The sequence below is a fragment of the Rhizobium sp. SSA_523 genome (assembly GCF_030435705.1).
Lineage (GTDB): Bacteria > Pseudomonadota > Alphaproteobacteria > Rhizobiales > Rhizobiaceae > Neorhizobium.
This window is the reverse complement of record NZ_CP129382.1, coordinates 678,372-734,497: the sequence shown is the minus strand read 5'-3', so window position 1 is coordinate 734,497 and position 56,126 is coordinate 678,372. Positions and strand designations below refer to the sequence as shown.

General features: G+C 62.6%; 54 protein-coding genes, 2 tRNA genes and 1 pseudogene (2 of these 57 cut by a window edge). 20 read left to right on the top strand and 37 right to left on the bottom strand.

The window, feature by feature from the left end; genetic code table 11:
- On the bottom strand, positions 1-121 hold the start of the coding sequence (rpsD, locus tag QTJ18_RS11815; RefSeq protein WP_165219920.1) for a 30S ribosomal protein S4. Its footprint begins 497 nt before the window's first position; only the first 121 of its 618 coding nucleotides appear in the window; it begins with the start codon at positions 119-121; the stop codon falls past the left edge of the window.
- Positions 122-567: 446 nt separating this feature from the next.
- On the opposite strand from rpsD, the gene QTJ18_RS11810 reads away from it, so the two are divergent.
- A complete protein-coding gene (locus QTJ18_RS11810) occupies positions 568-1,590 on the top strand; it encodes a TerC family protein (RefSeq protein WP_252754819.1) in 1,023 nt (340 codons plus the stop codon).
- 126 nt (positions 1,591-1,716) lie between these two features.
- Positions 1,717-2,961, top strand: a complete 1,245-nt coding sequence (gene pepT, locus QTJ18_RS11805) for a peptidase T (protein ID WP_252754818.1) — start codon at positions 1,717-1,719, stop codon at positions 2,959-2,961.
- Between the two features lie 112 nt (positions 2,962-3,073).
- Here pepT and QTJ18_RS11800 read toward each other — a convergent pair whose 3' ends face one another.
- From QTJ18_RS11800 to QTJ18_RS11770, 7 genes are all read right to left on the bottom strand, one after another.
- Positions 3,074-4,600, bottom strand: coding sequence for a helicase HerA domain-containing protein (locus QTJ18_RS11800; protein WP_252754817.1), 1,527 nt, complete (start codon positions 4,598-4,600; stop codon positions 3,074-3,076).
- Between the two features lie 113 nt (positions 4,601-4,713).
- Positions 4,714-5,349 carry a LysE family translocator gene (locus QTJ18_RS11795; RefSeq protein WP_252754816.1) on the bottom strand — a complete coding sequence of 212 codons (636 nt, stop codon included), beginning with the start codon at positions 5,347-5,349 and terminating at the stop codon, positions 4,714-4,716.
- A 66-nt stretch (positions 5,350-5,415) separates the two neighbouring features.
- Positions 5,416-5,868 carry a GNAT family N-acetyltransferase gene (locus tag QTJ18_RS11790; protein WP_252754815.1) on the bottom strand — a complete coding sequence of 151 codons (453 nt, stop codon included), beginning with the start codon at positions 5,866-5,868 and terminating at the stop codon, positions 5,416-5,418.
- A 94-nt stretch (positions 5,869-5,962) separates the two neighbouring features.
- A complete protein-coding gene (locus tag QTJ18_RS11785; RefSeq protein ID WP_252754814.1) occupies positions 5,963-6,202 on the bottom strand; it encodes a DUF1127 domain-containing protein in 240 nt (79 codons plus the stop codon).
- Positions 6,203-6,592: 390 nt separating this feature from the next.
- The gene (murI, locus tag QTJ18_RS11780) at positions 6,593-7,402 is read right to left on the bottom strand and encodes a glutamate racemase (protein WP_252754813.1); all 810 of its coding nucleotides are present in this window, start codon (positions 7,400-7,402) and stop codon (positions 6,593-6,595) included.
- Positions 7,377-8,300 carry an RNA methyltransferase gene (locus QTJ18_RS11775; RefSeq protein ID WP_252754812.1) on the bottom strand — a complete coding sequence of 308 codons (924 nt, stop codon included), beginning with the start codon at positions 8,298-8,300 and terminating at the stop codon, positions 7,377-7,379. Before QTJ18_RS11775 ends, murI begins: the two co-directional genes overlap by 26 nt.
- Positions 8,301-8,466: 166 nt before the next feature.
- Complete coding sequence (locus QTJ18_RS11770; RefSeq protein ID WP_252754811.1) at positions 8,467-9,009, bottom strand: hypothetical protein; 543 nt, start codon at positions 9,007-9,009, stop codon at positions 8,467-8,469.
- 174 nt (positions 9,010-9,183) lie between these two features.
- Here QTJ18_RS11770 and QTJ18_RS11765 point away from each other — a divergent pair, with 174 nt between their 5' ends.
- From QTJ18_RS11765 to trmFO, 3 genes are all read left to right on the top strand, one after another.
- Positions 9,184-10,398, top strand: a complete 1,215-nt coding sequence (locus tag QTJ18_RS11765) for an NADP-dependent isocitrate dehydrogenase (RefSeq protein WP_252754810.1) — start codon at positions 9,184-9,186, stop codon at positions 10,396-10,398.
- A gap of 155 nt (positions 10,399-10,553) precedes the next feature.
- Complete coding sequence (locus tag QTJ18_RS11760) at positions 10,554-11,186, top strand: glutathione S-transferase family protein (RefSeq protein WP_252754809.1); 633 nt, start codon at positions 10,554-10,556, stop codon at positions 11,184-11,186.
- 250 nt (positions 11,187-11,436) lie between these two features.
- Positions 11,437-12,912, top strand: coding sequence for a methylenetetrahydrofolate--tRNA-(uracil(54)-C(5))-methyltransferase (FADH(2)-oxidizing) TrmFO (gene trmFO, locus QTJ18_RS11755; protein ID WP_252754808.1), 1,476 nt, complete (start codon positions 11,437-11,439; stop codon positions 12,910-12,912).
- On the opposite strand, the gene QTJ18_RS11750 is transcribed toward trmFO, so the two are convergent.
- The 5 genes from QTJ18_RS11750 to yajC form a co-directional block, all read right to left on the bottom strand.
- Positions 12,868-13,341: an immunoglobulin domain-containing protein gene (locus QTJ18_RS11750; protein ID WP_252754807.1), complete on the bottom strand. Its 474-nt coding sequence runs from the start codon at positions 13,339-13,341 to the stop codon at positions 12,868-12,870. The genes trmFO and QTJ18_RS11750 overlap by 45 nt on opposite strands.
- A gap of 203 nt (positions 13,342-13,544) precedes the next feature.
- Entirely contained in the window at positions 13,545-14,429 is an 885-nt protein-coding gene (locus tag QTJ18_RS11745) for a phytoene/squalene synthase family protein (RefSeq protein ID WP_252754806.1), read from the bottom strand.
- A complete protein-coding gene (locus tag QTJ18_RS11740; protein ID WP_252754805.1) occupies positions 14,426-14,812 on the bottom strand; it encodes an Mth938-like domain-containing protein in 387 nt (128 codons plus the stop codon). The genes QTJ18_RS11745 and QTJ18_RS11740 overlap by 4 nt, the downstream gene beginning before the upstream one ends.
- Before the next feature lie 4 nt (positions 14,813-14,816).
- Positions 14,817-17,378: a protein translocase subunit SecDF gene (gene secDF, locus QTJ18_RS11735; protein WP_252754804.1), complete on the bottom strand. Its 2,562-nt coding sequence runs from the start codon at positions 17,376-17,378 to the stop codon at positions 14,817-14,819.
- 57 nt (positions 17,379-17,435) lie between these two features.
- Positions 17,436-17,783 carry a preprotein translocase subunit YajC gene (gene yajC / locus QTJ18_RS11730; RefSeq protein WP_252754803.1) on the bottom strand — a complete coding sequence of 116 codons (348 nt, stop codon included), beginning with the start codon at positions 17,781-17,783 and terminating at the stop codon, positions 17,436-17,438.
- 200 nt (positions 17,784-17,983) lie between these two features.
- On the opposite strand from yajC, the gene QTJ18_RS11725 reads away from it, so the two are divergent.
- Positions 17,984-18,856 carry an ATP-binding protein gene (locus QTJ18_RS11725; protein WP_252754802.1) on the top strand — a complete coding sequence of 291 codons (873 nt, stop codon included), beginning with the start codon at positions 17,984-17,986 and terminating at the stop codon, positions 18,854-18,856.
- A 120-nt stretch (positions 18,857-18,976) separates the two neighbouring features.
- Here the strand turns inward: QTJ18_RS11725 and QTJ18_RS11720 are convergent, their stop codons facing one another.
- The 14 genes and pseudogenes from QTJ18_RS11720 to QTJ18_RS11655 form a co-directional block, all read right to left on the bottom strand.
- A complete protein-coding gene (locus QTJ18_RS11720) occupies positions 18,977-20,557 on the bottom strand; it encodes a peptidoglycan DD-metalloendopeptidase family protein (RefSeq protein WP_252754801.1) in 1,581 nt (526 codons plus the stop codon).
- Positions 20,558-20,693: 136 nt separating this feature from the next.
- A complete protein-coding gene (locus QTJ18_RS11715) occupies positions 20,694-21,335 on the bottom strand; it encodes a protein-L-isoaspartate(D-aspartate) O-methyltransferase (RefSeq protein ID WP_252754898.1) in 642 nt (213 codons plus the stop codon).
- 8 nt (positions 21,336-21,343) lie between these two features.
- Positions 21,344-22,111 (bottom strand): 5'/3'-nucleotidase SurE, encoded by a 768-nt coding sequence (surE, locus tag QTJ18_RS11710; RefSeq protein WP_252754800.1) that lies wholly within the window; start codon positions 22,109-22,111, stop codon positions 21,344-21,346.
- A gap of 6 nt (positions 22,112-22,117) precedes the next feature.
- Positions 22,118-23,401, bottom strand: a complete 1,284-nt coding sequence (gene serS, locus QTJ18_RS11705; RefSeq protein WP_252754799.1) for a serine--tRNA ligase — start codon at positions 23,399-23,401, stop codon at positions 22,118-22,120.
- Positions 23,402-23,496: 95 nt separating this feature from the next.
- Positions 23,497-24,327 (bottom strand): twin-arginine translocase subunit TatC, encoded by an 831-nt coding sequence (tatC, locus tag QTJ18_RS11700; protein WP_252754798.1) that lies wholly within the window; start codon positions 24,325-24,327, stop codon positions 23,497-23,499.
- A 419-nt stretch (positions 24,328-24,746) separates the two neighbouring features.
- Positions 24,747-25,346, bottom strand: a pseudogene (gene tatB, locus QTJ18_RS11695) (Sec-independent protein translocase protein TatB); the annotation flags it as partial.
- A gap of 54 nt (positions 25,347-25,400) precedes the next feature.
- A complete protein-coding gene (locus tag QTJ18_RS11690) occupies positions 25,401-25,601 on the bottom strand; it encodes a twin-arginine translocase TatA/TatE family subunit (RefSeq protein WP_252754797.1) in 201 nt (66 codons plus the stop codon).
- Between the two features lie 42 nt (positions 25,602-25,643).
- Complete coding sequence (locus QTJ18_RS11685; RefSeq protein ID WP_252754796.1) at positions 25,644-26,747, bottom strand: ABC transporter ATP-binding protein; 1,104 nt, start codon at positions 26,745-26,747, stop codon at positions 25,644-25,646.
- A 122-nt stretch (positions 26,748-26,869) separates the two neighbouring features.
- Positions 26,870-27,592 (bottom strand): SMC-Scp complex subunit ScpB, encoded by a 723-nt coding sequence (scpB, locus tag QTJ18_RS11680; protein ID WP_252754795.1) that lies wholly within the window; start codon positions 27,590-27,592, stop codon positions 26,870-26,872.
- A complete protein-coding gene (locus QTJ18_RS11675; RefSeq protein ID WP_252754794.1) occupies positions 27,589-28,422 on the bottom strand; it encodes a segregation and condensation protein A in 834 nt (277 codons plus the stop codon). The genes scpB and QTJ18_RS11675 overlap by 4 nt, the downstream gene beginning before the upstream one ends.
- A 113-nt stretch (positions 28,423-28,535) precedes the next feature.
- A complete protein-coding gene (gene nagZ, locus QTJ18_RS11670) occupies positions 28,536-29,558 on the bottom strand; it encodes a beta-N-acetylhexosaminidase (protein WP_252754793.1) in 1,023 nt (340 codons plus the stop codon).
- Between the two features lie 385 nt (positions 29,559-29,943).
- Positions 29,944-33,321 carry an SPOR domain-containing protein gene (locus QTJ18_RS11665; RefSeq protein WP_252754792.1) on the bottom strand — a complete coding sequence of 1,126 codons (3,378 nt, stop codon included), beginning with the start codon at positions 33,319-33,321 and terminating at the stop codon, positions 29,944-29,946.
- Positions 33,322-33,389: 68 nt separating this feature from the next.
- Positions 33,390-35,147 (bottom strand): arginine--tRNA ligase, encoded by a 1,758-nt coding sequence (argS, locus tag QTJ18_RS11660; RefSeq protein WP_252754791.1) that lies wholly within the window; start codon positions 35,145-35,147, stop codon positions 33,390-33,392.
- A 68-nt stretch (positions 35,148-35,215) separates the two neighbouring features.
- Positions 35,216-36,433 carry a deoxyguanosinetriphosphate triphosphohydrolase gene (locus tag QTJ18_RS11655; protein ID WP_252754790.1) on the bottom strand — a complete coding sequence of 406 codons (1,218 nt, stop codon included), beginning with the start codon at positions 36,431-36,433 and terminating at the stop codon, positions 35,216-35,218.
- 148 nt (positions 36,434-36,581) lie between these two features.
- On the opposite strand from QTJ18_RS11655, the gene erpA reads away from it, so the two are divergent.
- Entirely contained in the window at positions 36,582-36,914 is a 333-nt protein-coding gene (gene erpA / locus QTJ18_RS11650) for an iron-sulfur cluster insertion protein ErpA (protein ID WP_252754789.1), read from the top strand.
- 74 nt (positions 36,915-36,988) lie between these two features.
- The gene (gene xth / locus QTJ18_RS11645; protein WP_252754788.1) at positions 36,989-37,774 is read left to right on the top strand and encodes an exodeoxyribonuclease III; all 786 of its coding nucleotides are present in this window, start codon (positions 36,989-36,991) and stop codon (positions 37,772-37,774) included.
- 78 nt (positions 37,775-37,852) lie between these two features.
- Here the strand turns inward: xth and exoR are convergent, their stop codons facing one another.
- The 5 genes from exoR to QTJ18_RS11620 all read right to left on the bottom strand — a co-directional run bounded on the left by exoR (position 37,853) and on the right by QTJ18_RS11620 (position 46,119).
- Complete coding sequence (gene exoR, locus QTJ18_RS11640) at positions 37,853-38,620, bottom strand: exopolysaccharide production regulator ExoR (RefSeq protein ID WP_252754897.1); 768 nt, start codon at positions 38,618-38,620, stop codon at positions 37,853-37,855.
- A gap of 615 nt (positions 38,621-39,235) precedes the next feature.
- Positions 39,236-40,468 (bottom strand): OmpP1/FadL family transporter, encoded by a 1,233-nt coding sequence (locus QTJ18_RS11635; RefSeq protein ID WP_252754787.1) that lies wholly within the window; start codon positions 40,466-40,468, stop codon positions 39,236-39,238.
- Between the two features lie 490 nt (positions 40,469-40,958).
- Positions 40,959-43,874: a valine--tRNA ligase gene (locus QTJ18_RS11630; RefSeq protein ID WP_252754786.1), complete on the bottom strand. Its 2,916-nt coding sequence runs from the start codon at positions 43,872-43,874 to the stop codon at positions 40,959-40,961.
- A 123-nt stretch (positions 43,875-43,997) separates the two neighbouring features.
- Positions 43,998-45,212, bottom strand: coding sequence for a PopZ family protein (locus QTJ18_RS11625; protein ID WP_289852189.1), 1,215 nt, complete (start codon positions 45,210-45,212; stop codon positions 43,998-44,000).
- Between the two features lie 256 nt (positions 45,213-45,468).
- The gene (locus QTJ18_RS11620) at positions 45,469-46,119 is read right to left on the bottom strand and encodes a protein-L-isoaspartate O-methyltransferase family protein (RefSeq protein ID WP_252754896.1); all 651 of its coding nucleotides are present in this window, start codon (positions 46,117-46,119) and stop codon (positions 45,469-45,471) included.
- A gap of 273 nt (positions 46,120-46,392) precedes the next feature.
- Between QTJ18_RS11620 and QTJ18_RS11615 the strand changes: the two genes are divergently transcribed.
- The 4 genes from QTJ18_RS11615 to QTJ18_RS11600 all read left to right on the top strand — a co-directional run bounded on the left by QTJ18_RS11615 (position 46,393) and on the right by QTJ18_RS11600 (position 48,414).
- Positions 46,393-46,587 (top strand): hypothetical protein, encoded by a 195-nt coding sequence (locus QTJ18_RS11615; protein ID WP_252754785.1) that lies wholly within the window; start codon positions 46,393-46,395, stop codon positions 46,585-46,587.
- Between the two features lie 201 nt (positions 46,588-46,788).
- Positions 46,789-46,862 (top strand) — tRNA-Cys (locus QTJ18_RS11610).
- Positions 46,863-47,190: 328 nt separating this feature from the next.
- Positions 47,191-47,826, top strand: coding sequence for a type B chloramphenicol O-acetyltransferase (catB, locus tag QTJ18_RS11605; protein ID WP_252754784.1), 636 nt, complete (start codon positions 47,191-47,193; stop codon positions 47,824-47,826).
- A 57-nt stretch (positions 47,827-47,883) separates the two neighbouring features.
- Positions 47,884-48,414 (top strand): dihydrofolate reductase family protein, encoded by a 531-nt coding sequence (locus tag QTJ18_RS11600; protein ID WP_252754783.1) that lies wholly within the window; start codon positions 47,884-47,886, stop codon positions 48,412-48,414.
- 126 nt (positions 48,415-48,540) lie between these two features.
- Here the strand turns inward: QTJ18_RS11600 and QTJ18_RS11595 are convergent, their stop codons facing one another.
- Positions 48,541-49,083, bottom strand: coding sequence for a DUF1003 domain-containing protein (locus QTJ18_RS11595; protein ID WP_252754895.1), 543 nt, complete (start codon positions 49,081-49,083; stop codon positions 48,541-48,543).
- Between the two features lie 222 nt (positions 49,084-49,305).
- Here QTJ18_RS11595 and QTJ18_RS11590 point away from each other — a divergent pair, with 222 nt between their 5' ends.
- A complete protein-coding gene (locus tag QTJ18_RS11590) occupies positions 49,306-49,524 on the top strand; it encodes a hypothetical protein (protein WP_252754782.1) in 219 nt (72 codons plus the stop codon).
- Positions 49,525-49,694: 170 nt separating this feature from the next.
- Complete coding sequence (locus QTJ18_RS11585) at positions 49,695-50,684, top strand: DUF808 domain-containing protein (RefSeq protein WP_252754781.1); 990 nt, start codon at positions 49,695-49,697, stop codon at positions 50,682-50,684.
- Between the two features lie 92 nt (positions 50,685-50,776).
- On the opposite strand, the gene QTJ18_RS11580 is transcribed toward QTJ18_RS11585, so the two are convergent.
- Positions 50,777-51,232 (bottom strand): BA14K family protein, encoded by a 456-nt coding sequence (locus tag QTJ18_RS11580; protein ID WP_252754780.1) that lies wholly within the window; start codon positions 51,230-51,232, stop codon positions 50,777-50,779.
- A gap of 220 nt (positions 51,233-51,452) precedes the next feature.
- Here QTJ18_RS11580 and QTJ18_RS11575 point away from each other — a divergent pair, with 220 nt between their 5' ends.
- Positions 51,453-51,626 (top strand): hypothetical protein, encoded by a 174-nt coding sequence (locus QTJ18_RS11575; protein WP_252754779.1) that lies wholly within the window; start codon positions 51,453-51,455, stop codon positions 51,624-51,626.
- 26 nt (positions 51,627-51,652) lie between these two features.
- Here the strand turns inward: QTJ18_RS11575 and QTJ18_RS11570 are convergent, their stop codons facing one another.
- The gene (locus tag QTJ18_RS11570; protein WP_252754778.1) at positions 51,653-51,841 is read right to left on the bottom strand and encodes a hypothetical protein; all 189 of its coding nucleotides are present in this window, start codon (positions 51,839-51,841) and stop codon (positions 51,653-51,655) included.
- A 708-nt stretch (positions 51,842-52,549) separates the two neighbouring features.
- On the opposite strand from QTJ18_RS11570, the gene QTJ18_RS11565 reads away from it, so the two are divergent.
- A complete protein-coding gene (locus QTJ18_RS11565) occupies positions 52,550-53,194 on the top strand; it encodes an exopolysaccharide biosynthesis protein (RefSeq protein ID WP_252754777.1) in 645 nt (214 codons plus the stop codon).
- Positions 53,195-53,273: 79 nt separating this feature from the next.
- Here QTJ18_RS11565 and QTJ18_RS11560 read toward each other — a convergent pair whose 3' ends face one another.
- The gene (locus tag QTJ18_RS11560; RefSeq protein ID WP_252754894.1) at positions 53,274-53,582 is read right to left on the bottom strand and encodes a hypothetical protein; all 309 of its coding nucleotides are present in this window, start codon (positions 53,580-53,582) and stop codon (positions 53,274-53,276) included.
- A 127-nt stretch (positions 53,583-53,709) separates the two neighbouring features.
- Here QTJ18_RS11560 and QTJ18_RS11555 point away from each other — a divergent pair.
- The 3 genes from QTJ18_RS11555 to QTJ18_RS11545 all read left to right on the top strand — a co-directional run bounded on the left by QTJ18_RS11555 (position 53,710) and on the right by QTJ18_RS11545 (position 54,739).
- Positions 53,710-53,784 (top strand) — tRNA-Asn (locus QTJ18_RS11555).
- A gap of 190 nt (positions 53,785-53,974) precedes the next feature.
- Positions 53,975-54,163: a hypothetical protein gene (locus tag QTJ18_RS11550; RefSeq protein ID WP_252754776.1), complete on the top strand. Its 189-nt coding sequence runs from the start codon at positions 53,975-53,977 to the stop codon at positions 54,161-54,163.
- 402 nt (positions 54,164-54,565) lie between these two features.
- Positions 54,566-54,739, top strand: coding sequence for a hypothetical protein (locus tag QTJ18_RS11545; protein ID WP_252754775.1), 174 nt, complete (start codon positions 54,566-54,568; stop codon positions 54,737-54,739).
- Positions 54,740-55,218: 479 nt separating this feature from the next.
- Here QTJ18_RS11545 and QTJ18_RS11540 read toward each other — a convergent pair whose 3' ends face one another.
- Entirely contained in the window at positions 55,219-55,410 is a 192-nt protein-coding gene (locus QTJ18_RS11540) for a hypothetical protein (protein WP_252754774.1), read from the bottom strand.
- A gap of 354 nt (positions 55,411-55,764) precedes the next feature.
- On the opposite strand from QTJ18_RS11540, the gene QTJ18_RS11535 reads away from it, so the two are divergent.
- Positions 55,765-56,126, top strand: the 5' end (the start) of a protein-coding gene (locus tag QTJ18_RS11535; RefSeq protein ID WP_252754773.1) for a cysteine synthase A. 676 nt of this gene lie beyond the right edge of the window; 362 of the gene's 1,038 nt are visible here — the first part of the coding sequence; its start codon is at positions 55,765-55,767; the stop codon falls past the right edge of the window.

The following is a 56,126-nucleotide window of genomic DNA, read 5'->3' as shown; positions in this document are numbered from 1 at the left end:
GGCGCTGGCCGTGCTGGCCGGGGCCGTATTCACGACGGTTGACCGGGGACTTCGGACGGCCCCAGATGTTTTCGCCCATTCGGCGATCGATTTTGTACTTGGACGACGCGCGCTTGCTCATCGTATTTCCCTTCATAGGTTTGCACCGGTCTGTTGCCAGACCGGATCAAGGAAACACGCCCTCCTAAGAGTGGCCGTTGCCGGCCTCTCTGACAGGTTTCTCACGGAGCGTCCGGAGACAACCACGGGACATGTCAAATGAAACACCGGGCGTTACCACCCGGCGTTGGCGCGGTCTTTAGGGGGAAGTCATCGAATTGTCAACAACAGCCGGGTGTTTCCACTATCGCGGGTCACTATCGCGGGCAACTATCGCAGGGCTGGCCGGTCGCACCGCCTTATCCACCGGCGCCATCATTAAATTTTGTTCATGTGGCTCTTGAAAGCGGAAATTCCGCCTCCCACCTCATGACCCAGCACCGGGCCCCTCTGACGTGTATCGCCGGATCGACCGTGATGTCGGTGCTTTTCCCAGTCAACCTGGATCCGGCATCGGAAGACCCCGTCATGGACTTTCTCTTTGTCGATCTGCTCGGCAAGCCACTCTGGATGTGGCTGACCTTCATTGCCGTCGTCCTCTTCCTTCTTGCCCTCGACCTCGGCGTTCTCCACAAGAACAGCCGTGAAATAGGAATCAAGGAAAGTTTTGCGCTTTCCGGCTTCTACATTGCATTGGGCCTCGCCTTCGGCGGCTGGATCTGGTTCCAGAGCGGCGAACAGGCCGGGCTTGAATATCTGACCGGCTTCGTGGTCGAAAAAAGCCTCGCGATGGACAATATCTTCGTCATCGCGATGATCTTCTCCTACTTCTCCATTCCGCGCATCTACCAGCACCGGGTGCTTCTCTGGGGTATCCTGGGCGTGATCGTGCTGCGCGGCATCATGATTGCCGCGGGCGCCGCGATCGTTGAAAACTACAACTGGGTTCTGTATATCTTTGCCGCCTTCCTGATCATCACCGGCATCAAGATGCTGCTGACCGCCGACCAGGAATATGATGTCGCCTCCAATCCGGTCCTGAAATTCCTGCGCCGCAAACTGCCGGTAACGGATGGCCTGCGCGGCGATCATTTCATCGTGCGGGAAACGGACGGGACGACCGGCCGGCTGAAGACCTTCATCACGCCGCTCTTCCTCGCGCTGGTCATGGTGGAACTGGCCGACGTCATCTTCGCCGTCGATTCGATCCCCGCCATCTTCGCCATCACCACCGACCCCTATATCGTCTACACCTCCAACATCTTCGCCATCCTCGGGCTGCGTGCGCTGTATTTCGCCCTCTCGGCGCTCATTCACCGCTTCGCCTACCTGAAATATGCGCTGTCGGTCGTCCTCATCTTCATCGGCTCGAAGATCTTCCTTGCCGATATGCTGGGACTGGCCAAGATCCCGCCTGTGGTCTCGCTGACGGTGACGCTCGGCATTCTTGCCGCCGGCATTCTCGGCTCGCTCTGGGCGACCCGCAACGACCGGCCGCAGGTCGAGAAGCCGGAGGCGAACAAGCTGGAACTGGAAAAACCTGCCGAGTGAGCAGGCCAATCCTTCAATCCGACCGCGCCGGCGCTCGCTCCGGCGCGGTTCCCATCGAACCGCTTCCGTTCTGCGCGCAGCAGGCTAAGATCGCCGCAGCCTTCCAGCAGAATCGGATCCTTGCTCATGTCTCTTCCCGCCGATACCGTTCTCGACCGCTTCCTCCGCTATGTCGTCATCGACACGCAGTCGGATCCCACCTCCTCTGCCCAGCCATCGACGGAAAAGCAGAAGACCCTCGGACGTATCCTGGAGCAGGAGTTGAAGGAGCTCGGCCTGCAGGATGCTCACCTGGACGAGCACGGCAATGTCTATGCTACCATTCCGGCCACGAGTGCCAAACCCGTGCCGGCCATCTGCTTCTGCTCGCATATGGATACGGCGCCGGACTTTTCCGGCACCGGCGTCAAGCCGCAGATCGTGCGCAATTATCAAGGCGGCGATATCCGGCTTATCGGCGACGAAAGCCGGGTGATCCGCGTTGAAGAACATCCCGAACTCAAGAACCAGCTCGGCCACGACATCGTGACGACGGACGGCACGACCCTGCTCGGAGCCGACGACAAGGCGGGCGTGGCGGAGATCATGACGGCGGCGCAGTATCTCGTCAGCCATCCGGACATTGCCCACGGACCGGTGAAGATCCTCTTCACCACGGATGAGGAAATCGGCCGCGGCGCAGACAAGGTCGACCTGAAGAAGCTGGGTGCAGCCTTCGGCTATACGCTTGACGGTTCGACCATCGGCGAAATCGAGAACGAGACCTTCTCCGCCGATGGCGTGACGATCGCCATCAAGGGCGTCGCGATCCATCCCGGCACGGCCAAGGACAAGATGGAGAATGCCATCAAGATCGCCGCCGATATCATTGCGCGCCTGCCGAAGGACAAGGCGCCGGAAACGACGGAGGGGATGCAGGGCTTCATCCATCCGGTCGGCATCAGCGGCGCCATGGAGAGCGCCGAGCTCAACTTCATCATCCGCGATTTCACTGAAGAAGGTCTGATCGAGAAAGAAGAGCTGTTGAAGTCGATCGCCGCGGATGCGCTGAAGGCCTATCCCGGCTCCAGCCACACCTTCACGGTCAAGCAGCAGTATCGCAACATGAAGATCGTGCTCGACCGCCACCCCGAGGTGATGGAAAACCTCATCGAGGCGACGCGGCGCATCGGCCTCGAGCCGAAGATCACCAGCGTTCGCGGTGGCACCGACGGGTCGCGCCTGTCCTTCATGGGCCTGCCCTGCCCCAATATCTTCACCGGCGGCCATGCCTATCACTCACCGCTGGAATGGGTGGGCGTTCAGGACATGGAGACCTCGGTCAAAGCGATCGTCGAACTGGTCAAGGTCTGGGAAGAAAGGGCGGCGTGAGCGGCAGACGCGTCCTTCGCCCTGCTCGGCGCACCTCTTCCTGCGGGGAGATGGTGCCCAAGGGGCGCGGGTGAAAGCCGAAGCCGCAGCCGCAGCCGCAGCCGATTGGCAATCACTCCGCCGCGAACCGATCCAGCCGCACCGGCTCGTCATCGGTTGCATCGGCGGCACCCGGCGCCGTCTGCACGTCAAGATCGGGAAAGGCGACGATGCGCTTGCCGGAAAAATCCAAATGCACGACGATCAGGTTCTGCTCCTCGAAGTAGCCGAGAAGCCGGCGGGCGCGCCGGGTCGAATGCGTGCCATAGGCTTTGGCGATGCGCATGTCCGAAGGGCACGGCTCGCCGGTCAGGGCGGCCTTCGCCATCAGCAGGAACACGCCCTGCAGGTCGTCCGAGACACGGCCGGAAAGATCCAGCGCCGTCTGCCAGCCCGGGGATGCGGCCGTATCCTCGTCCACCCCTGCCCGCGAAATCGCGACGCGCCGGCGAAATTCCGGCATGGACATAGGCTGGCCCGGGATACGGCGCATGCGGGCGCGCACCAGGAAATCCTGATAGAGCACGGCATCGGTGCGATAGGCCGCCTGGGGATCGTCGATGATCTCGGAGAGAACGGCCGAGACGCGCTCCTCCCGCTCCTCCGGCGAAAGCTCCGGCTGCTGGGGACGGCTCGTCTCCTGCGGAGCAACGCTCATGGCAGGCGTCGAGCGCGACAGTTCCGCCAGGATATCGGTCGTCGGGCGCGGTGCCGGCGGGGCGCGGCGCACGATTGGCCGGGTGAACTCCTCCGGATCGGGCGTGAAGATCAGATCCTCGACATCCTGCGGCGCATCCGGCAGCGGCATCAGCTTGGGCGAGGACGAGCGTGCCGAGGTCTCCACATGGCCAATGACGATCGGCAGCGGACGACGCGACAGGGCCGGGCCTAGCGCCACGAAATTGCCGCGCTTCAAATCGCGGAACATTTCCGCCTGGCGGCGGTCCATGCCAAGCAGATCGGCGGCGCGCGCCATGTCGATATCGAGAAAGGTGCGGCCCATCAGGAAGTTGGAGGCTTCCGCCGCGACGTTCTTGGCAAGCTTTGCCAGGCGCTGCGTGGCAATGACGCCCGCCAGCCCGCGCTTTCGCCCGCGGCACATCAGATTGGTCATGGCGCCGAGCGACAATTTGCGGGCCTCTTCCGAAACATCGCCGCCAACAGAGGGTGCAAACATCTGCGCCTCGTCGACCACGACCAGAACCGGGAACCAATATTCGCGATCCGCATCGAACAGGCCGTTCAGGAAGATGCCGGCGGCGCGCATCTGCTCTTCCAGATCCAGCCCCTCCAGCGACAGGACGCAGGACACCCGGTGCTGGCGGATGCGGGTTGCGATCCCGATCAGTTCGGCCTCCGAGCGCTCGCCATCGACGACCACATGGCCGTATTTATCCGCAAGCGTGACGAAATCGCCTTCGGGATCGATGATCACCTGCTGGACCCATTGGGCCGACTGCTCCAGAAGGCGCCGCAGCAAATGCGATTTTCCGGAGCCCGAATTGCCCTGGACCAGGAGACGGGTGGCCAGAAGCTCCTCGATATCGAGCTTGGCCGGCTGCCCGCCGGACACAGTTCCCATATCGATGCCTACCTGCACTGCACTCAACCTCACATGCGACTGGAATGACGAGGGCTGCACGCCTCTCTGCCCCTGCCTTAGCAGATCGTTCGCGATTCTGCCTGCCCCAAAGCAGCGTGATCAACAGGCAATCATCCGGTGGCGCGGCGATAACCGGCGGCCAGCAATCCTGCGCCGATCATCAGCGAGCCGCCGGTGCGATTGACGATGCGGCGAATATCGGGCCGGCCGATCGTCTGCCGCGCCATGGAGGCGAGCAGGCCATAGAGAGCCGCGTTCAGCGTCGCAAGCACCAGAAATGTCGCCTCCATGATGACCATCTGCAGCGGCAGCGGATGCGCAAGATCGAAGAACTGCGGCAGGAAGGCGACGAAGAAGACGATGCTCTTCGGGTTCAGCGCGGTCACCACATAGGTATGCAGGAAAATGCGCGAGGCCGGTTCACGCGTCTGCGCCGTCGCCTCCGATTCGTGTGCCGCGCTGACCGGAGCGCGCCAGAGCTTGACGCCGAGATAGACGAGATAGGCGGCGCCGATCCATTTCAGCACCGTGAACGCAAAGGCCGAGGCCGAAAGCAGCGCGCCGAGCCCGAGCAGGGATGCCGTCATGGCGGTGAAATCGCCAAGCGCGACACCGGCAACCGTTGCCGCCGCGACCTTGCGTCCATGCGACAGCGCGTAGGAGATGACCAGCAGGATGGTCGGACCGGGAATGGCAAGCATCACGGCAGACGCGGCCACAAAGGCCAGCCAGTTTTCAATCGGCATCGGCATCCTCCCTTTCTTGTGAGTACCCCGAGGAAGCCATGGATGAAGCGGCTTGGCAAGGCAAGTTTACGCTGTCGCCAGCCAGCGATAGCGCACATCCGGCTCGCCCTCGTCATTGCCCTGCCCGTCGGTCTCTTCCACGGACACAAAGCCGCGCTTTTCATAGAAGCGGCGCGCCGCTTGATTGGCCTGGAATGTCCAGAGATCGAGGCTCTCCCGCCCCTCTTTCGCGGCTGCCAGCAGAGCCGATCCGATTCCCCGCCCCTGGGCCGTGGGCAAGACATAGAGCTGTTCGATCCAGCCTTTCCGATACGCTACCACGCCGAGCAGATGCCCCTCACCATAGGCGCCGCAGACAGAGCAGTTCATCAGGAGGTGATCTCGCCAGAAGGCGTGATCTTCCTGCGGCGTATGAAGATCGGCAAGCCATGGCAGTCGCTCGTTAAGTGAGGAACGGTGCACACGGGCCGCCTCGGCCGCATCATCCGGACCAAGCTGTCGCAACGTGCAAATGGTCATGGCTTCTGTGACAAAAAAGAGCCAACCCTCCCGCCGCGCTACGACGGGAGGGATGGCGGTCGATCAGGAAGCCTCCCTTAGGGAGGCGCGCGGGTCACAGGCGAAATCCCAGCCAGTAGACCATCGGCTCCTTGATCATCCGATACTCCCGCGACAGCTCGTTGTCGGGCACGCCGATATCGAGCAGCATGCGGTCGGAGAAGTGGCGCAGATCGTTTCGCCGCCGGCGCTCCTTCCAGACCGCGGCGAGAAGCGCCCGCGCCACGCGCCAGAAACCATATTCCCGATGCAGGTCGCCGATTGCTGCAGCAACCCCTAATTGAAATTTGGACATGAGTCTTCCGTCTCGCGGCTTCCCAGCAGCGAGTCCTTTACGGGTGTGGAAAAACGCGCGGAAAGCCATGGCGACGTCACAGGAACGCGCGCGCAGGAGACCTTGCGTCAATCAGTTGAAGTTAAAGCGCCAAGTGGCTGGATTTCAGGCGCAATACGCCTGTCTATGGCCGCGAATGAAGGTGCCGGACAGAACCTGGGCACGAAGGGCCATGTGTCCACCGAGGAGACGCGTCTGCGGGATAAAATAAGTCATCATGCGCCTCCCTTCTGTAAAAGATTATGGACGAGGGAAAAGTGGCACAAGCTTTCCGCGCCTGCAAGTCTGCAATCTGCATTTGCAGAAAAAAGCAGCGGATTTGTTGCCTTCCAGCAACAGGCCGGTGCTCGGTCAGAGCACGCGCAATCCGAAACCCTGCATGAGACGCCGGGTGGAGAAATCCGGCTGCTGCGAGGTGAAGAGGGCGAAATCGAAGTGATCCGCATGATCGGCGTGATCGGCCGCCGGCACCAGCCGTCGTGCCTGCCGGGCAATGGCCTCTGCAGGATCAAGCCAATCGACCGGCCAGGGTGCCAGCTTTCGGAACAGATTGGCCATGAAGGGATAATGGGTGCAGGCCAGGACGATAATATCGGTCTTGGCGCCATCCTTCTCGATAAAGCAGGGCGCGATCTCCGCACTCACCGCCTCGTCCGGCACGGTTTCGCCGCGAATATAATCCTCGGCCATGCGCGCGAGATTCTGCGAACCGACGAGGCGCACATGGCATTGCGAGGCGAAGGACTGGATGAGATCGCGGGTATAGGCGCGTTTCACCGTGCCCGGCGTCGCCAGCACCGAGACCAGACCCGAGCGGGTGCGTTCCGCCGCAGGCTTGATGGCAGGAACCGTGCCGACAAAGGTCATGGCCGGAAAGGCGGCGCGCAGGTCGGCTCCGGCAAGCGTGAAGGCGGTATTGCAGGCAATGATGCAGAGTTCCGGATCATGGCGGGTCAAAAGATCGGCGAAGAGCGAGAGGATCCGGCTCTTCAGCTCCGCCTCCTCCCACCCGCCATAGGGAAAGCCGGCATCATCGGCCACATAGATGAAGCCGCGCTCCGGCATCAGCACGCGCGCCTCGCGCAGAACCGTCAGGCCGCCGATCCCCGAATCGAAAACCAGAACCGGCTTGAGCTCAGGGCTTGTGCCCTTCGCCGTCATCCTTGTTGCCCCGGTTTCCACCCCTAAGATCCCCGCCTTTGACGTCCCCGCTTCCGAGGTCCCCGCCTCCATGGTTCGCGTCTCCATTGCCACCGGCCCCCTTGCCTTCCGTCGTCGGCTTGCCGCCTTTCGGCCAGCGGCGCGCAAATTGATCGAACGAACTCACCACGCCCCTCAGCACGCTGATCTCCGGTTCCGTGAAGCCGGGTCTGGACAGGACGGCGCGCAGATTGTCGATCATCTTCGGCACTTTTGTGGGCGGATGAAAATAATTGCGGGCGTCGAGCGCCTCCTCGATCTGCTCGAAGAAGCCGAAGAGCTGGCCCTTGGTGGCGGGCTTCTGGTCCGCCGCCTCGAAGGGCGTCGCCGCCAGATCGGCCATGCCGCTCTTCATCCATTCATAGGACATCAGCAGCACGGCCTGGGCGATATTGAGGGAGGCGAAGGCGGGATTGACCGGGAAGGTGACGATTTCATCCGCAAGCGCCACTTCTTCATTGGTCAGGCCCCAGCGTTCGCGGCCGAACAGGATGCCGGTCCTTTCGCCGCGGGTGAAGCGCAGGCGCAGCGTCTGCGCCGCCGTGACCGGGGACCGGACAGGCTTGAATCCGTCCCGCTGGCGGGCCGTCGTCGCATAGACGAAGTTGAGATCGGTCAGCGCCTCCTCGAGTGTCGCAAAGACGCGCGTGCGCTCGATGACGTGATCGGCCTTGGCGGCGGCGGCCTGCGCCTTTTCACTCGGCCAGCCATCGCGCGGGTTGACGAGACGAAGCTCGGCAAGGCCGAAATTGGCCATTGCGCGGGCCACCATGCCAATATTCTCGCCCAGCTGCGGCTCGACCAGAATGATGGCCGGACCTTCTTCGAGAAGTTCGCGCTCGCTGTTCGTTCCTGCCATGATCTCAACCTGCAGCCTTACCGGGATGGGAAAGGCCTCACTGGCACAGCTGCTACCAAAAATCAAAGCCCGCCTGCCGAAGCCCGGACGCCGGAGCCCCGCATGCGGCAAGCCCGCCTGCCGAATCCCCGGCATGGCGAAAGCCTGGATGCGGGCGGCCTAAGCCTTACTGACCCTTGGCGAGCGCCTGCATTTCCGACAGAACCGAATCGCGCTCGCCGTCGGCCACGCGGTGGATGTCGTCGATCACCGGCTTGCCGTCCTCGGTGATCACGTCGAAATGCACCTCCGACACGCTGTTCTTGATCTCGGCCTCGTCGATACAGGTCCACATCTTGAAGCTCACCGCCACATCGGCAATGCCGTCCTTGACGGCTCCGGGGGTGATCTTCACATCCTGCAGCGGGCAGCCATCCTGCGAATTGGTGATCACGTCATAGCCGAACGGATCGCCGGGCTCGTTGTTCTCCGTCTCGTAGGCGGGGTGCTTTGCCGCCTCCTTGTAGGCCGCCTGGAAGCGCTTGCTGAAGAGGCTGGCCAGCGGCGTCGAATCGAAAATGTATTTCCATTCCGCGTCGACCGCTTCCCAATTGTATTTCGTCATGTCCATCACCTGCTGGACCGGCGCCACCGGATCGGCAGCCGCGGCGGGCAGCGAGAGTGACGCGAAGACGAATGCGAGCGGAAGGAGGCGCAAAGAGCAGCGCATGGCGATAAGGATCCTTGTTGAATTGAGGCGAGACATTATCCGGGCCGCGCGGTTTGGCAATGCCAAATCGTTCGCCAGCGCTTTGCGTTCTGCAGCGCTAATGCTATAGCGCTCGGGACTTGGTTCCACCCTACCCGGGAGCGTCCGGTTCCCGCTCATGCAAGAGGCAGATACATGAAGAAGATCAAGGTCGCCAACCCTGTCGCCGATCTCGACGGCGATGAAATGACGCGCATCATCTGGCAGCTCATCAAAGACAAGCTGATCCATCCGTATCTCGACCTCGACATCGATTACTACGACCTTTCGGTTGAGAACCGCGACGCCACCAACGATCAGGTGACGGTCGATGCCGCCAATGCCATCAAGAAATACGGCGTCGGCATCAAATGCGCGACGATCACGCCGGACGAAGCGCGCGTGAAGGAATTCAACCTCAAGGAAATGTGGAAGAGCCCGAACGGCACCATCCGCAACATTCTGGGCGGCGTGATCTTCCGCGAGCCGATCATCTGCAAGAACGTGCCGCGCCTCGTTCCGGGCTGGACACAGCCGATCGTCGTCGGCCGTCACGCCTTCGGCGACCAGTATCGCGCCACCGATTTCAGGTTCCCGGGCAAGGGCAAGCTGACCATCAAATTCGTCGGCGAAGACGGCCAGGTGATCGAGAAGGAAGTCTTCAACGCTCCGGGTTCGGGCGTGGCCATGGCCATGTACAATCTGGATGAATCCATCCGTGAATTCGCCCGCGCATCGATGATGTACGGCCTGATGCGCAAGTGGCCGGTCTATCTGTCGACGAAGAACACCATTCTGAAGGCCTATGACGGCCGCTTCAAGGATCTGTTCGAGGAGATCTACGAGACCGAGTTCAAGGATCAGTTCAAGGAAGCCGGCATCACCTATGAGCATCGCCTGATCGACGACATGGTCGCTTCGGCGCTGAAGTGGTCTGGCGGCTATGTCTGGGCCTGCAAGAACTATGACGGCGACGTACAGTCCGATACCGTGGCCCAGGGCTTCGGTTCGCTCGGCCTGATGACCTCGGTTCTCTTGACGCCGGATGGCAAGACGGTTGAAGCCGAAGCCGCGCATGGCACGGTAACGCGTCACTACCGCCAGCATCAGAAGGGCCAGGAAACCTCCACCAACTCGATCGCCTCGATCTTCGCCTGGACGCGTGGCCTCGCCCATCGCGCCAAGCTGGACGACAATGCCGAACTGGCGAAATTTGCCGCAACGCTGGAAACGGTCTGCGTCTCCACCGTTGAGGACGGTTTCATGACGAAGGATCTGGCGCTGCTGATCGGTCCCGATCAGCCCTGGCTTTCCACCACGGCGTTCCTCGACAAGATCGACGAGAATCTGCAGAAGGCCATGGGCGCCTAAGCCGCGTCCGAACCGCGCCTCGGCCTTTCGGCCAGCCGATGATCTCGGAAAACCCGGTCGCCCTGCGGCCGGGTTTTTTCTTTGCCGTGATCCCCTTGTCATCTGGACGTCATCACGGCACTATAGAACATATAGGGAACAATTAGGAGGAACGCATGTCGTCATTGCTGCTTTACACGAACCCCATGTCACGGGGCCGCATTGCCCGCTGGATGCTGGAAGAGGTCGGCCTCGCCTATGAGGTGAAGGTGCTTGCTTTCGGTCCGGAGATGAAGTCCGCCGATTATCGGGCGGTCAATCCTATGGGCAAGGTGCCGGCGCTCCAGCATGGCGGGAATGTCGTGACGGAATGCGCGGCGATCTGCGCCTATCTCGCCGACGTCTTTCCGGAGACCGGGCTTTCCCCGCAAACCGATGCGGAACGCGCCGCCTATTATCGCTGGATGTTCTTCGCCGCCGGTCCGCTGGAGGCTGCCGTCAGCAATCGCAGCCTCGGCTTCGAAGTTCCGGCCGACAAGCGGCCGATGATGGGCTATGGCTCCTATCCGCAGGTGATCGATACTCTGGAGCAGGCAGTGTCGCAGTCGGATCATATCGCCGGAGACCGCTTCACGGCGGCGGACGTCTATGTCGGCTCGCACCTGATGTGGGGCATGGAGTTCGGCTCGATCGAGAAACGCCCGGCATTCGAGGCCTATGTTGCACACATTGCGCAGAGGCCGGCGCATATCCGGGCAACGGAGCTCGACGATGCTCTGGCCGCGGAACGTGCCGCTCCGCAAGGCTGAGCCGCGAGCCCAGCCCAGCCGCCGGCTTGGAGACTACTTCTGACCGGTGCCGATCTTTGCCCGATCCTGCCGGCAGTGCCATCTCCTGCCCGCAGTGCCGTTTCTTGCCGGCATAGATGCATTTCTTGCCGGCAGATGCCGTGTCCTGCCGGCAGATGCCATGTCCTGCCGATCGATGCTGAGTGGCGGCGCGGCGCACCTTCGCCTTTGATGTTGGATGTCGTCGCGCCTCGTGATATTGAGCCGGCCCATGACACAGATCTCTTCCAAACCCGTTCACGTGGTCGGCGGCGGCCTTGCCGGCTCCGAAGCCGCCTGGCAGCTGGCCCAATCCGGCATCCCCGTCATCCTGCACGAAATGCGCGGCGTGCGCGGCACGGATGCGCACAAGACCGATGGACTTGCCGAACTCGTCTGCTCCAATTCCTTCCGCTCCGACGATGCCTCAGCCAATGCGGTGGGCGTCATCCATGCCGAGATGCGGCTGGCCGGATCGCTGATCATGGCCTGCGCGGATCGTCACCAGGTTCCGGCCGGCGGTGCGCTGGCCGTCGATCGCGACGGGTTCTCCGAGGCCGTGACGCGGGAGATTCACGGGCATCCGCTGATCACGGTGCTTCGCGAGGAAGTGCAGGGCCTGCCGCCGGAGGATTGGGGGCTGACGATCATTGCCACCGGGCCCCTCACCTCGGCGAGCCTTGCCGGCGCGATCCAGGCCCAGACCGGCGAGGATGCGCTGGCCTTTTTCGATGCCATTGCGCCGATCGTTCACCGCGAGTCCATCGACATGGATATTTGCTGGTATCAGTCCCGCTACGACAAGGTCGGTCCTGGCGGCAATGGCAAGGACTATATCAACTGCCCGATGGACAAGGCGCAATATGATGCCTTCATCGATGCGCTGATCGCCGGCGACACGGTGGGCTTCAAGGAATGGGAGGGAACGCCCTATTTCGACGGCTGCCTGCCGATCGAGGTCATGGCCGAGCGCGGCCGCGAGACCCTGCGCCATGGCCCGATGAAGCCGATGGGATTGACCAATGCGCATAACCCGACCGTCAAGCCCTATGCCGTGGTTCAACTGCGCCAGGACAATGCGCTCGGCACGCTCTATAATATGGTGGGTTTCCAGACCAAGCTGAAATATGGCGCGCAGGCGGAGATCTTCCGGATGATCCCCGGGCTGCAGCAGGCGGAATTTGCCCGCCTCGGCGGACTGCACCGCAATACCTATATCCATTCGCCGATCCTGCTCGACCGCAGCCTGACGCTGAAATCCCGGCCCGGCCTGCGCTTTGCCGGCCAGATCACCGGCTGCGAGGGCTATGTCGAGAGCGCCGCGATCGGCTTGCTGGCAGGCCGCTTCGCCGCCGCCGAGGCCAGGGGGCAGGCGCCTAAAGCCCCGCCGGCCACGACCGCGCTCGGTTCGCTGCTGAACCACATCACCGGCGGCCATCTCGTCTCCGACGACGAGCCGGGCAAGCGCTCTTTCCAGCCGATGAACGTCAATTTCGGCCTGTTTCCGGAGCTGGCGCCCGGATCCATCGTCAAGCCAGAGGGCGTCAAGCGCTTTCGCGGTAAGGACAAGACCATAATGAAACGCAAGCTCATGTCACGCCGGGCCCTCACCGATTGCGCGGCCTGGCTGGGGGTCGAGCCTCCGGTCTTCGCCTCGGACGACTCAGCTCCGTCCGTCGCCGATCTCGGTATGAGCGCCGCCGAGTAGGTGGCGGTCATCCGGCCCGACATAATTGCCGAGAAGCCAGAGCGAAACCTCCGCCGCCTCGGCGGCGGTCGAGAAGACATAGGCGCCGCTCTGGGTCGGTGCGTCGAGAAACTCCACCTGGAAGCCGCGGCCATTGCCGAGGGGTTGAACGCGGACGCGTCCCGGCTCGATCAGATGGCAGGCGTAATGGGCGCCGTAATTGCGCATGAAACCCGCCTTGTTCTCGAAAAGGCGGACGAAGCAGGCATCGCCGCTTTCCGTGACATGCAGGCTGCGAATGGCTTCGGTCGGATAGGCGCGTCCGAATTCGATAATGGCCAGACCCGCATCGTGCCGGTCCAGCGCCTCGCGGTCCTTGCTCATGCGCGTGGCATAATAGGCTGTGGCGACAACCACGACCGCGATGATCGACCATACGACAAGGCTCACCGGATCACCTCTCTCCATTCCGTAGCGCTACTCCTGACTAACGCCTGAGGCTTGCGCGAATGTGACCCGTCGAGAAACATGTCGCAGGCAAGCACTGGGCCAAAGCAGGGTCCGGAAAACTGTCCCACGAATGTTTTGACCGGAAGCTGCGTCGAAACAACAGGCCAAGCGGTTGGAGCGTCGGCCGGCAAATGCAAGTCCGCCTAGAGACGCTTCAGGGCAAGGCTGCGCATCATGCGCAATTGGCGGCGCCATTGCGGCGATTGCAGGTTTCCCGTGAATGCCCTGCCCGGCGCGCGCGCCGCCTGCTGCAGGACCGGTTCCGCGAGCGCGACCGGCAGGAAGGCCGGCAGCAGTGCGGCGGGAATGCCGCCTGCCCTCTTTGCCTTGGCCAGATGCTCGAGACCGAGCCCCGCAAAGGCTTCGACCGCGGCATGATGCTGAGCGCCGACAGGCTCTGCGAGAAAGCCGTCACGATCCAGTCCCGTGGCGGACAGGATGGCAAGCGGCAGGTAGACCTGCCCGCGCCGACGATGCACCGGCAGGAGCAGCAGGCTTCCGGCAATCGCCTGCGCCACGCCCGCATGGCCTGCAAGCTCCGCCTGCTGCATGGCCTGCGGAGCATCGAGCACCAGGCCGGCCAGCTGGATGAGCGCCGAAGCCGTTTCGCCGGCATAGCCTTCCAGCGCATTGCGATCCGGCATGGGATCGTCATAGAGATCGAAAATGCGTGCTTCCGTCATGTTGATCAGAACATCGCGCGGCAGGCGGTATTGGGCCATGGTCGCCAGCAGGGCGGCGGCAACCGGATTGGCATTGACCTCTCCCGTCGGCTTGCCCGACAGCAGGTCGCGCCACCATTGCAGCCGGATCTCGCCAGCCAGCGGCTGCTGGATCACGTCGCGAATGCGCGCGAGTTCGGCATTGAAGGCGTAAAGTGCCGCCAGCGGCCCGCGCTTGTCGGCAGGCGCCAGAAGACAGGCAAGATAGCGGTCGCGGTCGGAATCGCGCAGCGCCTGGAGGCAGATGTCGAAATGGTCTGCGGCCACAGCCGTCACGGCCTCACTCCCTCCTGCGCTGTTTGTCATACGGCGATCAGCGCGGCGGCCACAGGACGCGATTCCGCCAGCATGATGTTATACGTGCGAATGGCCGCACCGGTTCCCATCGGGTCGGAGGAAATGCCGCGGGCGCGCAGCGCCGCCTTGAGCGGCGCCGGCAATGGCCGGATGTCCCGGCCGGTGCCGACCAGCAGGAATTCGAACGTATCGCCTTCCTCGATCACCCTCTGGAAGGCCTCGACGCTCAAAGCGTCCCCTTCCGCCATATCCCAGCCATAGACGCCGCTCGGTAGACACAAGAGAGAGCCGCGATGCGACATATCGGCGAAGCGAAATCCCCCATTGCCATAGGCGTCGATCGGCGCACGGCCGGGGAAATGCGCATCGCGAATGTGGACAGGACGCGCCATGGCCTCAGCTGCCCGCTTTGCCCGCCGGCACAGTCTTTGCCGTCTTGGCCTTGTCCTCGTCTGCGTTGAAGACATCCGTGCGGAGCTTGAAGGCGATCAGCACCGGTGCCGCGATATAGATGGAGGAGAATGTTCCGACGGCGACGCCGAACAGCATGGCAAAGGTGAAGGAGCGGATGACTTCGCCGCCGAAGATATAGAGCGAGGCAAGCGCCAGCATCGTCGTCAAGCCGGTCAGAACCGTACGCGACAGGGTCTGGTTGATCGAGATGTCGATCAGCTCCGCCAGCGGCATCTTCTTGTAGCGCCGCAGGTTTTCGCGCATGCGGTCATAGACCACGACGGTATCGTTGAGCGAATAGCCAACGATCGTCAGAATGGCGGCGATACTCGTCAGGTTGAACTCGATGCCGGTCAGCACGAATATGCCGATGGTGAGGATCACGTCGTGCAGTGTGGCGATGATGGCGCCCACGGCAAACTGCCATTCGAAGCGGAACCAGATATAGATCAGGATGAAGAGCAGCGCGACCGCCACGCCGATCGTGGCGGAATAGGTCAGTTCGCTGGACACGGCCGGACCCACCACTTCGACGCGGCGGAACTCGTAATCCTGCTCCAGGTCGTTGCGGATGCGTTCGAGCGCCGATTGCTCGGCATTCTCGCCGCCCTCCTGCGCCTGCACGCGAACCAGAACCTCGGCCGGAGAGCCAAAGCCCTGGGCCTGCACTTCGCCGAGATTCAGCTGGTCGAGACGCGCGCGGATATCGGCGATGTTGGCATCGCCCTGGCGCGCGCGCAATTCGATGATCGATCCGCCGCGGAAGTCGATGCCGAGATTCATCCCGACCGTTGCAAAACCCACCACGGCTGCGACGGACAATGCGGCCGCGCCCATGAACGTATAGCGGCGCAGCGACATGAACGGCAGGCCGCGCCCATCGAACATGCCGGTTCGGATGCCCTTCGGCAGCTGCTTCGGCTTTGCCCGCTTTACCCACAGCGAGAACATCCAGCTGGTAAAGGTAAAGGCGGTGAAGACGGTCGTCACGATACCGACCGCCAGCGTCACGGCAAAGCCGCGAACCGGGCCGGAGCCGAGATAGAAGAGCACCACGGCAGCAATCAGCGTCGTCAGGTTGGCGTCGATAATGGTGGCGAAGGCGCGGCGGAAACCGCTGTCGATCGCCGGCAGGAGCGACCGCCCGCTCTTCACCTCGTCGCGGATGCGCTCGTAGATCAGAACGTTGGAATCAACCGCCATGCCCATGGTCAGGACGATACCGGCAATACCGGGCAAAGTCAGCGTCGAGCCGATCAGCGTCAGCGTCGCGAGGATCAGGACGATGTTGACGAGCAGCGCGACATTTGCGAGGAAGCCGAAAAATCCGTAGAAGGCGAACATGAACCCGGCAACGGCCACGGCGCCGATGGCGCTGGCAACGACGCCGGCGCGAATGGAATCCGCGCCGAGGCCGGGGCCGACCGTGCGCTCTTCGACGACCGTCAGCGTGGCCGGCAGCGCTCCGGCGCGCAGCAGCACGGCCAGGTCATTGGCGCTTTCGACGGTGAAATTGCCGGAGATCTGACCGGAACCGCCGATGATCGGCTCGCGGATGACGGGTGCCGAGATGATCTGGTTGTCGAGGACGATGGCGAAGGGCCGACCGACATTCTGCTGCGTCGCCTGAGCAAACCTCTGGGCGCCGCGGGAATCGAAGCGGAAGGTCACCACCGGTTCGTTGGTCTGCTGGTTGAAGCTGGCCTGCGCATCGACAAGGCTTTCGCCGGAGACGAGGGCGCGGCGCTCCACCAGATAGGGGATCGGCGGATCATCCATGGAATAGAGAATTTCGGAGGCCGCGGGCGGACGGCCGTTCAGCGCCTCCTGAACCGGCATGCTGCTATCGACCATGTGGAAGGTCAGCTTGGCGGTCTGGTTCAGCAGCGCCTTCAGCCGCTGCGGATCCTCAAGCCCGGGAACCTGTACGATGATGCGGTCGTCGCCCTGGCGCTGGATCAGAGGCTCGGTCGTGCCGAGCTCGTCGACACGCCGGCGCACGACCTCGATCGACTGGGTGAGCGCGGAGGAGACGCGGTAGCCGATCCCGGCATCTGTCAGCGCAAGCGTCAGCTGGCCATTGCCATCGTCCTGCAGCGAAACTTCCGTGATGGTGCCGCCGAAGGTTCCGGCGGAGACCGGCTGCAGCAGCGGCTGCAGGGCCTGCTTGGCCGCCTCCACCTGGGCAGGATCGGTGATCCGCACCTGGATCTGCTGGCCATTGCCGCTCAGGCCGCTATAGCGGACGCTGGCTTCCCGCAAGGTGTTGCGGACATCACCGACAACCGTTTCCAGCCGCTCCTTGACGATGTCGCCACGCTCGAGCTTGAGCATGATGTGCGACCCGCCCTGCAGATCGAGGCCGAGCGTGACCTTCTTGGCCGGAAACCAGTCCGGGAGCTTTGCCATCTGCTCGTTGCTGAGAAGGTTCGGAGCCGCGACGATGGCGCCGACGGCGATCACGAACCAGATGAACAGTGTTTTCCAGCGGGAAAAGTATAGCATTGCGCTCTCGGATACTTGGCGGGATGGCGAAGCGCCGCCAAAGCGGCGCCCTGGCCTTTACTTCGCGGCTTCGGTCTTCACCGGTTCGCCCTTGACGCGCACTTCCGCGACATAGGTTCTCAGCACACGAACCTTGACGCCCTCGGCAATTTCGACCTCGAGCTCGCCATCGTCGACGACCTTTGTCACCTTGCCGGAAATGCCGCCACCGAGGACGACCTGGTCGCCACGGCGAATATTGGAGAGGGTTTCCTGACGCTTCTTCATCTGCTGACGTTGCGGACGGATCAAGAAGAAGTACCAGACCACCATCAGCGGGGCGAAGAGGAAAAGCATTTCGAGGCCGGAGCCGAAGGCGGACGGCGCGGCGCCTCCGTCTTGGGCGAATGCTTCGGTAATGAACATCGAGAACTCCCAGAGATTGCGGTTGCGAGGACACCCCTCGCTTCAAGCCGCCGGAATATAGTTGTGAACGCCTTAAATGCAACAGAAACGGCGTGAGCGCCGTACCGATTCACGGCGTCTTACCCTTTCGGCGAAAAAAACGCCATGCTAGGCGGCGGAAATTCGGGATGCGAAGGCCGCACAGACAATTGGAGATGAAGATGTCCATCGATACAACCGCACTCCTGCTGGCAGAAGTGAAGCGCCTGGCGGATGCTGTCGAGCGGCTTGCGGGGCCGGCGCCGGCCATCAACGACTGGAATGCCGCCGATTGTTTCGTCTGGGTCCCGGCGCAGCGTCACCTGCAGCCCGTGCCGCAACCGAACCGGGTCGATCTGGCGCTGATCCGCGGCGTCGATCACGTTCGCGACATCCTGCACGACAATACGCTGCGCTTTGCCGAAGGCTATGCTGCCAACAATGTGCTGCTCTGGGGTGCCCGTGGCATGGGGAAATCATCGCTGGTCAAGGCCGTGCATGCCGATGTGCGCGCCACCACCGCGGTCGCTCTGAAACTGGTCGAAGTGCATCGCGAGGAAATTTCGACGCTTCCGGCGCTTCTGGATATTCTGAAGACATCCGGCTGCCGCGTCATCGTCTTCTGCGACGACCTGTCCTTCGATCATGACGACACCGACTACAAGTCCCTGAAGGCGGCGCTGGATGGCGGCGTGGAGGGCCGTCCCGACAATGTTCTCTTCTATGCCACGTCCAACCGGCGTCATCTCCTGCCGCGCAATATGATGGAGAACGAACAGTCAACGGCCATCAATCCTTCCGAGGCGATCGAGGAGAAAGTCTCGCTGTCGGACCGGTTCGGGCTCTGGCTCGGCTTCTATAAGTGCAATCAGGATGATTATCTGGCCATGATCGATGCCTATGCCGCGCATTTCTCGCTCGGCCTTGCGCCAGAGGATCTTCATCGCGAAGCGCTGGAATGGGCAACGACCCGCGGCGGACGCTCGGGCCGCGTCGCCTGGCAGTATATCCAGGACCTGGCGGGCCGGCTGCGCATACCCCTTGCCCGCGATTGACGGCACAGCCGGAAGCCGCGAGATCGAGCGCGTCCCGTCGGCCTTCGGGCGGCGGCACGAAAACGCAAAAGGCCCGGCACCCTCAAGCGCCAGGCTCTTTCGCACTCCCCATACGCACTACTATTCGAGGAACGTCATCGGATTGACCGGGGTTGCGTCCTTGCGCACCTCGAAGTGCACCTGCGGACGCTTGGCATCGCCGCTCATGCCGGACGTGGCGATCGTCTGGCCGCGCTGCACTTTCTGGCCGCGCGTCACGGAGATGTTCGAGGCGTGGCCATAGACGGTGACCTTTCCGTCATCATGGCGGACGAGCACCGTATTGCCGAGCTGCTTCAGGCCGTTGCCGGCATAGATCACGACACCGTTTTCGGCAGCCTTGATCGGCGTCCCCTCGGGCACAGAGATATCAATGCCGTCATTGCGGCTGCCATTGACGTTCTGGCCGTAGGAGGCGATGACCGCGCCGGTTGCCGGCCAGCGATATTTGTCGATGCCGGTGGCCGTGGGGGCTGCCACATTCACGTCGGATTTCTTCTCGACCTCGCTGAGGCTTGCCGTCTGTGCGGCAGGCTTTTCGGTCGCGGTCGGCTGGTTCGGCTTGGCCGCAACGGTCTCCATCTTGGCCGGAGCGGCGGGCGCAGCGGGTGCAGCCGGCTGGGTCTTCGGGATCGATGCCGTTTTCAGCGGCTCGCCTGCGGCGCTTCCCACCCGCAGCGTCTGGCCGATGCGCAGCGCGCCGCCCTCGAGGTTATTGGCTGCCTTCAGCTGATCGATCGGCGTGTTGGTTGCACGGGCGATTCGGGTCAGCGTATCGCCGGCCTTGACCGTATAGGTGCCCGCACCATCCGGCTTGGGCGTACCGCCGGCCGACGGCACGGCTTTTGCCGCATCAGCCTGTTCGCGGTCGCGCAAAGCCGGCTTCGGCAGCATTGCCACCTTGTCTTCCTGGGGCCGCAGCGGCTGCGGAGCATCTCCGGAGCGCGAAAGATCGACGCTGCCGGCGGCGGAGCGCGCCTTGTTGCCGGAGGCGTAGGTCGGAATGACGGCAATCTGGCCGGGCGTGAGCTTGCCGCCATTGGCCCGCAGGATTTCCGCTTCCGGCACGCCGTAGCGCCGGGACAGCGTCGCTGCCGTTTCGCCTGGACGCAAGGTCACCTTCGGCGCATTGGACGTGCTCCAGCCGGAGGCACCGGCCGAGCCCGTGACGACCTTGTCGGCATCGACCCGGGACGGACGCTGGACGGCCGCCGTTTGCGGCGGCAGAGCTGCCGGCATGGGCTGAGCCATCGCTTCGCTGCGGCTTTGCGGATCAAGTCCGGATGCCGGGGCGGGAGCTGACAGAGCCGCCCGCTGGACCGAAACCGGCGCTGCTGCCGACCGGGCCGGGGAGACGGCGGCCGGGGCAGCGTAGCCACCGGACGACGCAGCCGGATAAGGCTGGCTCATTGCCGCATTGCGCGAGGCATAATCCGGGGCTGCCGCCGTTCCGACATCTTCCGTCGGCACCGGCGCCCGGCCATAGGCGCCAAGGCCCTGCCGTTGCGGGATCGATGCCGTTGTCAGATTATCGTGGCTGGGGAAAAGCCCGGAAAAGCGCGTGGCATCCGAACTGCAGCCGGCGACGGTGCTTGCCAGCAGAGCCGCCACGGCAATGCGCACGGCTGACTTCTTCATATTCGAGGAACTATTCACACGCATGACTCGACCTACACGACGACGCAACCAAAGTAGGTATCATTAAAGCGCGTTAGTCTTACCGCGGGGTTAAGGGATCGGAGAAAGCCTCAAATTCTTCGCAAAACGCTAACCATGACGGCGCCGATGAGCCCGATCGTCACAGATATGCCGCCATGTGCGGAACCAGCGGCAGGTAAGGCACCGGAAAAAGGTCCTCCCGCTCAAAACGGCTGCCGGTTTTGGTGAGGCGCACCATGATGCAGCTCTCGTCTTCCAGGATGAGCGGTGCCACCATGGATCCACCGTGGACCAGCTGGTCTGCATAAAAGCGCGGCATGGTGGTGAAGGCTGCCGTGACGAGAATACGGTCGAACGTGCCCTCGCCCGCCATGCCATTGCTGCCGTCCGCCTGGCGGATGACGACATTGCGCAGCCCGAGCGCCTCCATGCGCGCCTGCGCCGCCGTGGTGAGGCTGCGGAACCGGTCCACCGACAGGACGCGTTCGGCAATGCGCGCCATGACGGCCGTCATGAAACCGCTGCCGGTCCCGATCTCGAGCACGCGGTGGCCGGGCCGCACCTGCAGTCGCGACAGCAGTTTCACCGCAAGATCGGCACCTTCCATGAAGGCCCCGCAATCGATCGGAATGGTGCGGCTGGAATAGGCATTTTCGGAAAACTGCGCCGGCACGAATTGCGAGCGCGGCGTCTGCTCTGTCGCCGTCAGGAGATCGAGATCGGTCACACCGGCGGCACGCAGCCGAAGGACCAGCGCGGCAAAACCCTCCTTCTCGATCATGGCTGGCTTCAAGCACGGTCTCCCAGCGCCCTGGCAACGGCATCGCGGGCTGCATGATCCGTCAGATCGAGCTTCAGTGGCGTCACCGAGATCCGGTGATGGCTGACGGAGTGGATATCGGTCCCCTCGACGAACTGGCCGCTCCGCTTGCCGAAACGCAGCCAGAAATAGGGATTTCCCCGGCCATCCTCCCGCTCATCGAGGACAAGGGCGAAATCCGTCCGGGCCTGGACGGTCACATCCACGGCCTCGACGGAATCCGGCGGACAGGCCGGGAAGTTCAGGTTGAGGAAAGTGCCGGACGGCAGCTCCGCCGAGATCAGCTTCGAGACGAGCGCCGGCGCATGCGCCTCGGCAACATCCCAAGGGATCGTGCGCCGACCCTCGGCATGCAGCACCGCCTGGCTGAGCGCAATCGAGCGCACTCCCTGGATCGTCCCCTCGATGGCCGCCGCGATTGTGCCGGAATAGGTCACATCGTCGGCGATGTTGGAACCGGCATTCACGCCGGAAAGGATCAGGTCCGGCGGCGCGGGAAGCACGTGGCGCATGCCCATGATGACGCAATCGGTCGGCGTGCCGCGCACCGCGAACTGCCTCTCGCCCAGCTGGCGCAGGCGCAGCGGCTCCGACAGCGTCAGGGAATGGGCAAGGCCGCTCTGATCGGTTTCCGGCGCCACCACCCAGACATCGTCGCTCAGGCTCCGCGCGATCCTTTCAAGAACCGCGAGACCCTCCGCATGAATACCGTCATCATTGGTAAGCAGGATGCGCATTGGCAATCACGCGTTCCGTTCGAGCTTGGTCAGGCCACCCATATAGGGCACCAGCACGTCCGGAATTGTGACCGAGCCATCTTCGTTCAGGTTATTTTCCAAAACGGCGATGAGGCAGCGGCCGACGGCGGTTCCAGAACCGTTCAGCGTATGCACGAAGCGCGGCGCCTTCTCGTCCTTCACCCGGTAGCGCGCATTCATGCGCCGGCCCTGGAAATCGCCGCAGACCGAGCAGGACGAGATTTCGCGGAACGTGTTCTGCCCCGGCAGCCAGACCTCGAGATCATAAGTCTTGCGGGCGCCGAAGCCCATATCGCCGGTGCACAGCGTCATGGTGCGGAAATGCAGGCCGAGACGCTTCAGCACTTCCTCCGCACAGGCGGTCATCCGCTCGTGCTCGGCGATTGCGCTATCCGCATCGGTGATCGATACGAGCTCGCATTTCCAGAACTGGTGCTGGCGCAACATGCCGCGTGTATCGCGGCCGGCAGACCCGGCTTCCGAGCGGAAGGACGGCGTCAAGGCGGTGAAGCGCAGCGGAAGCTTCTCATGCTCCAGGATCTCCTGGGCGACGAGATTGGTCAGCGTGACCTCGGCGGTCGGGATGAGCCAGCGGCCATCCGTCGTGCGGAACAGGTCCTCGGCGAATTTCGGTAGCTGCCCCGTGCCGTACATGGCCTCGTCGCGCACCATCAGCGGCGAGGACACTTCGGTATAGCCATGCTCGCTCGTGTGCAGATCGATCATGAACTGGCCGAGCGCCCGCTCCAGCCGGGCAAGCGGACCGGTGAGCACCGTGAACCGCGAGCCGGAGAGTTTGGCGGCCCGGTCGAAATCCATCATGCCGAGCGCTTCGCCGATCTCGAAATGCTCGAGAGCCGGATGGTTGAAGCGCGGCTTCTCGCCCACCATGCGGGTCACCACATTATCGTGCTCGTCCTTGCCGGTCGGCACATCGTCCAGCGGAATATTGGGAAGCCGCGCCAGGACGTCGTCGAGGGCGGCGATCGCCTCGCGCTCCTCCTGCTCGACGAGCGGCATGGTGTCCTTGAGGCTCGCCACTTCCGCCTTCAGCCGCTCGGCAAGGGCGAGATCCTTCTGCGCCATCGCCGCGCCGATCTCCTTGGACGCGCCATTGCGGCGCGCCTGCATGTCCTGCAGCTTCTGGATGACGGAGCGACGGGTTTCGTCGAGAGCGATGATGCTCTCGGCCTGCGGCGGAGCGTTGCGCTTGGCAAGGGCCGCATCGAGAGCGGCAGGGTTATCACGGATCCACTTGATATCGAGCATCGTCGTTCCAGGTCGCTTGCGTTTGAGCCGCACTTGGGACCGGCGGCCGAAGAGGTGATGTTCCGACCAGGCATCCGGTATGGCCGGAACGGGTGCTACGCTTCGTCTGACGTCACCACGGCCGAAGCGGCTTGCGCCTCGGCGACCGCGGATTCGCTGGCGCGTCTGCGCTCCACGAGTCGAGCCGCGTAGATGGAGACCTCGTAGAGAAGGATTGTCGGCAGTGCAAGACCGATCTGCGACAGTGGATCCGGCGGCGTGAGAACGGCTGCGACCACGAAGGCGATGACGATCGCGAATTTCCGCTTTTCCGCCAGCCAGCTGCTGGTGAGCAGGCCGACGCGGGCCAGAAGCGTGGTGACCACCGGAAGCTGGAAGACAAGCCCGAAGGACATGACGAGCGTCATGATGAGGGACAGGTATTCCGATACTTTCGGCATCAGCGAGATCGCCACCTCGCCCTCGCCCGGTGCCTGCTGCATGGTCAGAAAGAACCACATGACCATGGGCGTGAAGAAGAAATAGACCAGCGCGCCGCCAAGCAGGAACAGCAGCGGCGACGCCACGAGAAACGGCAGGAAGGCCGCCTTCTCGTTCTTGTAAAGGCCGGGCGCGACGAATTTGTAGAGCTGCGAGGCAATGATCGGAAAGGCGATGACCAGCGCGCCGAACATCGCCACCTTCACCTGGGTGAAGAAGAATTCCTGCGGCGCGGTATAGATCAGCTCCGACTTCGTCAGGTCCAGTCCGGCCCAGAGCACCGCCCATTTATAGGGAATGACCAGGAGGTTGAACAATTGCTTGGCAAAGAAGAAGCACACCAGGAAGGCGAGGAAGAAAGCCGCCAGCGACCAGATCAACCGGGTGCGCAGTTCCATCAGATGCTCGATGAGCGGCTGAGGCTTGTCGTCGATATCACCGGTCATGCATTATCCTCGGGTGCGGCTGGCTTCTTGCGAGCGCGCGGGGCAGGCTTTTCCGCTGCGACAGGGACGGAGGCAACAGGGGCTGAGGCGACAGGGGCGGAGGCAGCATCGACGGCCTTGGCCGTGCGGCTGCGCCGGATAGCGGGCTTTGCAGACGCAGGTCCGGCGCTTGCAGGCTCGCTCGCCGCACCCAGGGCAGCCACGGCATCCGCGCCAAGCGGCGCAACAGCGTTCTGCGTCGCAACAGTGTCCTGCGTCGCAAGCGTGGCCTTCTGCTTGCGCGGTGCCCGCGGCTTCCTGGCCTCGGGCGCTGCGCCAAGCGGGGCGGCCGAGGATGCGCCTGCCGTGACGCCAGCAGGCGCAGGAGCGGAAGCACCCGTGGAAGAACCGGTCGAAGCGGAACCCGCGACAGAGGGAGCCGGTGCAGGCGATGCCGACGGCGTCGTCACAGCGCCAGTCGAGGACATCGTGGAGGATGTCGGCGAGGGCGTTGTGGAAGAAGCAGTGGAGGCAGAGGCCGAGGAAGAGGAAGACCCAGGGCCGGACGGAGGCGCCGGCGAGGCAGTGCTGGCAGCCGCGGCAGCCGCCTGGGGCGCCAAGCCCGCATCGCCTCCCTCGGGGAGTGAAAGCCCTGGCACGCCGGCCAATCCGTCGGAGAGTTCAGCCGGATCGGTCGGCATGTCCGTCGCTGCAGTGCCTCCCGTCGCGCTTTCGAGCGAGGTCGCCTTCTGCAGATCGCTGCGGATATCATTGCCCATCTGGCGCAGCGGGTTGATTGCCTCGCGGAGCGCATTGGCCGGATGAAAACGTTGCGCATCCGAGATGGTCTTGCGGACATCGTCCATATCCGCCTCGCGCAGCGCCTCATCGAACTGCGTTCGGAAATCGCCCGCCATCTTGCGCAGATTGGCTGTCATCTTGCCGAATGCCCGCAGCATCGGCGGCAAATCCTTAGGGCCGACCACGACGATCAGGATGACCGCAATGACCAACAACTCCGTCCAGCCGATATCCAGCATAGGCTACGCTCCTCGGAAGACGCACCCGCTCGATCGGGCGCGGCACCAATGTGATTACTTGGTTTCTTCCGCTTTATGATCGACCGTCTTGGTGGTCGCCGGATCCTGGGGCGCGTCATCGTCGGACATGCCCTTCTTGAAGCTCTTGATGCCCTTTGCAACGTCGCCCATCAATTCCGGAATCTTGCCGCGCCCGAAGAAGACAAGCACGATGACCAGAACGATCAGCCAGTGCCAAATACTGAAAGAACCCATGACTCCACTCCCTGATTGCGCGTCGGTTTCGATGTAAGACGTTTAGGATTCTTTTTCAAACACCAAAATGTCCTCGGGCTTCACCTTTATGGTCACGTCCGTGAGATCCTCGGGCAGCTGGTCGGCCCTTATGCGTGCGCGCAAGGGCTCCGCCAGTCCATCCACCGCCAGGGTGAGAAGTTCGACCACGCCCAGGAAGCGACGCGTGATGATTCGCGCAGGAATCGGCCCGCCTGTCGGCGTGACGGCGATGGCGGAAATACGCACTGCAATATCGACCGCCGCCCCCGGGGCATGCGCATAGGCGCCGCAGACACCGACCGGGGTCTCGATACGGCCATTTTGCACCCTCCCCTCCATCTGGTTGATTTCGGAGAAGAAAGCGGCGGCGAACAAGGATTGCGGGTGCCGGTAGAGATCCTGGGAGCGTCCCTCCTGGACGAGCTTGCCGTGATTGAGCAGGGCAATGCGGTCGGCCATGCGCATCGCCTCCTCCGCATCATGGGTCACGACGATTGCGGTCGCCCGCGTCTGGCGCAGAACGTCCAGCGTATCTGCCCTGATCGAATCCTTCAGCCGGGAATCGAGGCCGCTGAAGGGTTCGTCCATCAGAAGAACGCCCGGCCGCGGGGCCAGAGCCCGGGCCAGAGCCACCCGCTGCTGCTCGCCGCCCGACAATGCATGCGGGAACTTCGCGGCATAATGCGCCAGTCCGACGCGTTCCAGGGCAAGCATGGCTTCCGCCCTCGCCTGCTGAACGGGCAGCGCCGTCAGGCCGAACCGCACATTATCGACGACGGATAAATGCGGAAACAGCGCGTAATCCTGAAACATAAGCCCCACGCCGCGCTTTTCCGGCGGAACGAAGACATCCGGGCCAGCCATTTCCCGATCATCGATCAGGACGCGGCCGCTGGATTGCACCTCGATCCCCGCGGCAATCCGCAACAGCGTTGTCTTGCCGGAGCCCGAGGGGCCGAGCAGGCAGAGCACCGTTCCCGGCTGCGCGGCGAGATCGACGCCGCGGATCGTCTGCTTGCCGTGATAGCTGTGCTGGATCGCTTCGAAGGCGAGACTGGATGCAAAGGTGACGCCGGGGGTGCGCCGCAGGATCGGGGATTGCCTTTCGGCCGCGGTATCAGTCATGCATACGGCTCTTCTTTGCCCCGATCACTCATCGCTCATCGCGTGATAACGTCTATCTCTTCCCGTCTCCGCCGCGCCAGCGCGATGCCGAGATCGCCCCACAGGCGCCGGATCATCGGCTACTATTCCTCTCCGCCGCCGCCCGGAGTCAAGAGGCCGAGTTCCTCCAGGTCCAGATGCGTGATCGGATCCTCCTCCTCGCCAAGATCGTCGGCGCCGGTGGGAATGGGAATGCGGAAGTCCGGCGGGATACGGCCGGACAAAAGACCGGCGCCGCGCAATTCCTCAAGACCGGGAAGATCCCGGATTTCGCCTAGACCGAAATGATCGAGGAAACTCGGCGTCGTGCCGAGCGTCACGGGCCGGCCGGGCGTGCGACGACGGCCGCGAAAGCGTACCCATCCCGCTTCCATCAGCACGTCCAGCGTGCCGCGCGACGTCTGCACGCCGCGAATGTCTTCGATTTCCGCCCGCGTCACCGGCTGGTGATAGGCGATGATTGCCAGCACTTCGAGCGCCGCCCGCGACAGTTTCTTCGGTTCGCCCTCATCGCGGCGGAAAACGAAAGCGAGGTCGGCAGCCGTCCGAAAGGCCCATTTGTCCTCGATACGGATGAGATTGACGCCTCGCCCCGCATACAGCCGCACCAGCCGGCTCAGCACCTGGCGCACATCCACGCCCTTCGGCAGCCGATCCACCAGAAAACCCTCCGAAACCGGCTCGGCGGAGGCAAAGATCAACGCTTCGGCCGTGCGCTCCGCCTCCAGCTCCAGCGCCGAAGAGGCGGGATCGGCATCATCGGCGGCGGGCTGCCGGATCAAGTCCTCATTGTCGATGGGGCTCATGCCTCGCCCTCGTCTTCGGCGTAAAATCGCGGCCCGCCGCGCAGGAAAATCGGCTGGAAGGCACCCTCCTGGCGGATTTCCAGCTTTCCCTCGCGCACCAGTTCAAGCGAGGCCGCAAAGGCGCTCGCCGTCGCGGTGATCCGGTCCGCCGGCGGGAGATAAGCAAGCAGATAGGATTGCAGCTCGGCCCAGTCGCCGATATCGCCCAGCATGGCCGTCAGAAGCGCCCGCGCCTCGACCAGGGACCAGACCTTGCGCCGCTCGATCGTAACCTGCGTAACGGCCTGGCGCTGCCGCAGATTGGCGTAGGCCTTCAAGAGATCGTACAGGCTGGCATCGAAGGAGACGCCGCTCTTTTCCGGAATGTGCTCCGGCGCGCCCCGCCCGAAAATGTCGCGCCCCAGCCGGTTGCGGTTGAAGAGCCGTTCCGCCGCATCGCGCATCGCCTCCAGCCGCTTCAGGCGAAATGCAAGTGTGGCCGCCATCTCTTCGCCGGAGGGGCCGTCTTCCGGCCGCGCCTGCTGCGGAATGAGCAGTTTCGACTTGAGGTAGGCAAGCCAGGCGGCCATGACCAGATAATCGGCGGCGAGCTCGATGCGGATGCGGCGTGCCGTCTCCACGAATTGCAGATATTGCTCTGCCAGAGCCAGAACGGAAATGCGCGCCAGATCGACCTTCTGGTTGCGGGCCAGATGCAGCAGGAGGTCGAGCGGCCCTTCGAAGCCGCCGACATCGATCACCAGCGCGGTTTCCCCTGCAACGCCGCGCGGATCCGGCTCCTGCCACGACCCGTCTGCCGCACCGGCAGGCGGCGATGTGTCAACGGCCATTGCCTTGCCCTCTCCGTTCAGCGCGGATCGGCCTTGCCGCCCAAGGGACCCGTCACGCGTGTCAAATCAAGTCTCGCCTGTCGCAGCCGTCACGTGTCACCCTGGCTCAACGGTCAAACCTGCACCAGGTTGAGCAGCGACCAGAATTCCGCGCGGGCCTGTGCCTCGACCGTATCATCCTGAGGGCGGAATGCCGATTGAGCCGCCAATGCCCGTCTGAGGCCGTCGCCAGCCAGTGCCGGCACCTTTGCAACGACCTGCTTCATTTCGTCCATCACGCCGTTGCAATGCAAGACAATATCGCAGCCTCCCGCGACAATATCGGCCGCGCGCTCGGCAAGCGTGCCCTTCAGGGCATTCATCGAGCTGTCGTCTGACAAAAGCAGGCCGTCAAAGCCGATCCGCCCGCGTATGATCTCCGCGATCACCTTCGGCGAAGTGGTGGCCGGCCGATCGGCATCGATGGCCGTGAAGACGAGATGGGCGCTCATGCCCATGACCTCATCCTTCAGCGCCCGGAAGGGCAGGAAATCGGTGCGCTCCAGCTCCGCCAGATCCGCCGTCACCACCGGCAGGTCATGATGCGAATCGACAAGAGCCCGGCCGTGGCCCGGAATATGTTTCATGACCGGCAGCATGCCGCCGGCCTTCAGTCCTTCGGCGGCCGCCCGGCCCAGTGCCGCGACCATCTGCGGATCCCCGCCATAGGAGCGGTTGCCGATGGCCTGGGTAGCCCCTTCCGCCAGCACGTCCAGCACCGGCAGACAATCCACGGTAATCCCGAGCGGCATCAGATCGAAGGCGTGCAGCCGCGACATCAACCAGGCGGCCCGCAGCCCGGCATCCCGGTCGCGCTCATAGAGCCTGCCCAGCGCGGCGGCCGGCGGATAGGCTTCCACAAGCGGCGGCTTGATACGCTGCACGCGGCCACCCTCCTGATCGATCAGCACCGGCGCATCCGGCTGGCCGATCGAATCACGAAGACCGGCGACGAGATCGCGGATCTGGTTCGGCTCGGACAAGTTGCGGGCAAACAGGATGAAGCCCCAGGGGCGCTCATGACGATACAACGCGATCTCATCCGCCGTCGGGACGAGACCGGCGCAGCCGAGGATCATTGCCTTGGATTGGCTCATGGAACTCACTTTCGAATCGGTCGATTGTCTTCAGGATGCAGGCGGGTTTCACCCGCGCCTGCCGGGGAGCATGGAGTATCACAAACGCTTTTCAGTCCTTGGGTCAACGCCACCCGGAATTCATCCCGCGCGCCCCGGCGATCCTGCGCGGCTGGCATTTCAACCCGCAAGGACGGCGTGTCCCGAACCTCCGGCGCCGCAAAGACAGGCTAAGGGAACGGAGCGAAAGAACCCGTCACACGAGGCTGAAGACAGAGGGCTTGAGACATGAGCACGAGACATGAGCACGAGATTGGGCGGCGAAGCCGGCGGGCGCGCAACGGCGCCCGCCCCGGCAATCGCTTGTCAGGGCCGATCAATGGCCCAAGGCAAGCCTCGTCACCGCTTAGCGGGCGATGAGGCAAGTGCCGCCGGCTGCGCGATACCGCTCGCAAAGCGCTGCCGCTTCGTCACGGGTTCCACCGGCCGGGATACGGACACGGTAGAATGTGCCCTTGTTGGAGATCTGCGCCGCGGCGATATCGACGCCGCGTCCACCGATCACACCGGCGAATTTCGCCGAGAGATTGCGGTAGGACTTCTGCGCATCGGCTTCGGAGGGAAGCGAGGCGATCTGCATGAAATAGCCGCCGCTCTGAGCCGGTGCACTGGCATTCTGGGCTGGTGCACCGGCGGCGCTCGCCACGGCCGGGCTTGCCGCAGCGGCGGGTGCAGCCGAAGCTGCGGCCGGCGCGGAAACGGTCTGCCGGATCGTTCCGCGATCGGAGACGGAGGCGACGACCTGCACCGGCTGTTCCGCCGGGCGCGCCGTCGGGACCGGCATGTTTGGTGCAGGAACGCCGGACTGGTCCGCCGCCTGGGCAGCCGCTGCTTCGCCGGCGGGTGCTGCAACAGCCTCGCCCGTCATCGCGGTCGTGCGGGCAATATCCACATCGGCAAGATTGGTCGGAGCATCGCTCGGGCCCTGCGCATTCACCGCTCCGGTCAGTTGCGTGGGCTCGGCCAGCTGCGGCGCTGCCGGCAGTTTCTCGGTCGTAACCGGCGTTGCGGACGCCTGGATCGGACCGGTTGCCGGCTCCTCGCTGACCTGCTCGACAAGCGTGCCATCCGGCCGGACGATCATCGTCTTGACCCGGCGCGGCATGACGGCAAGCTGGTCACGGTCAGCCGAACGCGCATCGGCCTCGCCTGCCTGATCGGGCAGCAGGCGCGGATCCTGCGTGTCGCCGGCAAGACTTGCCAGTTCCTGCGCTTCGTCCTCGCCTTCGAGAGGCAGGCCCTCCGGTGTCAGCGTCTTTTGAACGACATCCACCGGCTGTTCTTCCGAAGAAATCAGCGAAGCCTGTTTCGGATCGCCAAGCGTGCCGCTCGCAACGCGGTCGTAGACCGCCTTGTCCTGGTTCGGAACCGTCTTGCCACCAGGATTGTCCGGAACCATCTTCACCGGATCGGTATCGGCGGCGATCACGACGGGGCTGCCGTCGCCCGAAAGCGGCGACGTGCCGGACGCATACCAGGCATAGAGGGAAATGCCGACGATCCCGGCGAAACCGGCAGCGGCAAGCGGCATGGCAAAGGAGGCCAGCGAACGCCGGGCGGCCGGATAGACGGACTGGCTGTCCTGCAGGGCCTCATCCACCGGCGTCGGACGCAGGGGCGTTGCGAGGCTGCGGCGGAAATCCTCTTCCAGAGCGCGCTCAAAATCGTCGAGCTCGTCATGCGGCTTTTGAACCGGCGCCGCGGCGGCCGGCTTTTCGCCGAAGGATGCCGCAGCCGCCACGCTTGCCGCAACGGCTGTCGCGCGGCTGAAGATCTTCTCCGAGGCCTTGGCATTGGCCGGTGCCGCAGGGGCATGACCGGTCAGATCCGTGCTTTCGAGATAGGAGGCGAGCTCCGCATCAAGGTCGAGATCGTAGTCGGAGGGTTCTGCCACCGGCTGCTCAGGCTCATGCACCGGCAGTTCCGGCACATCGAGTTCGGCCACGGCCTCCGGCATGTCCTCGGCTTCCGTGAGCTGGGCCGGATCGAAGGCGTCGTCATCATGCGCGTCGGCACCGGCTTGCGCGGCAAATACGGGCGCATCGCTTTCCACCATCCGCGGCACGTCCTGCGGCAGGACAGAGGCCGCCATGGCCGTCGAAACCGGCTGCGCGACCGGCGCCTGCATCACCTGAGGCGCATAACGGGATTGCGCGAGGAAGGACGGGACCTCCGGCGCTAGCGTCGAGGCCTCTGCGGGCGCACGATCAGCGGCGACAGGCTGTGGCCGCTGTGCCGGCTCGGAGACAGGCAGCGCCTGAAGGGCCGGCGGCGTGACGGCGGGCGTCGCGGACATGACAGGCGCCTGGGGAACAGGGGCCCGGGCAACCGGTGCCTGGGGACCAAGTACTTGGGCAACCGGCGCTTCAGGAACAGGCGCTTTCGCAACAGGCGGCTCATCCATCATGATCTCGTCGAGATCAAGATCGTCCAGCATCAGTTCGAACTCGTCATCGATCGGATCGATGGCGGGTGAAGCCGCAAGGCTGGGCTCGGCGCGCATCGATGGAGCCGATACCGGCGCGGCCTGCGCAGCAGCCGAGACCGGCGGCGCGACGGGACGAATCGTGTCCTGCGCCACAGGTGCGGCCGGCTGCGACGCCGTGATGACGGGCGCGCTTCTGCGATCGCCTGCAGCATCGTCCTGCGCAGCCTCCGGCGTCGACCTGCCCCAGAAGGAGCGAGCCAGTTCATCCTGAAGGGACAGAGCTTCATTGACCGGCCTCTGGAGAGAGGACCGGCCATCTGCGGGAGCAAGCGCGGCGGCTCTATCCGCCTGCAGCGGAAAGGCGGCGATCGGCGAAACGGGCGACGGCGCTACGTCCGAGAGATCCGCGACGGAAGGCGTCACGGGCGAAGATGGAACGGGGGCGGCCGACGGAGCCCCGACGATGGGAGCGACAAAAGACGGAGCGGCATCATGATCCGCCTCCGCCTGCACATCGCCGGCACCGAAAGAGGGTTCCTGACGCGAGTCCTGACGCGAGGCTACGCTGAAATTGACGAGCGGCATGCGGAAACCGGGCTCATAGGCCGCAGCGCGTCCGGCAGGCCGGCGCGGAAATGCGGACGCAGCCGGAGCCGACAGCGAGGTTTCGAGCTCTGCCACGAGATCCGCCTCGATATCACCGATCACCGGCTCACCGCTCGATGGAGCGGGATTGGCGGGCGCATAGGAAGGCTCGATGCGAAGCGGAGACAGATCGGCTTGCGGAGCGCGGGACAGCGGCGCCTCATGGACAGGCTGTGCATGGGAGAGTGCCGGTTCGACTGCAGGGCGCACCGATGCTGCCGATGACGTGACCGAAGGCCGCGCCTCGATCAGGCTATCGAGCGCCGGAAGCTCGGGACCGGGCTCCAGAAAAGGATCCACATCCGGCGCAGACGGCTCCATGGCCGCAGCCGAAGGGCGCACCGCCGGATGGGCCGCGGCCGCCACTGCCAGAGGCGGCACGACGGCCTGCCTGGCATCCGGCGCTACCGGTGCTGCCACCGAGCCCTCACGGGGCAGATCCTGCCGGGGCGAATCATAGCGCTCGAATTCCCGGAGGAGTTCGTCTTCCAGATTGAAACTCGGCTCGCGCCGCGCAGGCGCGGACGCCGAAGGCGCCGCTTGAACCTTTTCGTCGTAACCGGCAATCCGCGCGAGCTCTGCCAGCGGATCATCATCCGCAAAGAGATCCGCTCCGCCGCTTAGACCACGTGCAAGGCTGCTATCTGCCATTCCCTCGTCCACTCACCTTACGCCAACGCATATATTGCCAGCGCTTTGTGGGGAAATGGTGGCGCAGATCAACGCATCTCGTCTGGAGCGGTCGTGCCGGTAATGGCCAGACCAGATTTCAGAACGGACGCCACAGCGCGCACCAGCCCAAGTCTGGCAATGGTGGATTCTCGGTCGTTATCCTTAACAAACCGTAAGTCGGAATTATCTTTGCCCTTATTCCAGTGCGCATGGAAGGTGCTAGCCAGGTCGTAGAGATAAAAAGCCAGCCTATGTGGCTCCTGAGACTGCGCCGCGGCCTCGATTTGGCGCGGATATTCGGCCAGCTTGGCCACGAGCTGCATTTCGGCGGGGTCCGTGACGCTCGAAACCGACTGGGAAAGATCAAGTGATTCGATGTCGAGATCCGGGAAAGCCTCCTGCGCCTGGCGGAAGACGGACATGCAGCGGGCATGGGCATATTGCACATAAAAGACCGGATTGTCCTTGGACTGCTCGGTCACCTTGGCGAAGTCGAAATCCAGCGGCTCGGAATTCTTGCGGTAGAGCATCATGAAGCGCACCGAATCGGAGCCGACCTCTTCCACCACTTCACGCAAGGTGACGAAGTCTCCGGACCGTTTGGACATCTTCACCGGCTCGCCATTGCGGTAAAGCTTCACGAGCTGGCACAAGAGGACGGTGAGTTTGGCCGAACCGCCGGACACGGCGCGCGCCACCGCCTCCAGCCGCTTGACATAGCCGCCGTGATCGGCGCCGAGCACATAGATCATCTCGTCATAGCCGCGATCATACTTGTCCTTGAAATAGGCGACATCGGCGGCGAAATAGGTGTAGCTGCCATCGGACTTGATCAGCGGCCGGTCGATATCATCCCCGACATCGGTGGAGCGGAACAGCGTCTGCTCGCGATCCTCCCAATCCTCCGGCGATTGTCCCTTCGGCGGCGGCAGCGTGCCGCGATAGACATGGCCCTTGAAGGTGAGATCATTGATCGCCTGGCGGATAGCCGCGCCGCCATCGGCATGCAGCGTGCGTTCGGAAAAGAAGATTTCGTGATGTACGTTGAGCGCCGCGAGATCGTCACGGATCATCGCCATCATGGCCTCGATCGCCCGCTCCTTGACGAGCGGCATCCAGTTCTCCACCGGCATATTGTGCAGCCGCGTGCCGAATTCCTTTGCCAGGGCTTCGCCAACCGGGATCAGATAATCCCCAGGATAGAGGCCGGCCGGGATCGCGCCGATCGTCTCGCCGAGCGCTTCACGGTAGCGCAGGAAGCAGGACCTGGCGAGAACGTCGATCTGGGAGCCGGCGTCATTGATGTAATATTCCTTGGTCACCGCATAGCCGGCAAAGCCGAGCAGGTTCGCCAGAGCATCGCCGACCACGGCGCCGCGGCAATGGCCGACATGCATCGGTCCCGTCGGATTGGCGGAGACGAATTCGACATTGACCTTGCGACCCTCACCCAGATTGGAGCGGCCATACTCGGCGCCGGCCTGGATCACTGCCGCCAGCAGCTTCTGCCAATAGGCCTGCGACAGTCTGAGGTTGATGAATCCCGGACCCGCCACCGTGACTTCGACGACATCCGGATCTTCCTGAAGCTTCGCCGCCAGGATTTCGGCAAAGGCACGCGGATTGGTGCCAAGCGGCTTGGCCAGCACCATGGCGGCATTGGTCGCCACATCGCCATGACTGGGATCGCGCGGCGGCTCGATGGTGACGCGGCTGAAGTCGAGGCTTTCGCGCTTCTCCTTCACGATGTCGATCGCGTCCAGAGCGGCTTTGATGCGAATGTCGAAATCGGCAAAAAGGTTCATGTGATGCATCCCAACAAACGGACAGCCGGCTGCGGCCCTCCGTGGAGCTTTCAAGGTTTTGCGGGTGCCTAGCCCAAATCGGGAGTATGGTCAAACATCCGACGATGCGCCTTGACGGCATAGGTATCGGTCATGCCGGCGAGATAATCGCCCACATGGCGGGCCCTGGCAGCTTCGCCGAGCCCTTCCATATGGCTGACCCAGTAATCGCTTTGCATCTGGCTCGGGTCAGCCATATAGGCCTGGAAGAGGTCGGTCACGATCTGCGCCGCGCCTGCCCGGATGCGCATGATGTCGGGATGGCGATAGATGCGCGAAAACAGGAGCTTCTTGATCGCCCGGTCGGTGTCCATCATCGGTTCGGAGAAGGTCGCGAGAACCCGGTCGGCCGCCCGTATATCCTGCGCCGAACCCGGCTTCAGCCATGCCAGGCGCTCCTGCGCAACGGCGATAACGTCCTCCACCATATGGGTGATCTGGCGGCGCATGATCTCATTGGCAAAACGCGACGGTTCCAGCCGCGGATATTTGGCCCGCACCTGCCCCATCATCGCCGCCAGGAAAGGCACGTCTTCCAGCATGTCAAAGGTCAGATAGCCGGATCGCAATCCATCATCGATGTCATGCGTATTATAGGCGATGTCGTCGGCAATGGCGGCAACCTGTGCCTCGAGGCTGGCGAAGGAGGCAAGTTCCAGATCGTTGATCTGGCAATAGTCGAGAATGGGCTGCGGCACCGGGCCATGCAGGCCCTTCCCCTGCCCGTCCATCAGCGGCCCATTATGCTTCGCCAGCCCTTCCAGGCTCTCCCAGGTCAGATTGATCCCGTCGAATTCCGCATAGCGTCGCTCCAGCTTGGTGACGATCCGCAAAGACTGCGCATTGTGATCGAAGCCACCATAGGGCGCCAGGCAATCATGCAGCGCATCCTCGCCGGTATGACCGAAAGGCGTATGGCCGAAATCATGGACCAGGGCGACGCCCTCCGCCAGATCCTCGTCGATCTTCAGGGCGCGGGCCAGGGCTCGGGCGATCTGGGCAACCTCGATCGTATGGGTCAGGCGGGTCCGGTAATGGTCACCATCCACGCCGATAAAGACCTGCGTCTTGTGCTTCAGGCGCCGGAAGGCCGTGGTATGCACGATTCGGTCGCGATCCCGTTGAAATTCCGAGCGCGTCAGGGAGGTCTGCTCCGGCACCAGCCGCCCGCGTGAAGCCCAGGGATTGGCGGCATAGACGGCTCTTTCGCCGGAACCATAGCCCAGACTCTGCGTATCGATCGACATTCCTACCCCACCATCGGCAAAAAGAGCGCCCCTTGCGGCGCACAGCACCATTGACGCTTGAATTGACCCTTCATACCTATAGAGCGTAGCAGCGCAAAGCTGATGACAGCAATCTCCGGACCTTGACCCCGGCAGAAGGGCGAAAACCATGAGTGAACATCCCGTAACCGTATCCGAGGCGGCCGCAAGGCGGATCGCCGAAATCGTCAGCGCCGACGGCTCCAAGCAGGCCTTGCGCGTCTCCGTGGAAGGCGGCGGCTGTTCCGGCTTTTCCTACAAGTTCGATCTTGCCGATGCGCCGCAGGAGGATGATCTGGTAATTGCCACGGGCGAGGCGAAGGTCCTGATCGACAGCATGTCGCTTATCTACATGGAAGGCTCCGAAATCGACTTCGTCGACAACCTGCTCGGACAGTCCTTCCAGATCAAAAACCCGAATGCGGTGGCCAGCTGCGGCTGTGGAACGAGCTTTTCCATCTGAGCTTTTCCGCGGACCCCTCCTTTCAAAGGAACGGACATGCGGTAAAAGAGGATCCGCAGAGAGGATCCCGACGCATGAAAATCGCCACCTGGAACATCAACGGCGTCAAGGCGCGCATCGACAATCTGCGCCAGTGGCTGACGGATTCCGCGCCGGACATCGCCTGCCTGCAGGAAATCAAGTCGGTGGACGAGGGTTTTCCGCGCCTTGAGATCGAGGCCTTGGGCTACCATGTCGAGACGCATGGCCAGAAGGGCTTCAATGGCGTGGTGATCCTGTCGCGCAGTCGCCCGGACGAGGTCCTGCGCGGCCTTCCCGGCGAGCCGGGCGACGAACAGTCGCGTTATATCGAGGCGGCTTTCTCCGTCCCCTCCGGCGTCCTGCGGGTGGGATGCCTCTATCTGCCGAACGGCAATCCCGCCGACGACCCGGTCAAATACCCCTACAAGCTTGCCTGGATGGAGCGCCTGCGCCGCCACGCCGAGGCGCGCCTCCTGCTGGAAGAGCCGCTGATCCTGGCGGGTGACTACAATGTCATTCCCGAACCCTATGACTGTTTCGACCCGAAGGCCTGGCAAACCGACGCCCTCTTCCTGCCGCAGACGCGTGCGGCCTTTCGCCGGCTGGAAAATCTGGGGCTGACGGATGCGGTGCGCGCAACGACGGACGCGGCAAAGCTCTATTCGTTCTGGGATTATCAGGCGGGTGCCTGGCAGAAGAATAACGGCATCCGCATCGATCATCTGCTCCTGTCGCCGGAAGCAGCCGACCGGCTGATCTCGACGCGGATCGAGAAGCATGTGCGGGCCTGGGAAAAACCATCCGACCATGTTCCGGTCGTCGGGCATTTCGACTTCTGATCACGCGAAGGCGCAGCCAGTGGCGGCGGATGCGCAAACAACCGATGCGGATCCGCGCGGGGCGCGCGCGGAGGCGCCTTATTCCACGGCGCCCTGGGCAAACTGCTGCGACAGAGCCACGGCGCTGCGGCGGTCGTTCTCGCTGGAGAGCGCGAAGGCGTTCTCCTGCAGCTCTTCCATCCACGGGCAGTCCTTCTTGCTGCAGCGGTCGAGCGCCGCCGTCAGGAAGGCAAGTCCACGCACGGTCTGGCCTTCCTGGAAGAGAACATTGCCGAATATGGCCATGGCGCCGGGATGGCCCGACTTGCGCGCCTGGTTCAGCCATTTCTTGGCCTGGAGAATATTGGCGGCGCCGCCCTCACCCGTCAGCATCATGCGCGCCAGCTGGAACTGCGCTTCCGCAATGCCGAAGGTGGAGGCAACCTGGAAATAGATCTGCCGCGCCTGGCCGAGATCGGCCTTCACGGGCGTGCCCGGAATGCCATGCCGGTAATAATCGGCAAGCGCCAGCAGAGCATTGACGAAGAAGCCGGTATCGTCCGAGCCGGGCTCCACGCCCTGGCTGGCGATCTCGCTGTAGATCTTGAAGGCCTCGAAATCATTCTGCGCCACGCCATCGCCATCGGCATACATATTGGCAAGCGCCCAGCGGGACCCGGTATGGCCCTTTTCCGCGGCGTAGCGATAGGCTTCGACGGCATCTTTCTTCTGGCCATTCTTATAGGCCTTGAAGCCGAACTTGAAGAGATCGAAGGGGCCGGACTCCTTGCTGACGCCGGCATTGATATCGAAAGCGAAGCATGGCTTGACCGGCAGCGCGGCCATCATCAGGCAGAATGCAAGCATCCCGGCGACGGGAGACGATATGTTCGGCATGTTCAAACTTCCTTAACCATGCCGGTGGTTAGAGTGGCTTCGGAAAAGGTGCCATGCGGGCACGGACCGGCTTGCGCCAAAACGCCATTGCAAATTTGGTGACACGTCATCCCCTTTACTCCGAACACTCTTTGCGACTGCAAGATCAACGGGCCGCTCTCTCTTTGACTGCCCGACCGGCCTGCCCCGACCAGGGCAGAAAACAGGCTTGCGAGGCACTTGATGAACCGCAGCGACAATAGGCTGCGTTTTCGGCAAGACTGCGACCCTGACCGGGGCGCAAATGAGACAAGGCCTGCGCCGGACGCAGTCCCGACCTCACCGGCCATCCATGCTGTAATCAAAGAGAATTCGCCCATTTCCATCCGAATTGCGCCCCCGCCCCCGCAGGTCCGCTCACTTCATGCCCACTTCGCTGCGCCTGCTTTGTGGCGGGAAGTAGACAAAACCATCCGCTCAAACTCTAGCTGCTAATGTGCGAAGAAACTGTTGCAGAATCACCACGTGACGCGGCCAGCCGGTGAGTCTCCATAAAAAAAGGCCCAGTCGAGAGACCGGGCCTGTTCTTCGTTCAACCAAACTGGATCAGAACTTGACCTTCAGCGAGGTGGAAATGGCGGCGACGAGATCATCATCGAAATCGTAGCGCGCGTCGGTGCCGTAGTTCACGCCGTTGAGGGTGACGGGACCGGAGGAGCCGCTGGTGAGGACGCCGAGCGCGCCGGCCAGCCGCAGTTCGACATTCTTGGTCGGTGCGTAGGACAAAGCCGCGCCAACGGTCCAGCTGTCGGTCTGCGTGCCATAGCCCTGGCTGGTGCCGCGGTCCCAAGTCACGCTGAGCGCGCCGCTCCACTCTTCATTGAACTTGTGGCCGATACCGCCGGTGATGGTCCAGCCGTCCCGGTAGCCGAGATCAAGCGAGGTGACCTGGGCGCGGCTCGTGCAGCTCGACACCGTGCCGACGACGCAGAAGGGAATGGTCGAAATCTGGCTCCAGTCGACCCATTTGACCGAGCCGAAGGCCAGCCAGTTCGGCGCAATGCCGGACTGCACCTTCAATTCGAGCGTGTCGGGCATCTTCTGCGCGCCGAAGACGTTCAGCAGGCGGCCGTTGACCTTGCGCAGATCCAGCGTGCCGGTAATGTCGTCCAGATCGACGGCACTGTTATAGACAAGGCTCGTGCGGAAGGCATATTCCGGGATTTCATAGGCAAGACCGGCGCGCCAGCCCCAGCCTTCGCCAGACAGTTCGAGGCGACCGATGCCATTGCCGAACGGCGTCGATCCGGCGGGAACGACCAGACGCTCCTTGAAGCCGCTGACTTCCTGATAGAAGCCGCCGCCGATCACGCGGAGCTGACCGCGACCCAGATCGAAGCGATAGGAACAGGTGACGGCGTAATTATCGCTCTTCACCTTGGTTTCGATATTGTCGTTGGCGCCGCGCCAGTTGGCGCCCGGCTTGGTATGCGCGCCCCAGGGCTGCGAATAATCCGCCATGCAATCGGCGCTGTCGCCAATGCCGGCCTTTACGCCGACGCGCGGCACCCAATAGCCTTCGGCATCATCGGCCGTCGTCGTTCCCCCATTGCGGCCGTCCGAACCGAGGCCATCGGTGCGGTCGATATCCTGGACGTTTTTGACCCGACGCTGCGGAGATACGAAGGTGGCACTGGATTCCGCCGCGACGCTGGACGGGTCGAACAACAGGTCGATGTTGTAGCCGCCGCGTTCGAGACCGCCTGCAAAGGCAGAGGCGTGAACCGCGCCAGCTGCAGCCGTCGCCAGCAGACCCCGCAGAATGAAATGTCTTACCATATTTCTCCAACTCCCCCAGGCAAGTGATGCGGACAGGGTAATTGCGCCGCACCAAAACACAATGACGTGCAAATCTGCCGCACCGCACCATTTGCCTCTAAAATTTACGTAAGCCTGTGCTGAAACGGCACGATATGCTTGCGTAGAGAAATGGAATTGCGTGAACCTTGCGAATAGCAGGGAGATAGGAGAATTTTCTTCGTTACGACCGGCGCTTGTTGCTTTGATGCAACAGTTGCGGGAAACAGCGGATTTTTGCGCTGCACCGTGCTTGCAGGATGCGGATTGCTGCATAAGGCGGAGCCGGTTGGTGCCCTGTCGTAGATTGCCCGCAGGCCGGTGCCTGGCGGATGAAGGATTGCGCCGCGAATCTCGCAAGCTGCCAGTCCTTATTGCAGAGACCGCCTGTTACCGGATGCTGATCGCATGAAAATGCCCCCGCAAGACATTGCGGAGGCATGATCGGGACTGACACAGGACGAAGTGCGTCTCAGCCTGCTTCGTTGATGCGTTGCAGTGCCGTCACAAGGCTGTTGCGCTGGACCGTGAGTTCGGCCAGGCGTTCGCGTTCGCCAGCCACGACTTCAGGATCGGCATTGGCGACGAAGCGCTCATTGCCGAGCTTCTTCTGGACCTTGTCGATATCGGCATCGGTCTTGCCAAGGGACTTCTCGATCCTTGCGCGCTCGGCTGACAGATCGATCAGGTTTCCGAGCGGAAGGCAGGCGACAGCCTCGCCGATCACAACCTGCGCAGCGCCCCGCGGCGCCGTGTCGGACAGCTCGATCGTCTCCACCCGAGCCAGACGCTTGATCGCCGCATCGTGACGCTGCAGGCGTCCTTGCGTCAAAGCCGTCGCATCCACCACGATCAGCGGCGCCTTGGCCGCCGGCGGGATGTTCATTTCCGAGCGCACGGAGCGAAGACCGGAGACGAGATCCACCAGCCAGTTGATCTCGGCCGCCGCGGCCTCATCGGCAAATCCCGCCGCCGGCCAGTCGGCATGGCACAGAAGCGTATCGCGGCTTGCCGTATGCGCCCAGAGCTCTTCCGTCATGAACGGCATGAAGGGATGCAGAAGCTTGTAGCTCTCTTCCAGCACATAGGCGACACAACCCTGCGCCTCCGCCTTGGCGACCTCATCGTCACCGGAAAAGATCGGCTTCAGCAATTCCAGGTACCAGTCGCAGACCTGGTTCCACACGAAGCGATACAGGCTGCCGGCGGCATCGTTGAAGCGCTGGGTCTCTATGGCCTCGGTCACATCGGCAATGGTGGCGGAAAGCTCGGTCAGGATCCAGCGATTGATGGTGAGCGTCGCCGCTTCCGGCAGGAATTGCGGATCCCGTTTGACGCCGTTCATCTCGGCAAAGCGGGTCGCATTCCAGAGCTTGGTGCCAAAGTTGCGGTAGCCGGCAATGCGCGCCGGATCGAGTTTCACATCCCGGCCCTGGGCGGCCATGATGGCCAGCGTGAAGCGCAGGGCATCGGCACCATATTCGTCGATCAGTTCCAGCGGATCGATGACATTGCCCTTGGACTTGGACATCTTCTGCCCGTTCTTGTCCCGCACCAGGGCATGGACATAGACGGTCTTGAACGGCTCGACAGGATTGCCCTCCTCGTCCTTCATGAAGTGAAGGCCCATCATCATCATCCGGGCGACCCAGAAGAAGATGATGTCGAAGCCGGTAACGAGCGTGGTCGTCGGATAATAGCGCGCCAGTTCCGGGGTCTCGTCCGGCCAGCCGAGTGTCGAGAAGGGCCACAGGGCGGATGAGAACCAGGTGTCGAGAACGTCCTCGTCGCGCGTCAGGATGGAGCCGGGCTCGAAATTCTCCAGCCGCTCCTGCACCCAGGCCTTCCACGGACCTTCATGCGCGAGATAATGCTGAATCGCGGCATCCAACGCCTCTTCTTCCGACTTCTCGACGAAGACCTGGCCGTCGGGGCCATACCAGGCGGGAATCTGATGACCCCACCAGAGCTGGCGCGAGATGCACCAGGGCTGGATATTCTCCATCCACTCGAAATAGGTCTTGTCCCAGTTCTTCGGCACGAAATTGGTCCGTCCCTCCCGAACCGAGGCCATTGCAGGCTCTGCCAGGGTCTTGGCATCCACGAACCACTGATCCGTCAGCATCGGCTCGATGACGACATTCGACCGGTCGCCGAAGGGCTGCATGATCTTCTTGTTTTCGACGAACGGCACGTCGATGCCATCGGCATCCTTGACCGTGACCGCCAGACCCTCGGCACTGATGGCGGCGACGATCCGCTTGCGCGCCTCGTAGCGGTCGAGGCCGCGATAGTCTTCCGGCACGAGATTGATGTCATCGACATCGGCTTCCGACGGAAGCCGGCCGGACTTCGTGATCTCGAGCGCCTGCTCGGCGCAACGGGCATAGGGCTCGCCGTCGGAGCGCATCGCGGCCTGCGTGTCCAACAGTCGGTACAGCGGGATATTGTTGCGCTTGGCGACCTGATAGTCGTTGAAGTCATGCGCGCCGGTGATCTTGACGGCGCCGGAGCCGAAAGACGGATCCGGATATTCGTCCGTGATGATGGGAATGAGCCGGCGATGCTCCTTCGGTCCGACCGGAATTTCACATAGTTTTCCAACGATTGGCGCATAACGCTCATCAGATGGATGAACGGCCACCGCGCCGTCGCCCAGCATGGTTTCCGGCCGCGTGGTGGCAATCGCGATATAGTCGCGTTCTTCCTGGAGGAGAATGTTACCCTCGGCATCCTTCTCGATATAGGTGTAGGTCTCACCGCCGGCCAGCGGATATTTGAAGTGCCACATGTGGCCGTCGACTTCGCGGTTCTCGACTTCGATATCGGAAATCGCCGTCTCGAAATGCGGGTCCCAGTTGACCAGGCGCTTGCCGCGATAGATCAGACCCTGCTTGTAAAGCGTGACGAACACTTCGAGCACGGCCCGCGACAGGCCCTCGTCCATGGTGAAGCGCTCGCGCGACCAGTCGCAGGAGGCACCAAGCCGCTTCAACTGGTTGAAGATCAATCCGCCGGATTCGGCCTTCCACTCCCAGACCTTGTCGATGAAGGCCTCACGCCCGAGTTCGCGCCGGCTCGGCTGCTGGCTTTCCATCAGCTTGCGCTCGACGACCATTTGCGTGGCGATTCCGGCATGGTCCATTCCCGGCTGCCACAGCACATCCTTGCCGCGCATGCGCTCGAAGCGGATCATGATATCCTGCAGCGTATTGTTGAGCGCATGGCCCATATGCAGCGAGCCTGTCACATTCGGCGGCGGGATGACGATGGTGAAGGTCTCGGCACCCGGCTTGGCATTTGCGCCGGCGCGGAACGCATCCGCATCATCCCAGGCGGCAGCGATTTTCGGTTCGACGGCGGCGGAATCATAGGTTTTTTCGAGCATTTTCCGACCAGAATTTCGAGTTCTTGTTGCTTGGGTGTAAATAGGACTGGCAAATGCGAGTCAATAAAAAAGGCCGCCCGGGATGAGCGGCCCTGAACTGGCGGTGGCGGGTTCCGGTCTGGCTCAGCGGCGCGGGCCGCGCGCCACCCGTTCGATCTCCTCGCGCACCATGCGCTCCACCAGCGTCGGCAGATTATCGTCCAGCCACTCGCGCAGCATGGGCTTCAGCATCTCGCGCGCCATATCCTCCATCGACTGGCGCTCGATGCCATTGAAGACGTCCGCCAGATGTTCGAAGGATCGCGCCACCTGCTCGCCCGCTTCTTCCGAGATCAAAACGGCCGCCGCCTCGATCTTGGCGGGCAGGCTCATCGGCGCTGCCGAAGGCTGCGGTTCGGACTGATTGTCCACGTCAGGCCGCGCCGTCACCGGATCGACAGAGAGGCCGGGCCGCATTCCCTCCCGGCGATCATCGACCACCGGTGCTTGCGGCCATCGGCCGTCGCTGGCCTCGGCATCTGGCCTATCGGCCCGCATGGCAGGAAGAGGCTCGGGCGCGAGACGGTCAGCAAGTCCGGCATCGCCCGCGCGATGCGAGCGGATGGTCTCGGCCGCCTGCAGAGCATCCCGGGCGACATCGGGAGCCTCGACAGGCTCCCCGGCATAGCCGCCCCTGTCACCGTCCCCGCGCAGCGCGACAGGCTCGACTGCACGCGGCTGGAGCGCAGGAGACTCGTGGATCGGGGCATAGGATGTTCCGCCATGCGCCGGCGCGGTATTGGCCGAAGAATGAGACTGCGGATGAGAATGAGAATGAGAATGAGCCGGCGAGAAGGACGAGCGGCCATCGATGGCGCGTGCCACCGGGCCCTCGTCTTCCGATGACCGCTGCTCGACCGCACGAGGCTCGACCGAATGCGACTCGGCAGAGCGCGGCTCGACCGCACGCGAGTCGATGGCACGCGACTCGGCCGGGCGCAATTCGGGAGGTCGTCCGGCAGCAGCCCGGACACGTGCGGCGACATCGGCCAGAGACAGGCTTTTCTCGGGCGCCTCGGCAAGCCTGGCTGCGGCCGCGGCGACGGGTTGATGGGTGCCTCTGAGACTGGATGAATCATTGGTCATTGGAAAACCCGGATCATTGGCCGCGACTTGCATCAGAAAGGGATTGTCGATCTCGTCCGAAAGATCCGCAATGTCGTCATCCTGCGCGAAATCCAGATCCTGCGTGCCGCCGCTCTGCATCTCGTTCACCGGATCATTGCTCTCGATGATCCTGCGAATGGATGCCAGAATTTCTTCCATGGAGGGTTCGCGCGCGGCGTTTGGCTGAGCCATCTTAGTCCCCGATCTGCCTGAGGCCGGACCGCAGCCTCACGCTGCCGCCCGGACGAATCGGAATCAAGTGTACGCGATGTACTGGCAGGCCCACAATTGCACCGCCGATCAATCTCATGCGCATGCACAGGTTTTGCCGACCTGAAAGCGACCGAGGCGCGACACTTTAATGGCGGACGGGTGCCGGGCGGGTGCCGGATGCTCGCCCGATGGTCGCCGAGAGGGCGCGCGGACGGTGTTTCGCCCCTCGCGCCGATCAGAACACGAAGGCGGCCGCCTTGCGGAAGCCGGGCAGCGGGCGGACGCTCGTGTTGAAATAGACGCTTTCCGAAACAATGCCCTGTTCCTTGAGGAAGAGCCTGGCCGTGGAGGCATTGCCGTAGCCGATAACGGCGATCAGACGGCCGCCGTCACGAAGCTGCGCAAACAGGGTCTCCGGCACGTCTTCCACCGCGCCATTGATGAAGATGACATCATAAGGCGCTTCCGCGTCATGGCCCTTTTCGAGCTCACCGGTCACCACGACGGCATTGTCACAGCCAAGTTCGGCAAGAAGCTTGGTGGCTTTTGCGGCCAGATCGGCATCGCTTTCGACGGCCACCACGGCACTGGCGAGCTGCGAGAGCAGGGCTGTGGCATAACCGGTGGAACAGCCGATTTCGAGGACCAGATCATTCTTGGTGATCGCCGCCAGCTGCAAAAGCTTCGCCAGCGGGGAGGCTTCCATGATGTATCGGCCCGGCGCCACCTCGATATCGTTGTCGATATAGGCAAGGCTCTTCTTATGGTCCGGAGCGAAGGCCTCACGCGGCACGGTGAGGAAAGCACGCAGCACGGAATGGGAGGTGACATCGGTGGTGCGGACCTGATTGTCCACCATCTTGATGCGCGCTGCTTCGTAATCGATCATTTCGGTTCGCCTCGTCAAAGCGTCTATCTGGCCCTCGTATTACTGGTGCCGCTCAAAGCTTTCAAGACCGCAGCCTGCCGCGGAGGCAATGAATCGGTGCGACGCGCCGTCCGGGCCGCCCCGCGGTCCGGTTATGTGACCCCTGCAACCTCTTCTCCATCGCAATCCTGACCTACTTCATGGCCAGCCCGGCAGATGGGGCGAATGCGGAACAAAGGCCGAGCCTTGCGGGTTGTTAGTGGAGAAGCAACCGATGAAAGGGAGGCTTTCATGCCGACGACCATGCCAGACCAAAACCCGGCAGAAACGCCGCGCGGGCCAACCCCTGTTCCGGGCGTACCGGACCGCACGCAGGAAAAGCCGCCGCTGACGCCGGCGCAAGACCCGGCCGATACCAAGAACCCCAATGATCCGCCGCTGAACCCTGCCCTTCTGCCGATCGGCGACCCGGCCGGCGCCGCTTGAACACCTGGGCGGCAGGCCCGCTGAAGAGATATCCGACATGAACGGAAGGGGCTGCTCGCGCAGCCCCTTTGCTTTGTGCGGCCGGCAAAATCCACGCGGGGCTTGGCGCCTATAAAAATGCCGGATTGCACAGCTAAGGACTTGCGCGGCTCGTAGATTCGTTCTAATGCGCTGCCACCACACGCGAATTTCGCAAGCGATGGCCTCGTGGCGGAGTGGTGACGCAGAGGACTGCAAATCCTTGTACCCCGGTTCAATTCCGGGCGAGGCCTCCAAATTTTCCAGAACAGCATCATAAGCAACTGTCTCCGCAACACCTTCTGTCTGGTATGGTGTTGCAGTTCGTTCGCATCTCTTACCCTCATATAAGCGCGAGACGCTCGGCGCCGCATTTCCATGCGACGAGCTGACTGGTCTGCGCCAAAAGCGGTCATTGGCTACGGGCCGTTTTTAGGGTAAAAAGTGGGCATGAAAGCCGCCCCTTGTACCACCTGCATCTAGCTCCAGCGCTGCCGCGAGGAGCCTATGCCAGAAGCTGACGGCTTCCGGCATCCCTTTCGCTCGCCTTTGCGAACGACAATCGAAGCATGCAGGGAAACTCCCATGGACAATTATTTTGAGAGCCCTTTCAAGGGCATCACGCTGGACAAGCAGGTTACGCATCCGAACATATCCGTTGGTCGATACAGCTATTATTCAGGCTATTATCATCACCATGGCTTTGAGGAATGCGCTCGCTATCTGTTGCCGGATGAGGGTGCAGACAGGCTGATTATCGGCAGCTTTTGTTCGATTGGCTCCGGGGCGGCCTTTATCATGGCGGGCAATCAGGGGCATCGAAACGAATGGATAAGCACCTTTCCGTTTTACTGGATGTCCGATGTCCCGGCCTTTGACGGGGCGCAGAACGGATATCTGCCTGCGGGCGATACCATTATCGGCAATGATGTGTGGATCGGTTCCGAGGCCATCATCATGCCGGGTATCAGAATCGGTGATGGCGCGGTGATCGGGACGCGGGCATTGATGACGCGCGATGTGGAGCCTTACAGCATTGTCGGCGGCAACCCGGCGAAGGTGATCCGCAAACGCATTGATGATCGGCTAATCGAATTGCTGCTCGAGATGAGGTGGTGGGATTGGCCGGATGAGCAGTTGAAACCGGCGATGCCCATTTTGACAAGCGGTGATGTCGATGCGCTCCATCGATATTGGATGTCGGCTGGTTTTCAGAAGTGAGTAGGCGGGAGGCCCGTTGGGAAATTTCCTCGGACGCGCCAAGACTAGGAGGAAAGGATGGCCAAGCTCTTCTTTGGGATGAACCAGTCGTTGGACGGCTATGTTGACCACGACCGGATGACACCGCCCAGCACCAAGCTCTTTCGCCACTTTGTCGACCAGACGAACGGGTTGTCCGGCAGCCTTTATGGCCGCAAACTCTACGGGCTCATGCGCTATTGGGATCAAGACCAGCCTGGTTGGGACGCGGACCACCGGGCCTTCGCGCTCGCATGGCGCAAATCGCCGAAATGGGTGGTTTCAAGCTCGCTGGAGGAGGTCGGGCCCAACGCCACCCTCCTGGGCCCGGACCTTGAAAGAGAGGTGCGCCGGTTGAAGGCGGAAGCGCAGGGTGAGATCGAGGTGGGCGGTCCTCAGCTCGCTCAGCGCCTGACCGAGTTAGGTCTCATTGACGAATACCGCATCTATCTGCATCCAGAGGTTCTTGGTCACGGCACTCCCTTCTTCGCCGCAGGCCGGCCACCGCTGCGGCTGGCCAGTTTTCAGCGCATCGATGACCACGTGATCAGGTTGAGCTACGTTCCATGATGCCGGATCGTGGCAATTGGCAGAGCCCGCGGCAGCAATGCAGAACCGAAGGCTCTTCGGCTGGTCGAGCGACCCTGCGTTCAGCAGACGGAGCAAAGGGCTCTTCCGGGCTTTCCAGGTAACCGCCTAGCTCTCCGACGCCTTGATCTCGTCGAGCACGGCTTCCGGGGCGACGTCCCGCTTCAATTCATGGACTTCGGCATCCGCATCGGTGTGGACATCGAGCTTGGCGGCGATAGCCTCGACCATGGCGATCAGCCGGGTCGTCTCGTGCTCGTTCAGCAGCGTGATCTGCAAATCGAGATCGGCCCGATCATTGTCTTCGGCCGCCATGCGGTTCTGGTTGATCAGGACGAAGGTCGACAGGAAGATGGCTTCGACGGAAGCGATCATCGCCAGGATCACCAGCGACGGATCCCATGGCGCCAGAAGGGGCAGGATGCCGGTATTGATCGCGATCCAGCCGCCGAAGATCAGGAGGTGGATGTAGACAAACAGCATGCTGCCGGCGAATTTGCTGATGGCGGCCGCGATCTTCGTTTCGAGCGGCGCCGCCTTCGCCTCCCGGTTCCGGCGCTCCACGATGGATGAGATATTTTTGGCCAGAGCGGGGCTCAGCGCCTCCGCCGGCCGTTTCGTCGGACTGTCTCGATGCTCCGTCGCTTCCACTTCGCGTCCCTCCTGAGGACCGGCCCGAACCCGTTCGGAACCGACCAGGGTCGAACCGGAGCTGCGCACCTGCGCAGCCGCCCCCTGCCCTTGTCCCGGCTCGAACAAGCGGCCGGATCGAAAGTTCGGGGCCGTCACAAGAAGCAGCAGTTCCCCGACGGATCTGGGCTCGCGGAACAATGACGCAGGCTGCTTGTTGCGCCTGCAGCACAGGAGATGACCATGTCAGACCCGCAAATGCCACGCTCAACGCAATCAAGCGCAAACCGCCCCGATGATCAGTCGCCGAAACGCCTGCCGGGAGACGAAACGGAGCCCGGCTCGGAACAATCCGCCGAAGGGATCTGCCCGGCCTGTGCCGGCACCGGCCGCATGGGTCGCGAGACCTGTCCGGATTGTGGCGGCAGCGGCCTCGTCACCGTCATCGTCGGCGATGCCTAGGCGGCTGTTTCAGCCCCCCGATCTTGCCTCGAACCTTTGATCCCGAAAGCCCCCCGCGAAGCGATTTAAGGAGCGCCATGGACGGATCCGCAGCGCGCAGCATAATCCGGCGGAACAGCAGGGGCTGAAGGCCGTTCACGCTCCGTTGGAACATATGCGGGAGAAACATCGTGAGCATCGGTCTACTTGGCCTATTGGACGACGTGGCGGGCCTTGCGAAAGTCGCTGCCGCCTCGGTCGATGACGTCACCGGAATGGCCATGAAGGCCGGCATAAAGGCCACAGGCGCCGTCATCGACGATGCGGCGGTCACGCCCCGCTACGTGCAGGGCTTTTCCGCCGATCGGGAATTGCCGATCGTCTTCAAGATCGCCAAGGGCTCGATCAAGAACAAGCTCCTCTTCCTGCTGCCGGCCGCTTTGGCGCTCGGCTATTTCCTGCCCTTCGCCATCACGCCATTGCTGATGATCGGCGGCGCCTATCTGTGCTACGAGGGGGCGGAGAAGGTCTACCATCTGCTGATGCCGCATCAGGCCGATGCGCACGAGACGCAGCTGGCCTCGGCAGCCGTCGATCCCAAAAGCCTGGAAGATGAAAAAGTCGCCAGCGCCATCAAGACAGACTTCATCCTGTCGGCGGAAATCATGGCGATCGCGCTGGCCGAACTACCGAATGAAAGCATCCTTGCGCAGGCGATCATTCTGGTCCTGGTCGCGCTGGGGATCACGCTTGCGGTCTATGGCACCGTGGCCTTGCTGGTCAAGGCGGACGATGTCGGCCTCTCGCTTGCCAGAAACCATCAGGGCCTGACACGCAGTTTCGGCCGCGGACTGGTGAAGGGCATGCCTGTCCTGATGGCCGTTCTGAGCGTCGTCGGCACTGCCGCGATGATCTGGGTCGGCGGCGGCATCATCGTCCACGGGCTGGAGGGCTTCGGCCTCTCGGCGATCGGCCATTTCATCCACCAGCTCTCGGAATCCGCCGCCCATGCCGTTCCCGGTCTCTCGGCGGTGCTGGCATGGCTGGTCGAATCGGCAGGCTACGGCATCGTCGGATTGGCGATCGGCGCATTTCTGATCCCGATCGCCGCCTATGTGGTCTCGCCCGCCTGGCGCGCCATCAAAGGCGGCGGCAAGGATGCAAAGCCCGGCGCGCACTGAGAATTCGGCTCCAGCGGGAAATCACCGGATCAAACGGAAACTCCGCCATTGCTGGCGGAGCTCCTTCGGGAAAGATGAAGAGATCTTTCGTTTTAGTTGTAGGGCGAGTTGCACCGGGCCCTGACACCCACGCGCGGCACATAGGTATCATCCGAGGCGCGATAGGTCCTGTACTGGCTCGAGCACCATTGCACGTGGCGGCTGGACAGGGATCTGCCCTGCGCCGGCTGACCGTTCAACGCGCCGCCGATCACAACACCGGCGCCGAATGCCGCCAGCGGATACCACCAGCCGTCACTGTGGCGCCGATAGCCCTTGCGATATTCGCGCGACCCTCTGTGACCGTGATAAAAGCCGCGACGGTCATCGCGGTGGCGTTCCACGCGGCGGTCATGCCGATTGTCCCGCCGGAACTGCACCTCCGTTGCCGCAGAGACCTGCGGCGCATTCACCGAGGGCATCATGACGGCACCGGCCGGAACCAGAGACGTGACAAACATCACGGCGCTGAGAGCACCGGCGGACAAAGTTTTGGTAAAAGCGATCAAGACAGACTCCTTCTTCGAATATGATCGTTAGCTAATACGACCATGTTCGGGGTCGGCACATGAACTTGGTATGAACAGCTGTGCGATGATTGCGCTGCCTGTCATCTGAATGAGCATTGGCTTCGGCATCGGCATCGTGTTCGGCATCGGCGAAGGATGATGCAGGTTAGGCCGGAACATCATCTCCGGCGGCGGGTTGTGTCTCAAGTGAGGAGCGCCGATGAATGTCTGGTTTACCCGTCTGTTGTTTGCGGCTGTGGCGATCACGTTGATCGGCATCATCTTGAGCATCATTCCGCTGAACGACCAACCGCGCGATGCTCCGGAGGGTGTGATCCTCTCTCCGGATACGCCACCGCCCGCAAAGGTCGCCCCGCCGCAGGGGACGAACTGATCTCGTGACGCGCCGGTGAGTGTCCGTCAGGCCAGGGCGCCGCTATGTTCGATATCGCGCAGCAGCCGCCTTGCACACAGATAGAGCTTCAGCACGGCGACCGTATGCAGCGAACGGCTCGTATCGCATTGAAGGATCAGCGACAGAAATGCGTTCTGCCGCTCGATCTCATCGCGCAGTGCAATACCCGGTCCTGTCGTGCTTCTGGCTCTCACTTTGCCCCGCGAAACCTGTTCCCCACTGCTCGGTACAGTATAATCGGCAGGGAGACAATATCGTGCCGCGACATGCGGCATCGCCTTGCGACAGGAAGGTCTGACTACTGCGCCACAGGGCACTCTTGCAACAGACAAGAAGACGGCAAGCCGGACTCCTCGATCAGCCGGGGTGAAATCCTCGTGCGGTGGAACTTGTTTGGTGCTAGTCTTGTTCAGTCTGATCGGATGAGGAGATCCGAGACAGTGTTGAGCAGACCGGTTGGAGGAGACCGCCATGCATTACATGAGCTTTTTCGCGCAATTGAACCCCTATGTCCTGGTCATTCTGGCCGCCGTTCTGGCCTGCGGCGCCTTTGATTGGTGGATCAAGAGTCATTGATCAGACGGCGATGGTGAAGGCAATCGTGGCGTCGTGACCGGCGCATGCACGGGTCATCGCATCCGCAGGTCCTGCCTTCGAAGGCGTGCTCCTGTGGCGTGCAGACAGAGCCCGCCAACGCGCGCCTGTTGCCTGCCTGTTGCCGTCAAGACTGAGCCTCCCGAAGCGTAAAGAGGGTCAGACGGCCCTTCCCGCCGGGCGAAGGCCTGCCCATCGCATGATTCCTCCGCACCGCCGATGAGAGCGGGCCGCCGGCCAAATTGCTTTTAGCCAAGCCACAGAGCTGGTAAGAACGCCCGCATCAGAATGAGGCAGCGGAGAGGCTCTTGTCGGAAGTTCATGAATTTGATGATACGTCGCGGTCCCTTAGCGAGACGCTGAAGGATCTCATAGACGGGATCGAGGGTGACACCATCACGCTGCGGGACCTGATGGAAGAGGTAGGAGAACAGGGCCTGCTCCTGCTTTGCGCGCTGGCCTCCCTGCCCTTCCTCATTCCGGTCTCCATTCCGGGGGTGAGTACCGTCTTCGGAGCGGCGATCATCCTCGTCAGCCTTGCCATTGCCCTCAACCGGCTGCCCTGGCTTCCCAAGAAGATCCTGGATCGCAACCTCGACACGGCAAAGCTGGTGCCGGCCCTCACCAAGGGCAGCCGCATCGTCTCGAAGATCGACCGCTACCTGAAGCCGCGCCTTTCCGCCCTGACCGCCACTGCCTTCGTGAACCGGCTGAACGCGCTCGGCATCACGGCAGGCGGCGTGCTGCTGCTGTTCCCGCTCGGCCTCGTTCCCTTCTCCAACACCTTGCCGGCGATCGCCATTCTTTTGCTCGCCACCGGCATGATGCAGCGGGACGGGCTGATGATCCTTGGCGGCTATCTCTTCCTCATCATCACCCTTGTCTATTTTACGGTGCTGGGGATCATCGCGACCTCGGCCGGCCGCGGCCTCGCATCCGTCTTCGGCGGTTAGGCATCAGGCGGACGAACCATGCGTCGACGAGCCTGCAGCGCTTGCTGCGGGCCGTCCCGCGCATCGAAAACGAGAGGTTTCAGGCCGAGGGCGGCGGTTGAGCCTTGCGGCGGCGGCGGCGTGTCCACCATACGGAAAGGCGCCGGCGCCGGCGGCGGACGAAGCCGACATCCTGCGACAGCACGAGCAGGCCCAGCGGAACCATCCAGAAGCCGAGAATGGGGAGGAACCCCAATATGCCGCAGCCTATAAGGCCGGAGCCGATAACGATACGCCCGATGCGCGAACGCGGCATGGGCGTCTCGAATCCGCCGACATGGAGACGGCCGGTGCCCGGATCGATACCAAACTTCCGTTTTTTCTCATGCATTGACAAAACTTTTTCCATCGCAACAGCCTGGCTCACATGGGAAACGCATGTGGACAAAACAAGCTGCAGCATTTTTTTTGAAAAAAGCGCTTGGCAAATCGAACTGTCCTGAGTATTACCCCGCTCACGCCGCGGCGAGCGGTGTTCCCTGGTAGCTCAGCGGTAGAGCACTCGACTGTTAATCGATAGGTCGCCGGTTCGAATCCGGCCCGGGGAGCCAGTTTAAAAAGAAAACGCCTGCCTTCGTGGAGATGATCCGAAGGCGGGCGTTTCTCTTTTACCCCTCTCCGCTTAGCCTGTCATTCCGCTTGCGATCATCGTCCGACCAAGCGTCAGTTCCGCCGCCGGAGGCCATTGGGGAACTTCCACTCCCTCCTGCCGTTGACAGGCATCACGTGGAGGAGAGAGCAATGGGAATTTCACAAGCACCGACGCCGGACGGCAAGAAGGCCGCCGCAGGACTTCAGGAAAGCGCAGCGGCGGAAGAACGCCGGACGGAGGCCAGTAAAGGCTCCGATCTCGCCAAGGGCGCAGATCGCGTGGAAGAACGCTCGAAGAGCTCCGATGGCCGCTCGGCCGGCGCCAAGCAGCAGAGCTGACTGCCGACAGTCCCACTGCGAGAGGTCGTAGGTTCTGACTGCGGGACGCGAGACACAGTCGACCACCAGCAAGATACATCAAAAGCCGGCCCGTCCGGGGCCGGTGAAGATCCCCGCGAAAAGCGCACGCTGCCGCTTTAACCGCCGCTCTCTTCTTATCCAGCGCGCTCTTGCGCGGTTCGATCGTGTTCGGCCGATCCTCACCATCCGACACTGCTGATCCCGGACGAACAGCGCCAGACATCCGGCAGCGATTTACGGCCGGATCCGCGTCATGAGCGGGTCAATTTTTATCCCTACATTCGCGCTCCAGAGCCATTGCTTCAGCCAATCATATATGCCGATTGACTGATTCTCCGTTCTGTATTAGAACATAACCAGAACAAACACGGAGAACATCCGATGACCAGTGCAGAACAGACAGTGCAGAAAGCCCTTGCCGCTGTTGCAGCAGCACGAGCCCTGCGGGAGCGGGAGGCGGCGGAACGCCGTCAGACCTTCCAGCGCATCGAGATTGCCAGCCGCAAACCGCTCTATGTCCCAAAGGGCGTACAGCTGAGCCTCGAACTGAATTGACAAAGATAGATCACGCCGCTTCCGCTGATCCGGGAACGGCGCGAGACGGATTCAAAGGTTGAGCTCAGGATCCCTCCAGCATCCAGAACTGCCATGCAGGGCGAGACCCTATTTCAGCGCATGGCCCGCTGGCCGGTCATTGGGGCCAGACCAATACGAGAACGCGATCCGGGTAAAGTGGGTCGCAATGGACTACAATCAGGCAGGCAGAGCGGACGCCCTTTCCATGCCCGCTTTCGTGCCCGGCGAGGCCCGCCAGACCTCCCGGCGGCACTCCCCAAAATCGAATGCCGCTCCGCCGCAACGAAATTCTTGCTTAATTTTTTGCGGAACAAGTCTTGGCCTTCTGGGTTGTATCACCGGGCACTGAAGAACACGCCCGCTCCCAAGACACGCAAGATCACATGGAGGAAACACATGATTTCGAAGCTCATTTTGGCATCCGCCCTTTCGCTTGGCCTCGCCGGTGGCGCTATGGCTCAGACCTCGACCGGCGGCAGCCAGGACGGCGGCTCGGCAACGTCCGGCTCCAACTCGTCCTCGACGACCACCAACTCGTCCGGCACGTCTTCGGGCACATCCAAGACCATCAGCGGTGACTGCAGCAACGCAACGCCGAACCAGACCGCGCGCGATGCGACTGAATCGGCTGCTGCTCCGGACCTCTGCAAAGAGTAATCCTTCGCAGTCGACCACAAAAGGGCTGGCCTCGCGCTGGCCCTTTTTTTGTGCCTTGCAAAGGCGCGTCGGACCCTTAGGTTCGCCTGGCCAAGCGCCAGACATCCCGCCTGCACCGGCTTGGCTTTGCAGTCGATGAGCGTGGGAGCCAGAACTCCCGTCCCGCGGATCTTTCCATTCACTCGGCCCTTAGAGCCTTTTTCGTTAGGACGCTTTTGTTGCTTTGCGGAGCATCACGAAATGCTATTCCTTGCTCGCGTCTGCGACACGTAGCAAAACCCCATATATCTGACCGTGCCATCCCTGGTGCGTTTCACCCTTTCGTTATCGTCAAGGCAGGTCTTCCCATGACTGTTTATCCGTCCGTCCTGAGCGCGATCGGCAATACACCGCTTATCCGGTTGAACGCTTTCTCCGAACTCACCGGCTGCGAAATTCTCGGCAAGGCCGAATTTCTCAACCCCGGCCAGTCGGTCAAGGACCGTGCGGCGCTCTACATCATCCGTGACGCGGAGAAACGCGGCCTGCTTCGCCCCGGCGGCGTGATCGTCGAAGGCACGGCTGGCAATACCGGGATCGGACTGACACTGGTGGCCAAAGCGCTAGGTTACCGGACCGTCATCGTCATCCCGGAAACGCAGAGCCAGGAGAAGAAGGATGCGCTGAAACTGCTTGGCGCGGAACTCGTGGAAGTGCCGGCAGTGCCTTA

What these genes read in the sequence shown, in the direction of transcription:
- QTJ18_RS11760 (WP_252754809.1), top strand. Translation starts at nt 10,554, where the DNA reads ATGTCGTCATTGCTGCTTTACACGAACCCCATGTCACGGGGCCGCATT.
- QTJ18_RS11690 (WP_252754797.1), bottom strand. Translation starts at nt 25,601, where the DNA reads ATGGGTTCTTTCAGTATTTGGCACTGGCTGATCGTTCTGGTCATCGTG.
- QTJ18_RS11550 (WP_252754776.1), top strand. Translation starts at nt 53,975, where the DNA reads ATGGGAATTTCACAAGCACCGACGCCGGACGGCAAGAAGGCCGCCGCA.
- murI (WP_252754813.1), bottom strand. Translation starts at nt 7,402, where the DNA reads ATGACGGCGAAGGGCACAAGCCCTGAGCTCAAGCCGGTTCTGGTTTTC.
- yajC (WP_252754803.1), bottom strand. Translation starts at nt 17,783, where the DNA reads ATGTTCATTACCGAAGCATTCGCCCAAGACGGAGGCGCCGCGCCGTCC.
- QTJ18_RS11740 (WP_252754805.1), bottom strand. Translation starts at nt 14,812, where the DNA reads ATGGCGCGTCCTGTCCACATTCGCGATGCGCATTTCCCCGGCCGTGCG.
- scpB (WP_252754795.1), bottom strand. Translation starts at nt 27,592, where the DNA reads ATGAGCCCCATCGACAATGAGGACTTGATCCGGCAGCCCGCCGCCGAT.
- QTJ18_RS11795 (WP_252754816.1), bottom strand. Translation starts at nt 5,349, where the DNA reads ATGCCGATTGAAAACTGGCTGGCCTTTGTGGCCGCGTCTGCCGTGATG.
- QTJ18_RS11765 (WP_252754810.1), top strand. Translation starts at nt 9,184, where the DNA reads ATGAAGAAGATCAAGGTCGCCAACCCTGTCGCCGATCTCGACGGCGAT.
- xth (WP_252754788.1), top strand. Translation starts at nt 36,989, where the DNA reads ATGAAAATCGCCACCTGGAACATCAACGGCGTCAAGGCGCGCATCGAC.
- exoR (WP_252754897.1), bottom strand. Translation starts at nt 38,620, where the DNA reads ATGCTTGCATTCTGCCTGATGATGGCCGCGCTGCCGGTCAAGCCATGC.
- QTJ18_RS11715 (WP_252754898.1), bottom strand. Translation starts at nt 21,335, where the DNA reads ATGATCGAGAAGGAGGGTTTTGCCGCGCTGGTCCTTCGGCTGCGTGCC.
- serS (WP_252754799.1), bottom strand. Translation starts at nt 23,401, where the DNA reads ATGCTCGATATCAAGTGGATCCGTGATAACCCTGCCGCTCTCGATGCG.
- QTJ18_RS11545 (WP_252754775.1), top strand. Translation starts at nt 54,566, where the DNA reads ATGACCAGTGCAGAACAGACAGTGCAGAAAGCCCTTGCCGCTGTTGCA.
- QTJ18_RS11560 (WP_252754894.1), bottom strand. Translation starts at nt 53,582, where the DNA reads ATGGAAAAAGTTTTGTCAATGCATGAGAAAAAACGGAAGTTTGGTATC.
- QTJ18_RS11625 (WP_289852189.1), bottom strand. Translation starts at nt 45,212, where the DNA reads ATGGCTCAGCCAAACGCCGCGCGCGAACCCTCCATGGAAGAAATTCTG.
- QTJ18_RS11665 (WP_252754792.1), bottom strand. Translation starts at nt 33,321, where the DNA reads ATGGCAGATAGCAGCCTTGCACGTGGTCTAAGCGGCGGAGCGGATCTC.
- QTJ18_RS11775 (WP_252754812.1), bottom strand. Translation starts at nt 8,300, where the DNA reads ATGGCAGGAACGAACAGCGAGCGCGAACTTCTCGAAGAAGGTCCGGCC.
- erpA (WP_252754789.1), top strand. Translation starts at nt 36,582, where the DNA reads ATGAGTGAACATCCCGTAACCGTATCCGAGGCGGCCGCAAGGCGGATC.
- QTJ18_RS11725 (WP_252754802.1), top strand. Translation starts at nt 17,984, where the DNA reads ATGTCCATCGATACAACCGCACTCCTGCTGGCAGAAGTGAAGCGCCTG.
- catB (WP_252754784.1), top strand. Translation starts at nt 47,191, where the DNA reads ATGGACAATTATTTTGAGAGCCCTTTCAAGGGCATCACGCTGGACAAG.
- surE (WP_252754800.1), bottom strand. Translation starts at nt 22,111, where the DNA reads ATGCGCATCCTGCTTACCAATGATGACGGTATTCATGCGGAGGGTCTC.
- QTJ18_RS11685 (WP_252754796.1), bottom strand. Translation starts at nt 26,747, where the DNA reads ATGACTGATACCGCGGCCGAAAGGCAATCCCCGATCCTGCGGCGCACC.
- QTJ18_RS11790 (WP_252754815.1), bottom strand. Translation starts at nt 5,868, where the DNA reads ATGACCATTTGCACGTTGCGACAGCTTGGTCCGGATGATGCGGCCGAG.
- QTJ18_RS11675 (WP_252754794.1), bottom strand. Translation starts at nt 28,422, where the DNA reads ATGGCCGTTGACACATCGCCGCCTGCCGGTGCGGCAGACGGGTCGTGG.
- secDF (WP_252754804.1), bottom strand. Translation starts at nt 17,378, where the DNA reads ATGCTATACTTTTCCCGCTGGAAAACACTGTTCATCTGGTTCGTGATC.
- QTJ18_RS11590 (WP_252754782.1), top strand. Translation starts at nt 49,306, where the DNA reads ATGTCAGACCCGCAAATGCCACGCTCAACGCAATCAAGCGCAAACCGC.
- QTJ18_RS11635 (WP_252754787.1), bottom strand. Translation starts at nt 40,468, where the DNA reads ATGGTAAGACATTTCATTCTGCGGGGTCTGCTGGCGACGGCTGCAGCT.
- QTJ18_RS11770 (WP_252754811.1), bottom strand. Translation starts at nt 9,009, where the DNA reads ATGCGCTGCTCTTTGCGCCTCCTTCCGCTCGCATTCGTCTTCGCGTCA.
- tatC (WP_252754798.1), bottom strand. Translation starts at nt 24,327, where the DNA reads ATGACCGGTGATATCGACGACAAGCCTCAGCCGCTCATCGAGCATCTG.
- QTJ18_RS11615 (WP_252754785.1), top strand. Translation starts at nt 46,393, where the DNA reads ATGCCGACGACCATGCCAGACCAAAACCCGGCAGAAACGCCGCGCGGG.
- QTJ18_RS11720 (WP_252754801.1), bottom strand. Translation starts at nt 20,557, where the DNA reads ATGCGTGTGAATAGTTCCTCGAATATGAAGAAGTCAGCCGTGCGCATT.
- argS (WP_252754791.1), bottom strand. Translation starts at nt 35,147, where the DNA reads ATGAACCTTTTTGCCGATTTCGACATTCGCATCAAAGCCGCTCTGGAC.
- QTJ18_RS11785 (WP_252754814.1), bottom strand. Translation starts at nt 6,202, where the DNA reads ATGTCCAAATTTCAATTAGGGGTTGCTGCAGCAATCGGCGACCTGCAT.
- nagZ (WP_252754793.1), bottom strand. Translation starts at nt 29,558, where the DNA reads ATGAGCCAATCCAAGGCAATGATCCTCGGCTGCGCCGGTCTCGTCCCG.
- pepT (WP_252754818.1), top strand. Translation starts at nt 1,717, where the DNA reads ATGTCTCTTCCCGCCGATACCGTTCTCGACCGCTTCCTCCGCTATGTC.
- trmFO (WP_252754808.1), top strand. Translation starts at nt 11,437, where the DNA reads ATGACACAGATCTCTTCCAAACCCGTTCACGTGGTCGGCGGCGGCCTT.
- QTJ18_RS11630 (WP_252754786.1), bottom strand. Translation starts at nt 43,874, where the DNA reads ATGCTCGAAAAAACCTATGATTCCGCCGCCGTCGAACCGAAAATCGCT.
- QTJ18_RS11575 (WP_252754779.1), top strand. Translation starts at nt 51,453, where the DNA reads ATGAATGTCTGGTTTACCCGTCTGTTGTTTGCGGCTGTGGCGATCACG.
- QTJ18_RS11600 (WP_252754783.1), top strand. Translation starts at nt 47,884, where the DNA reads ATGGCCAAGCTCTTCTTTGGGATGAACCAGTCGTTGGACGGCTATGTT.
- QTJ18_RS11810 (WP_252754819.1), top strand. Translation starts at nt 568, where the DNA reads ATGGACTTTCTCTTTGTCGATCTGCTCGGCAAGCCACTCTGGATGTGG.
- QTJ18_RS11745 (WP_252754806.1), bottom strand. Translation starts at nt 14,429, where the DNA reads ATGACAAACAGCGCAGGAGGGAGTGAGGCCGTGACGGCTGTGGCCGCA.
- QTJ18_RS11655 (WP_252754790.1), bottom strand. Translation starts at nt 36,433, where the DNA reads ATGTCGATCGATACGCAGAGTCTGGGCTATGGTTCCGGCGAAAGAGCC.